This window comes from Agromyces sp. GXQ0307 (assembly GCF_044769845.1).
Lineage (GTDB): Bacteria > Actinomycetota > Actinomycetes > Actinomycetales > Microbacteriaceae > Agromyces.
Genome location: NZ_JBIZVY010000003.1, coordinates 849,304 through 905,044, shown reverse-complemented (window position 1 = coordinate 905,044; position 55,741 = coordinate 849,304). Strand labels below are relative to the sequence as shown.

The 55,741-nt window shown below is 71.7% G+C and carries 53 protein-coding genes and 2 tRNA genes (1 of these 55 cut by a window edge); 34 read left to right on the top strand and 21 right to left on the bottom strand.

The window, feature by feature from the left end; all coding sequences use genetic code 11:
- Positions 1 to 253 precede the first annotated feature (253 nt).
- From ACIQH8_RS14250 to ACIQH8_RS14230, 5 genes are all read left to right on the top strand, one after another.
- Complete coding sequence (locus tag ACIQH8_RS14250; RefSeq protein ID WP_400999715.1) at positions 254 to 1,237, top strand: hypothetical protein; 984 nt, start codon at positions 254 to 256, stop codon at positions 1,235 to 1,237.
- Positions 1,238 to 1,484: 247 nt separating this feature from the next.
- A complete protein-coding gene (locus ACIQH8_RS14245; protein WP_400999713.1) occupies positions 1,485 to 3,371 on the top strand; it encodes an ABC-F family ATP-binding cassette domain-containing protein in 1,887 nt (628 codons plus the stop codon).
- A 190-nt stretch (positions 3,372 to 3,561) separates the two neighbouring features.
- Positions 3,562 to 4,449, top strand: a complete 888-nt coding sequence (locus ACIQH8_RS14240; protein ID WP_400999711.1) for a MetQ/NlpA family ABC transporter substrate-binding protein — start codon at positions 3,562 to 3,564, stop codon at positions 4,447 to 4,449.
- A gap of 104 nt (positions 4,450 to 4,553) precedes the next feature.
- Entirely contained in the window at positions 4,554 to 5,582 is a 1,029-nt protein-coding gene (locus tag ACIQH8_RS14235) for a methionine ABC transporter ATP-binding protein (RefSeq protein ID WP_400999709.1), read from the top strand.
- Positions 5,582 to 6,241: a methionine ABC transporter permease gene (locus tag ACIQH8_RS14230; RefSeq protein WP_400999707.1), complete on the top strand. Its 660-nt coding sequence runs from the start codon at positions 5,582 to 5,584 to the stop codon at positions 6,239 to 6,241. The genes ACIQH8_RS14235 and ACIQH8_RS14230 overlap by 1 nt, the downstream gene beginning before the upstream one ends.
- A gap of 62 nt (positions 6,242 to 6,303) precedes the next feature.
- Here the strand turns inward: ACIQH8_RS14230 and ACIQH8_RS14225 are convergent, their stop codons facing one another.
- Entirely contained in the window at positions 6,304 to 7,608 is a 1,305-nt protein-coding gene (locus ACIQH8_RS14225) for an MFS transporter (RefSeq protein WP_400999705.1), read from the bottom strand.
- 136 nt (positions 7,609 to 7,744) lie between these two features.
- Positions 7,745 to 8,242: a MarR family winged helix-turn-helix transcriptional regulator gene (locus ACIQH8_RS14220; RefSeq protein WP_400999703.1), complete on the bottom strand. Its 498-nt coding sequence runs from the start codon at positions 8,240 to 8,242 to the stop codon at positions 7,745 to 7,747.
- Positions 8,243 to 8,388: 146 nt separating this feature from the next.
- Here ACIQH8_RS14220 and ACIQH8_RS14215 point away from each other — a divergent pair.
- The 4 genes from ACIQH8_RS14215 (at position 8,389) to ACIQH8_RS14200 (ending at position 12,678) form a co-directional block, all read left to right on the top strand.
- Positions 8,389 to 8,460: transfer RNA gene (locus tag ACIQH8_RS14215), tRNA-Gln, on the top strand.
- A gap of 1 nt (position 8,461) precedes the next feature.
- Positions 8,462 to 9,922 (top strand): bifunctional UDP-N-acetylglucosamine diphosphorylase/glucosamine-1-phosphate N-acetyltransferase GlmU, encoded by a 1,461-nt coding sequence (gene glmU, locus ACIQH8_RS14210; RefSeq protein ID WP_400999701.1) that lies wholly within the window; start codon positions 8,462 to 8,464, stop codon positions 9,920 to 9,922.
- Between the two features lie 33 nt (positions 9,923 to 9,955).
- A complete protein-coding gene (locus ACIQH8_RS14205; RefSeq protein ID WP_400999699.1) occupies positions 9,956 to 10,933 on the top strand; it encodes a ribose-phosphate diphosphokinase in 978 nt (325 codons plus the stop codon).
- Entirely contained in the window at positions 10,933 to 12,678 is a 1,746-nt protein-coding gene (locus ACIQH8_RS14200) for a long-chain-fatty-acid--CoA ligase (protein ID WP_400999697.1), read from the top strand. Before ACIQH8_RS14205 ends, ACIQH8_RS14200 begins: the two co-directional genes overlap by 1 nt.
- On the opposite strand, the gene ACIQH8_RS14195 is transcribed toward ACIQH8_RS14200, so the two are convergent.
- The 6 genes from ACIQH8_RS14195 to ACIQH8_RS14170 all read right to left on the bottom strand — a co-directional run bounded on the left by ACIQH8_RS14195 (position 12,675) and on the right by ACIQH8_RS14170 (position 16,700).
- On the bottom strand, positions 12,675 to 13,040 hold the full coding sequence (locus ACIQH8_RS14195; RefSeq protein WP_400999695.1) for a hypothetical protein: 366 nt from the start codon (positions 13,038 to 13,040) through the stop codon (positions 12,675 to 12,677). The genes ACIQH8_RS14200 and ACIQH8_RS14195 overlap by 4 nt on opposite strands.
- Positions 13,034 to 13,363 (bottom strand): DUF202 domain-containing protein, encoded by a 330-nt coding sequence (locus ACIQH8_RS14190; protein WP_400999693.1) that lies wholly within the window; start codon positions 13,361 to 13,363, stop codon positions 13,034 to 13,036. Before ACIQH8_RS14190 ends, ACIQH8_RS14195 begins: the two co-directional genes overlap by 7 nt.
- The gene (locus tag ACIQH8_RS14185; RefSeq protein WP_400999691.1) at positions 13,360 to 13,716 is read right to left on the bottom strand and encodes a YidH family protein; all 357 of its coding nucleotides are present in this window, start codon (positions 13,714 to 13,716) and stop codon (positions 13,360 to 13,362) included. Before ACIQH8_RS14185 ends, ACIQH8_RS14190 begins: the two co-directional genes overlap by 4 nt.
- Before the next feature lie 43 nt (positions 13,717 to 13,759).
- The gene (gene gndA / locus ACIQH8_RS14180) at positions 13,760 to 15,229 is read right to left on the bottom strand and encodes an NADP-dependent phosphogluconate dehydrogenase (RefSeq protein ID WP_400999689.1); all 1,470 of its coding nucleotides are present in this window, start codon (positions 15,227 to 15,229) and stop codon (positions 13,760 to 13,762) included.
- 159 nt (positions 15,230 to 15,388) lie between these two features.
- Positions 15,389 to 16,108 carry a FadR/GntR family transcriptional regulator gene (locus ACIQH8_RS14175; protein ID WP_400999687.1) on the bottom strand — a complete coding sequence of 240 codons (720 nt, stop codon included), beginning with the start codon at positions 16,106 to 16,108 and terminating at the stop codon, positions 15,389 to 15,391.
- A gap of 31 nt (positions 16,109 to 16,139) precedes the next feature.
- A complete protein-coding gene (locus ACIQH8_RS14170; RefSeq protein WP_400999685.1) occupies positions 16,140 to 16,700 on the bottom strand; it encodes an SRPBCC family protein in 561 nt (186 codons plus the stop codon).
- Positions 16,701 to 16,858: 158 nt separating this feature from the next.
- Here ACIQH8_RS14170 and ACIQH8_RS14165 point away from each other — a divergent pair, with 158 nt between their 5' ends.
- Complete coding sequence (locus tag ACIQH8_RS14165; RefSeq protein WP_400999683.1) at positions 16,859 to 17,593, top strand: hemerythrin domain-containing protein; 735 nt, start codon at positions 16,859 to 16,861, stop codon at positions 17,591 to 17,593.
- Between the two features lie 24 nt (positions 17,594 to 17,617).
- Here ACIQH8_RS14165 and ACIQH8_RS14160 read toward each other — a convergent pair whose 3' ends face one another.
- Positions 17,618 to 18,460, bottom strand: coding sequence for a UbiA family prenyltransferase (locus ACIQH8_RS14160; protein WP_400999681.1), 843 nt, complete (start codon positions 18,458 to 18,460; stop codon positions 17,618 to 17,620).
- A gap of 238 nt (positions 18,461 to 18,698) precedes the next feature.
- Between ACIQH8_RS14160 and ACIQH8_RS14155 the strand changes: the two genes are divergently transcribed.
- Both ACIQH8_RS14155 and pth read left to right on the top strand, forming a co-directional pair.
- On the top strand, positions 18,699 to 19,337 hold the full coding sequence (locus ACIQH8_RS14155) for a 50S ribosomal protein L25/general stress protein Ctc (protein ID WP_400999679.1): 639 nt from the start codon (positions 18,699 to 18,701) through the stop codon (positions 19,335 to 19,337).
- 107 nt (positions 19,338 to 19,444) lie between these two features.
- Positions 19,445 to 20,074, top strand: a complete 630-nt coding sequence (gene pth / locus ACIQH8_RS14150) for an aminoacyl-tRNA hydrolase (protein WP_400999677.1) — start codon at positions 19,445 to 19,447, stop codon at positions 20,072 to 20,074.
- A 16-nt stretch (positions 20,075 to 20,090) separates the two neighbouring features.
- Here pth and ACIQH8_RS14145 read toward each other — a convergent pair whose 3' ends face one another.
- On the bottom strand, positions 20,091 to 20,804 hold the full coding sequence (locus tag ACIQH8_RS14145) for an RNase H family protein (RefSeq protein WP_400999675.1): 714 nt from the start codon (positions 20,802 to 20,804) through the stop codon (positions 20,091 to 20,093).
- A 101-nt stretch (positions 20,805 to 20,905) separates the two neighbouring features.
- Here ACIQH8_RS14145 and mfd point away from each other — a divergent pair, with 101 nt between their 5' ends.
- Positions 20,906 to 24,541, top strand: a complete 3,636-nt coding sequence (mfd, locus tag ACIQH8_RS14140; RefSeq protein ID WP_400999673.1) for a transcription-repair coupling factor — start codon at positions 20,906 to 20,908, stop codon at positions 24,539 to 24,541.
- Between the two features lie 93 nt (positions 24,542 to 24,634).
- Here mfd and nhaA read toward each other — a convergent pair whose 3' ends face one another.
- Entirely contained in the window at positions 24,635 to 25,837 is a 1,203-nt protein-coding gene (gene nhaA / locus ACIQH8_RS14135) for a Na+/H+ antiporter NhaA (protein ID WP_400999671.1), read from the bottom strand.
- Positions 25,838 to 26,006: 169 nt separating this feature from the next.
- On the opposite strand from nhaA, the gene ACIQH8_RS14130 reads away from it, so the two are divergent.
- The 9 genes from ACIQH8_RS14130 (at position 26,007) to ACIQH8_RS14090 (ending at position 34,576) form a co-directional block, all read left to right on the top strand.
- Positions 26,007 to 26,717, top strand: a complete 711-nt coding sequence (locus tag ACIQH8_RS14130; RefSeq protein ID WP_400999669.1) for a MazG family protein — start codon at positions 26,007 to 26,009, stop codon at positions 26,715 to 26,717.
- Between the two features lie 53 nt (positions 26,718 to 26,770).
- Entirely contained in the window at positions 26,771 to 28,033 is a 1,263-nt protein-coding gene (gene hisS, locus ACIQH8_RS14125) for a histidine--tRNA ligase (protein ID WP_400999667.1), read from the top strand.
- A gap of 40 nt (positions 28,034 to 28,073) precedes the next feature.
- Positions 28,074 to 29,183: a glycosyltransferase family 2 protein gene (locus tag ACIQH8_RS14120; RefSeq protein WP_400999665.1), complete on the top strand. Its 1,110-nt coding sequence runs from the start codon at positions 28,074 to 28,076 to the stop codon at positions 29,181 to 29,183.
- 60 nt (positions 29,184 to 29,243) lie between these two features.
- Positions 29,244 to 30,524, top strand: a complete 1,281-nt coding sequence (eno, locus tag ACIQH8_RS14115; RefSeq protein WP_400999663.1) for a phosphopyruvate hydratase — start codon at positions 29,244 to 29,246, stop codon at positions 30,522 to 30,524.
- 74 nt (positions 30,525 to 30,598) lie between these two features.
- Entirely contained in the window at positions 30,599 to 31,144 is a 546-nt protein-coding gene (locus tag ACIQH8_RS14110; protein WP_400999661.1) for a septum formation initiator family protein, read from the top strand.
- Complete coding sequence (locus tag ACIQH8_RS14105) at positions 31,141 to 31,680, top strand: DUF501 domain-containing protein (protein WP_400999659.1); 540 nt, start codon at positions 31,141 to 31,143, stop codon at positions 31,678 to 31,680. Before ACIQH8_RS14110 ends, ACIQH8_RS14105 begins: the two co-directional genes overlap by 4 nt.
- Complete coding sequence (locus ACIQH8_RS14100; RefSeq protein ID WP_400999657.1) at positions 31,677 to 32,999, top strand: S8 family serine peptidase; 1,323 nt, start codon at positions 31,677 to 31,679, stop codon at positions 32,997 to 32,999. Before ACIQH8_RS14105 ends, ACIQH8_RS14100 begins: the two co-directional genes overlap by 4 nt.
- Before the next feature lie 37 nt (positions 33,000 to 33,036).
- Positions 33,037 to 34,458 carry an NAD(P)/FAD-dependent oxidoreductase gene (locus ACIQH8_RS14095; RefSeq protein WP_400999655.1) on the top strand — a complete coding sequence of 474 codons (1,422 nt, stop codon included), beginning with the start codon at positions 33,037 to 33,039 and terminating at the stop codon, positions 34,456 to 34,458.
- A gap of 44 nt (positions 34,459 to 34,502) precedes the next feature.
- Positions 34,503 to 34,576: transfer RNA gene (locus ACIQH8_RS14090), tRNA-Leu, on the top strand.
- A 65-nt stretch (positions 34,577 to 34,641) separates the two neighbouring features.
- On the opposite strand, the gene ACIQH8_RS14085 is transcribed toward ACIQH8_RS14090, so the two are convergent.
- Entirely contained in the window at positions 34,642 to 35,568 is a 927-nt protein-coding gene (locus ACIQH8_RS14085; protein WP_400999653.1) for a Ppx/GppA phosphatase family protein, read from the bottom strand.
- A 133-nt stretch (positions 35,569 to 35,701) separates the two neighbouring features.
- Here ACIQH8_RS14085 and ACIQH8_RS14080 point away from each other — a divergent pair, with 133 nt between their 5' ends.
- From ACIQH8_RS14080 to ACIQH8_RS14065, 4 genes are read left to right on the top strand one after another with little or no spacing between them, the layout of a single operon-like run.
- Positions 35,702 to 36,289 (top strand): TetR/AcrR family transcriptional regulator, encoded by a 588-nt coding sequence (locus tag ACIQH8_RS14080; protein ID WP_400999853.1) that lies wholly within the window; start codon positions 35,702 to 35,704, stop codon positions 36,287 to 36,289.
- Positions 36,286 to 37,587, top strand: coding sequence for an MFS transporter (locus ACIQH8_RS14075; protein WP_400999651.1), 1,302 nt, complete (start codon positions 36,286 to 36,288; stop codon positions 37,585 to 37,587). Before ACIQH8_RS14080 ends, ACIQH8_RS14075 begins: the two co-directional genes overlap by 4 nt.
- Complete coding sequence (locus ACIQH8_RS14070) at positions 37,584 to 38,834, top strand: alanine racemase (protein WP_400999649.1); 1,251 nt, start codon at positions 37,584 to 37,586, stop codon at positions 38,832 to 38,834. Before ACIQH8_RS14075 ends, ACIQH8_RS14070 begins: the two co-directional genes overlap by 4 nt.
- The gene (locus ACIQH8_RS14065; protein WP_400999647.1) at positions 38,831 to 40,189 is read left to right on the top strand and encodes a D-arabinono-1,4-lactone oxidase; all 1,359 of its coding nucleotides are present in this window, start codon (positions 38,831 to 38,833) and stop codon (positions 40,187 to 40,189) included. Before ACIQH8_RS14070 ends, ACIQH8_RS14065 begins: the two co-directional genes overlap by 4 nt.
- On the opposite strand, the gene ACIQH8_RS14060 is transcribed toward ACIQH8_RS14065, so the two are convergent.
- A complete protein-coding gene (locus tag ACIQH8_RS14060; protein ID WP_400999645.1) occupies positions 40,164 to 40,898 on the bottom strand; it encodes an ABC transporter permease in 735 nt (244 codons plus the stop codon). The two genes, ACIQH8_RS14065 and ACIQH8_RS14060, sit on opposite strands and share 26 nt — an antisense overlap.
- Entirely contained in the window at positions 40,895 to 41,728 is an 834-nt protein-coding gene (locus tag ACIQH8_RS14055; RefSeq protein ID WP_400999643.1) for an ABC transporter ATP-binding protein, read from the bottom strand. Before ACIQH8_RS14055 ends, ACIQH8_RS14060 begins: the two co-directional genes overlap by 4 nt.
- Before the next feature lie 133 nt (positions 41,729 to 41,861).
- Between ACIQH8_RS14055 and ACIQH8_RS14050 the strand changes: the two genes are divergently transcribed.
- Both ACIQH8_RS14050 and ACIQH8_RS14045 read left to right on the top strand, forming a co-directional pair.
- Complete coding sequence (locus ACIQH8_RS14050) at positions 41,862 to 42,428, top strand: LemA family protein (RefSeq protein WP_400999641.1); 567 nt, start codon at positions 41,862 to 41,864, stop codon at positions 42,426 to 42,428.
- A gap of 6 nt (positions 42,429 to 42,434) precedes the next feature.
- Positions 42,435 to 43,307: a M48 family metalloprotease gene (locus ACIQH8_RS14045; RefSeq protein WP_400999639.1), complete on the top strand. Its 873-nt coding sequence runs from the start codon at positions 42,435 to 42,437 to the stop codon at positions 43,305 to 43,307.
- Here the strand turns inward: ACIQH8_RS14045 and ACIQH8_RS14040 are convergent.
- A complete protein-coding gene (locus tag ACIQH8_RS14040) occupies positions 43,304 to 44,536 on the bottom strand; it encodes a winged helix-turn-helix domain-containing protein (protein ID WP_400999637.1) in 1,233 nt (410 codons plus the stop codon). The two genes, ACIQH8_RS14045 and ACIQH8_RS14040, sit on opposite strands and share 4 nt — an antisense overlap.
- Positions 44,537 to 44,607: 71 nt before the next feature.
- On the opposite strand from ACIQH8_RS14040, the gene ACIQH8_RS14035 reads away from it, so the two are divergent.
- Both ACIQH8_RS14035 and ilvA read left to right on the top strand, forming a co-directional pair.
- Complete coding sequence (locus ACIQH8_RS14035) at positions 44,608 to 45,843, top strand: AI-2E family transporter (protein WP_400999635.1); 1,236 nt, start codon at positions 44,608 to 44,610, stop codon at positions 45,841 to 45,843.
- A gap of 1 nt (position 45,844) precedes the next feature.
- Positions 45,845 to 47,128 carry a threonine ammonia-lyase gene (gene ilvA / locus ACIQH8_RS14030; protein WP_400999633.1) on the top strand — a complete coding sequence of 428 codons (1,284 nt, stop codon included), beginning with the start codon at positions 45,845 to 45,847 and terminating at the stop codon, positions 47,126 to 47,128.
- Between the two features lie 75 nt (positions 47,129 to 47,203).
- On the opposite strand, the gene greA is transcribed toward ilvA, so the two are convergent.
- Both greA and ACIQH8_RS14020 read right to left on the bottom strand, forming a co-directional pair.
- The gene (greA, locus tag ACIQH8_RS14025) at positions 47,204 to 47,695 is read right to left on the bottom strand and encodes a transcription elongation factor GreA (RefSeq protein WP_400999631.1); all 492 of its coding nucleotides are present in this window, start codon (positions 47,693 to 47,695) and stop codon (positions 47,204 to 47,206) included.
- Positions 47,696 to 47,755: 60 nt separating this feature from the next.
- Positions 47,756 to 48,232, bottom strand: coding sequence for a DUF4307 domain-containing protein (locus ACIQH8_RS14020; protein WP_400999629.1), 477 nt, complete (start codon positions 48,230 to 48,232; stop codon positions 47,756 to 47,758).
- A 114-nt stretch (positions 48,233 to 48,346) separates the two neighbouring features.
- Here ACIQH8_RS14020 and ACIQH8_RS14015 point away from each other — a divergent pair, with 114 nt between their 5' ends.
- Positions 48,347 to 48,661, top strand: coding sequence for a hypothetical protein (locus ACIQH8_RS14015; RefSeq protein ID WP_400999627.1), 315 nt, complete (start codon positions 48,347 to 48,349; stop codon positions 48,659 to 48,661).
- A gap of 40 nt (positions 48,662 to 48,701) precedes the next feature.
- On the opposite strand, the gene ACIQH8_RS14010 is transcribed toward ACIQH8_RS14015, so the two are convergent.
- Positions 48,702 to 49,499, bottom strand: a complete 798-nt coding sequence (locus ACIQH8_RS14010; protein WP_400999625.1) for a hemolysin III family protein — start codon at positions 49,497 to 49,499, stop codon at positions 48,702 to 48,704.
- Between the two features lie 75 nt (positions 49,500 to 49,574).
- Here ACIQH8_RS14010 and ACIQH8_RS14005 point away from each other — a divergent pair, with 75 nt between their 5' ends.
- The 3 genes from ACIQH8_RS14005 (at position 49,575) to ACIQH8_RS13995 (ending at position 53,104) form a co-directional block, all read left to right on the top strand.
- Positions 49,575 to 50,360 (top strand): isoprenyl transferase, encoded by a 786-nt coding sequence (locus tag ACIQH8_RS14005; protein WP_400999623.1) that lies wholly within the window; start codon positions 49,575 to 49,577, stop codon positions 50,358 to 50,360.
- 67 nt (positions 50,361 to 50,427) lie between these two features.
- Positions 50,428 to 51,540, top strand: coding sequence for an aminotransferase class V-fold PLP-dependent enzyme (locus ACIQH8_RS14000; protein ID WP_400999851.1), 1,113 nt, complete (start codon positions 50,428 to 50,430; stop codon positions 51,538 to 51,540).
- A 175-nt stretch (positions 51,541 to 51,715) separates the two neighbouring features.
- Positions 51,716 to 53,104, top strand: a complete 1,389-nt coding sequence (locus ACIQH8_RS13995) for a PhoH family protein (protein ID WP_400999621.1) — start codon at positions 51,716 to 51,718, stop codon at positions 53,102 to 53,104.
- Positions 53,105 to 53,190: 86 nt separating this feature from the next.
- Here ACIQH8_RS13995 and ACIQH8_RS13990 read toward each other — a convergent pair whose 3' ends face one another.
- The 3 genes in view from ACIQH8_RS13990 to ACIQH8_RS13980 are tightly spaced (at most 58 nt apart) and all read right to left on the bottom strand, a layout consistent with a single transcriptional unit that may run on beyond the window.
- Complete coding sequence (locus ACIQH8_RS13990) at positions 53,191 to 54,606, bottom strand: class II fumarate hydratase (protein ID WP_400999619.1); 1,416 nt, start codon at positions 54,604 to 54,606, stop codon at positions 53,191 to 53,193.
- 58 nt (positions 54,607 to 54,664) lie between these two features.
- Positions 54,665 to 55,318: a carbonic anhydrase gene (locus ACIQH8_RS13985; protein ID WP_400999617.1), complete on the bottom strand. Its 654-nt coding sequence runs from the start codon at positions 55,316 to 55,318 to the stop codon at positions 54,665 to 54,667.
- 11 nt (positions 55,319 to 55,329) lie between these two features.
- Positions 55,330 to 55,741, bottom strand: the 3' portion of a protein-coding gene (locus tag ACIQH8_RS13980) for a DUF4245 domain-containing protein (protein ID WP_400999615.1). Its footprint extends 230 nt past the window's final position; 412 of the gene's 642 nt are visible here — the last part of the coding sequence; its start codon lies beyond the right edge, outside the window; it ends in the stop codon at positions 55,330 to 55,332.

Sequence of the window (55,741 nt, the reverse complement as noted above, 5' to 3'; positions counted from 1 at the left end):
CCCTGCGCCGCCGCGCCGCGCCCCAACGCCCGTCCCCCGGCGGCGTGCCCCCAACGCCCGCGCCCCTGCGGCGTCCCGCGTGCGGCGTGCCGCCTGCGGCGTCCCGCCTGCGGCGTGCCGCCTCGCGGCCGAGAGGATGCCAACCGCACCATCCGAGCCGGGCAACGGTGCGGTTGGCATCCTCTCGTTGCCTATCGAGCGACGGTGTGGAGAACCGACGACGGCCGATCCGCCGACCCCGGACCCTGTGTGCGTGACCAGATTCCAACAGCTCCCGTGGAGCCTCCGCGCCGTGCCGTCGTTCACCACCGGGGAGGCTCAGCGACGGGGCGTGCACTGGCGGCGTCTCGGAGCCCCCGACCTCGAACGGACATTCCACGGCGTCCGCCGGCACGTGGACGCCGAGCTCACCATCCGCGAACTCGCCGAGGCCTACGCCAAGCGGATGCCACGGCGCCAGGTGTTCAGTCACACCACCGCTGCCGCGCTGTGGCAGATCCCGATTCCGCGACGCCCCGTCGCGGTGCGGCCGAGCCGGACGGTCGGCGACGGTGGTCCTCGCGTGCTCCTCGACGTGTCCGTGCCACGCGGCTCCGCGCGGCCGGCCGCGGCCGGGGTCCGGGGTCACGTCATCGCGTTCGATCGAGTGCAGGTCATCGTCCACGGAGGATTGCGCGTGGTCGATCCCGCGACGGCATGGATCCACCTCGGCGCGTCGCTCTCCGTCGACGACCTCGTCGCTGCGGCCGAGTTCCTCATCACGGGCTCGCAGCCGTACGACGGGCGGCCGCCGCGGTGCACCCCCGACGAACTCCGATCGGCGATCTCGTCGCATGCGGGCGTGCGCGGCATCGAGGCCCTCCGTCGAGCGTTCTCCCTGGCTCGGTGGGGAGCACTGTCCCGACGCGAAACCCTCATGAGACTCGACCTCGTACGCGCCGGGCTGCCCGAGCCGGTACCCAACCATCGAATTCTCGACGATCGAGGCGAGCTCGTGGCGATGCTGGACCTCGCGTATCCGGACCGTCGCGTGGGAATCGAGTACCAGAGCGATCTCCACCGGACGCCCGCGCAGTGGCGGCGCGACATCCGTCGCCTCGAGCGGCTCGCCGACGCGGGATGGGTGGTCGTGCAGGCGACATCGGATGACGTGAGCGCGGACGGGCGGCTCCGCGACTCTCGGGAGTTCGCCGAGCGGGTTCGCCGACGCCTCCTGCAGCGGTCCCCGTTCGCCTGACCGGCGCTCCGGCACTGTTGCACCGCTTCGAGAGGATGCCATCTGCACCGCCGGGGACGCTGAGCGGTGCGGATGGCATCCTCTCGTCGGCGTGGGCGTGGGCGTGGGCGTGGGCGTGGGCGTGGGCGTGGGCGTGGGCGTGGGCGTGGGCGTGGGCGTGGGCGTGGGCGTGGGCGTGGGCGTGGGCGTGGGCGATGGCGAGGACACGGGAGGACGCGGAGCGCGGCGAAGTAGGGTTGAGCGCGACATGGCACACCTCCTCGGCGCCGAGCGCCTGCACCTCGAGTTCCCCACGCGCGTCGTCTTCGACGAGGTCACCCTCGGCATCGACGAGGGCGACCGCATCGGCATCGTGGGGCGCAACGGCGACGGCAAGTCGACGCTGCTGAAGCTGCTCGCCGGTCGGCTCGAGCCCGACGGCGGGCGCGTGACCGTGCGGCGCGACGTGCGCATCGGCATGCTCGACCAGGCCGACGCGATCGACCCCGACCTCACCGTGGCGGAGGCCGTCGTCGGGGGCATCGAGGAGCACGTGTGGGCGGGCGACGCCAAGGTGCGCGACGTCATCGCGGGCCTCCTCGGCGACGTCCCGTGGCAGGGCCGCGTCGGCGACCTCTCCGGCGGCCAGCGCCGCCGCGTCGGCCTTGCGGCGCTCCTCGTCGGCGACTGGGACGTGCTCTTCCTCGACGAGCCGACGAACCACCTCGACGTCGAGGGCATCGCATGGCTCGCGCGGCACGTGAAGGGCCGCTGGGCGGCGAGCGACGGCGCGCTGGTCGTCGTCACGCACGACCGGTGGTTCCTCGACGAGGTGTGCACCGCCACCTGGGAGGTGCACGACCGGATCGTGGAGCCCTTCGAGGGCGGGTACGCCGCCTACGTGCTGCAGCGGGTCGAACGCGACCGGATGGCCGCGGCATCCGAGGCCAAGCGCCAGAACCTCATGCGCAAGGAGCTCGCGTGGCTCCGCCGCGGCGCCCCCGCGCGCACCAGCAAGCCGAAGTTCCGCATCGAGGCGGCGAACCAGCTCATCGAGAACGAGCCGCCCGTGCGGAACCCGGTCGAGCTGAACCGTCTCGCGGTCTCCCGCCTCGGCAAGGACGTCGTCGACCTGCTCGGCGTCACGGTCGAATACCCGGTGCCGGATGCCGCGGCGGGCGCGCCCGCGACGAGGACCGTGCTGCACGAGCTCGAGTGGCGCATCGCGCCGGGCGAGCGCACCGGCATCCTCGGCGTGAACGGCGCCGGCAAGTCGACGCTGCTGAAGCTGGTCACGGGCGACGTGCAGCCCACGACCGGCCGGGTCAAGCGCGGCACGACCGTGAAGATCGCCGTGCTCAGCCAGGAGCTCGCCGAGCTCGCCGAGTGGGCCGACGAGCGGGTGAGCGCGGTCGTGGCGGCGCAGAGGACGAGCTACGTGTTCGGCTCGGGCTCGAAGGCCGTCGAGCTCACCCCGGGTCAGCTGCTCGAACGCCTCGGGTTCACGAACCAGCAGCTCGCGACGCCCGTGAAGGACCTCTCGGGCGGCCAGAAGCGACGGCTGCAGCTCCTCCTGATCCTCCTGCAGGAGCCGAACGTCCTGATCCTCGACGAGCCGACGAACGACCTCGACACCGACATGCTGGCCGCGATCGAGGACCTGCTCGACGCGTGGCCGGGCACCCTGCTCGTCGTCAGCCACGACCGGTACCTCGTCGAGCGCGTGACCGATCGGCAGGTGGCGATCCTCGACGGGCACCTGCGCGACCTGCCGCGCGGGGTCGAGCAGTACCTCGAACTGCGGCGGCAGCAGGCGACGGATGCCGCGGCCGCGGCATCCTCGGCGGGCTCCCGCCCGACGCACCCGACGGGCCGGCCCGACGCGACGTCCGACGCGGGCGCCCGCCACGCGGCATCCGCCCCAGCGCTCACCGGCGCCGATCGCCGTGCGGCCGAGAAGGAGATCTCGGCGATCGACCGGAAGCTCGAGAAGCTGCAGGCGCAGATCGCGGAGCAGCATGAGAGGCTTGCGGGCCACGACCAGTCCGACTACGCCGGACTCGGCACGCTCGGCGACGAGTTGCGCGCGCTGGAGGACTCGGTGGCCGAACTCGAGACGCGCTGGCTCGAAGTATCCGAGCAGCTCGAGGGTTAACATCGCAGGATCTGTGACGCGTGATGACCGGGTGGTATTTCGAGCGCAGATCCTTCACCTACGGTTGAGATGCGCCCGCGAGCGCGGCACCGACGCCCCACCGCCACCAGCGGTGGGGTTCGTCATGTCCGAGGCACCACCGCCACCAGCATCCGATCGCGCGCGCCGACTCGTGAAAAGGAACTCAGCCATGCCCAGCACCACCGTCAAGCTCATCGCCGCGCTCGCCGCAGCACCCCTCGTCATCGGCCTCGCCGCCTGCTCGACGGCCGGCGCTGCCGAGGGCGACGAGGTCGTCCGCATCGGCGTCGTCGGCAAGTCCGACGCGCAGTGGCCCGCGTTCGAGGAGGCCGCGGCGGAGGCCGGCATCGACATCGAGCTGGTCGACTTCGCCGACTACACGCAGCCCAACCCGGCGCTCACCGAGGGCGAGCTCGACCTCAACCAGTTCCAGCACATCGTCTACCTCGCCGACTACAACGTCTCGGCCGACGCCGACCTCACCCCGATCGGCGCGACCGCGATCTACCCGCTCGGCCTCTACTCGCTGGAGTACGACTCGGTCGAGGACATCCCCGCAGGCGAGACCGTCGCCGTGCCCGACGACCCCTCGAACCTCGCCCGCGCGCTCCTCGTCCTCCAGTCGGCCGGGCTCATCGAGCTCGACGGCGGCGGCTCGATCTTCTCGACCGTCGACGACATCGACGAAGCGGACTCCAAGGTGAAGGTCACGCCGCTCGAGGCGTCGCTCACCCCGACGAGCCTGCCCGACGTCGCGGCGGCGATCATCAACAACGACTTCGTGCAGGACGCCGGCCTCACCTTCGCCGACGCGATCGCGCAGGACGACCCGAGCGACCCGAACGCGCTGCCGTACGTCAACATCTTCGCCGCCCGCGCCGACGACGCGGAGAACGAGACCTACCTGAAGCTCGTCGAGATCTTCCAGACCGACCCCGAGGTGCAGGCCGGCCTGCTCGAGGCATCGGGCGACACCGCGGTGGCGCTCACCACCCCGGTCGCCGAGCTCGCCGACTCGCTCGCGACCGTCGAGGACGACACCCGCGCCCAGGGCTGACCCGCCCGGGCCGCAGCAGACACCACGACACATCCGTCGCACGCGCGGGTGGCGCGCCCCGACCGGGCGCCGCCACCCGCTCGCGTGCGTCGAGGAGGTACCCCATGGCGCTCGTCACCCTCGAGCACGTCACCAAGTCCTACCCGCCCGCCGGACGCGGCGCCGACGCCGTCACCGCGGTCGACGACGTCTCCCTCGAGATCGAGGCCGGCGACGTCTACGGCATCATCGGGTACTCCGGTGCGGGCAAGTCGACGCTCGTGCGGCTCGTCAACGCGCTCGAGCCCGCGACGAGCGGATCGATCCGCATCGACGGCCGCGAGATCACGGGCCTCCGCGAGCGCGAGCTCCGCGGCATCCGCCTCGGCATCGGCATGATCTTCCAGCAGTTCGAGCTCTTCGACGCGAAGACCGTGCGCGGCAACATCGCGTACCCGCTGAAGGTCGCGGGCTGGCCGAAGGCCGACATCCGCGCGCGCGTCGACGAGCTGCTCGCATTCGTCGGGCTCTCGGACAAGGCCGGCGCGCACCCCGACCAGCTCTCGGGTGGGCAGAAGCAGCGCGTCGGCATTGCCCGCGCGCTCGCGACGCGCCCGCGCATCCTCCTCGCCGACGAGGCCACGAGCGCGCTCGACCCCGAGACGACGCAGGAGGTGCTCGCGCTCCTGAGGCGTGTCAACGAGGAGCAGGGCGTCACGATCATCGTCATCACGCACGAGATGGACGTCATCCAGTCGATCGCGACGAAGGTCGCCGTGATGGACCGGGGGCGGGTCATCGAGCACGGCGCCGTCTTCGACGTGTTCTCCGCCCCGCGGCATCCGTCGTCGCAGAAGTTCGTCGGCACGGTTGTCAAGGGCGTGCCCTCGCCCGCCGAGCTCGCGGTGCTCCGCGAACGGCACGAGGGGCGGATCGTGACGTGCTCGTTCCGCGACGGCGACGCGTCGCAGGCGCGCGTGTTCCTCGACCTCGCCGAGGCCGGGCTCGAGTTCGAGCTCGTCTACGGCGGCATCAACGACATCCGCGGGCGCGCGTTCGGCCACCTCACCCTGGCCGTGCGCGGCGACGACGCCGCGATCGACCGCGCGCTCGTCGCGGTCGCCCGGCATGCCGACGTCACGGAGGTGCGCTGATGGAACGGCTCCTCGAGCTCGGCCCCGAGTTCTGGGCCGCGGCGGGCGAGACCCTCTACATGGTCGCGCTCACGATGCTCTTCGGCGGCGCGGGCGGGTTCCTGCTCGGCCTCGGGCTCTACGCCACGCGGCGCGGGGGACTGCTGCCGAATGCCGTCGTGAACAACGTGCTGAACGTCGTCATCAACTTCTTCCGGCCGATCCCGTTCATCATCTTCATCGCCGCGGTGCAGCCGCTCACGCGCGCGGTCATCGGCGTGGGCATCGGCACGGATGCCGCGATCTTCGCGCTCTCGCTCGCGGCGTCGTTCGCGATCGGGCGCATCGTCGAGCAGAATCTGCTCACGGTGCGGCCGGGCGTGATCGAGGCCGCGCGATCGATGGGCGCCGGCCCGTGGCGGATCCTCCGTACGGTCGTCGTGCCCGAGGCGCTCGGTCCGCTGATCCTCGGGTACACGTTCATCGTCATCGCGTTGATCGACATGTCGGCCATGGCCGGCCTCATCGGCGGCGGCGGCCTCGGCTACTTCGCGCAGCTGTACGGCTTCCGGCAGTTCGAGCCCGTCGTGACGTGGGCCGCGGTGCTGCTCATCGTCGTGTTCGTGCAGGTCGTGCAGTACGTGGGCAACTGGCTCGCGCGGCGGGTGCTCAGGCGGTAGGCGCGGGCGAGCCCGCGACGCGGGGTGCGTCGCGGGCTCGCCCGCCTCCGTCGTCCGCGGTCTCAGACGGATCCGATGCCCACCCGGGCGCGGCTCCGGATCTCGCCGAGCGCCGCCGATGCGGCCTCGGCCTCGGCGGCGCCGAGGACGGCCGAGCCGACGATGCGCCGCGCCGCGACTCGCCGCGGCCACAGGACGAGCGCCACCGCGGCGCCGATCGTCGCGAGCGCTCCGAGGATGGGCCAGGCCACGACGACGCCGGCGCTCGTGCCGACCCATCCGGCGATCGGGTAGGTGACGAGCCACGCCAAGTGCGACAGTGAGAACTGGGCCGCGAACGCGGCGGGCAGCCCCTCCGGCGGTGCCGAGGCGCGGATCACCCGTCCGGTCGGCGTGATGACCATGGCCATCCCGGCGCCGATCGTCGCCCAGATCGCGGCCATGACGCCCCAGAGGGCGAGGCCGGTGGCGGTCATCGTGATCGCGGCGGCCACGCCGGCGACCAGCACGGCCGCTCCGGTCATCATGACGTGGCGTTCGGCGATCCGGTCGAGCACCTTCGGCAGGAGGAGGGCGATGAGCAGCGTGCCTCCGCCGGAGGCGGCGAGCATCCACGCGACGTCGGCCTGCGTGCCGCCGAGTTCGTCGCGCACGAGGTTGACGGTGCTGACGACGACGATCGAGCCGGCCGCCGCGACGACGAGGTTGAGGGCGAGGATGCCGCGGAGGCGGGGCGTCCGGGCGAACAGCGTGACGCCCGACGCGACGCGGTCCCAGATCCGACGCTCGCCGGTGGGACGGGCGTTCGGGATCCGCGTCGAGAGCACGAGCGCCGCCGACACGACGAACCCGATCGACGTGCCGATGAACAGCCAGCTGAAGCTCATGAACATCAGGGCGATCGCGGCGAGCACCGGGCTCAGGAGGCTCTCCATCGTGTAGGCGACCTGCGATGCCGACAGCGCCCGCGTGTACTGGTTGCCGTCGGTCACGATGTCGGGGATGACGGCCTGGAACGTCGGGGTGAAGGCGGCGGATGCCGCCTGGAGGAGGCCGATGAGCAGGTAGACATGCCAGATCTCGGTCACGAAGGGGAGTGCGAGCACGACGCCTGCCCGGACCGCGTCGAGCAGCGCGAGGAAGGCGCGGCGCGGCAGGCGGTCGGCCCAGGCCGCGGCGATGGGGGCCACCACGACGTAGAGGACCATCTTGATGGTCAGGGCGGTGGCGAGGACGGCGGCCGCGTCGGAACCGGCGAGGTCGTACGCGAGCAGGCCGAGTGCGACCGTCGCGAGTCCCGTGCCGAAGAGTGCGATGACCTGGGCGCTGAACAGGTGACGGTAGTCGCGGAGGGCGAACAGTCGCATGATGTCACTCCTTGCTTCGGGCCTGTTGGTGGGCACAACCAAGTACCCCCCGGGGGTATTCCCGAATGCAGGAGCGTTTCTCGATGATCCGCCGGCGAGGTGCGCCGGGCAGACCGGCCCGCGACTTGCGGCCGGCTCAGGCGAAGCCGAGCGAGAGCTTCCGGAGCAGTGCCGCGAGCCGCCGCTGCTCGGCGGGCGGCAGGCCGGCCAGCAGCTCGGACTCGGAGTCGACGAGCCGCGTGATCGCCGCGTCGACACGCGTGAGGCCAGCGGGCGTCATCTCGACGAGGATGCCGCGGCCGTCGTGCGGGTCGGTCTGCCGCGTCACGAGTCCGCGCGCGACGAGCCGGTCGATCCGGTTCGTCATCGTCCCGCTCGAGACCAGCGTCTGCGCGAGCAGCGCCTTCGGCGGCAGCCGGAACGGCGCGCCCGCGCGGCGGAGCGCCGACAGCACGTCGAACTCCCAGGACTCGAGCTCGGACCGCTCGAACGCCTGCTTGCGGGCCCGATCGAGGAGCTTCGCAAGCCGCCCCACCCGTGAGAACACCTGCAGCGGCGCGAAGTCGAGGTCGGGACGCTCGCGCTCCCAGTCGTCGACGATCCGGTCCACCTCATCCTGGTCGCCGGTCGTCATGCGGCCAGTATCCCACCGGCGACCGCTCGGCCCGGCCGACCGCTCGGCGTGATCGGAGCGGAGTACCGGGGCGTTCGGGTCGACGGGTGCCGCGTGGCAGACTTGTGGGCGGCGTCCGCGGGTCTCGCAGCCCGAGCCGGGCGCGGTCCGCCATGGTGTAACGGCAGCACGACAGCCTTTGGAGCTGTGAGGCCCAGGTTCGAATCCTGGTGGCGGAGCATGGACAACAACCTCGCCATCATCGTGCTCGCCGCGGGTCAGGGCACCCGCATGAAGTCGGCAACCCCGAAGATCCTGCACCCGCTCGCGGGCGCCCCGATCATCGCCCACGTGCTCGCCACGGCACGCGCCCTCGACGCGAAGCACGTGGTGGCCGTCGTCCGCCACGAGCGCGACCTCGTCGCCGGCGCGATCCAGGCCGAGCTGCCCGAGGCCGTCATCGTCGATCAGGACGAGATCGCCGGCACCGGACGCGCGGTCGAGCAGGCGGTCGCGGCACTCCCCGGCGACTTCGAGGGCGACGTCCTCGTGCTGAACGGCGACGTGCCGCTCCTCAACGCCTCGACGCTCGCCGAGCTGCTCGAGCGGCACCGAGCCGACGGGCTCGCGGCATCCGTCCTCTCGGCGCGCTACGACGACCCGACCGGGTACGGACGCATCGTCCGCAGCGCCGAGGGCGCCTTCGACCGCATCGTCGAGCAGAAGGACGCCACCGAGGACGAGCTCGCCATCGACGAGGTCAACGCCGGCGTCTACGCGTTCGGTGCGGCGGCGCTCCGCGACCAGCTCGCGAACCTCACGACCGAGAACGCCCAGGGCGAGAAGTACCTCACCGACCTCATCGCGCTGCTCCGCGCGGCCGGTTCCGAGGTGAAGGCGCGGCCGGTCTCGGAGGCGTGGCTCGTCGCGGGCATCAACGACCGGGCGCAGCTCTCCGAGACCGCCGCGCGCCTCAACGCGCTCATCGTGCGCGGCTGGCAGCTGAACGGCGTGACGATCGAGGACCCGGCGACGACCTGGATCGACCTCGCCGTGCGCATCGAGCCCGACGTCACCATCCGCCCCGGCACGCAGCTCAAGGGCGCCACCGCCATCGCGACGGGGGCGATCGTGGGGCCCGACACGACGCTCGTCGACTGCGAGGTCGGCGAACGCGCCGAGGTCAAGCGGACGGATGCCACCCTGGCCGTGATCGGCGCCGACGCCTCCGTCGGTCCGTTCGCCTACCTCCGTCCGAACACGGTCCTCGATGCGGACGGCAAGATCGGCACCTTCGTCGAGACGAAGAACGCGCACATCGGCCCCGGCAGCAAGGTGCCGCACCTGTCGTACATCGGCGACACCGAGATCGGCGAGGGGTCGAACGTCGGTGCCGGATCGATCACCGCGAACTACGACGGCGTGAACAAGCACCGCACGACGATCGGCTCGCACGTGCGAACGGGGTCGCACGGCGTGTTCGTCGCGCCCGTTACGATTGGGGACGGGGCGTACACGGGGGCAGGCACGGTCGTCCGGAAGGACGTACCGGCCGGTGCGCTCGGCGTGAACGTCGCCCCGCAACGCAACATCGACGGATGGGTCCAGCAGCACCGCGCCGGGACGGCGGCCGCAGAGGCGGCCGAGGCCGCGCGCGATGCGGGCGAGGCCGATGCCGGCGAGGGACGTGAATCCGAATAGGACCCGGCCGGGCCGGTGGGAAGGACTGCAACCATGTCGGGAATCGAGACCACCGGATCCAAGCGGCTCGTCCTCGTGTCGGGACGCGCGCATCCGGCGCTCGCGAAGCACATCGCCGCCGAGCTCGGCAGCGAGCTCGTCCCGACCGACGCGCGCACCTTCGCCAACGGCGAGCTCTACGCCCGCTACGACGAGAGTGTGCGCGGGTCCGACGCGTTCGTGATCCAGTCGCACGCGTCGCCCATCAACGAGTGGCTCATGGAGCAGCTCATCATGGTCGACGCCCTGAAGCGCGCCTCGGCGAAGCGCATCACCGTCGTCTCCCCGTTCTACCCGTACGCCAGGCAGGACAAGAAGGGTCGCGGACGCGAGCCGATCTCGGCGCGCCTCGTCGCCGACCTGTACAAGGCGGCCGGCGCCGACCGGATCATGTCGGTCGACCTGCACGCCGCGCAGATCCAGGGCTTCTTCGACGGCCCGGTCGACCACCTGTTCGCGATGCCGGTGCTGCTCGAGGAGTTCAAGAACTCGCTCGATCCCGAGACGCTCACGGTCGTCTCGCCCGACATGGGCCGAGTGCGCGTCGCCGACATCTGGTCCGACAAGCTCGGCGTGCCGCTCGCCATCATCCACAAGCGCCGCGACCCCCTCGTGCCGAACCAGGTCTCGGTGCACGAGATCGTCGGCGACGTCGCCGGCCGCGTGTGCCTGCTCGTCGACGACCTCATCGACACGGGTCGCACGATCGTCAAGGCCGCCGAGGCGCTGAAGGCGAACGGCGCGACCGGCGTCGTCGTCGCCGCCACGCACGCGGTGTTCTCCAACCCGGCGACCGAGATCCTCCAGTCCGACTTCATCGACCGCGTCGTCGTCACCGACACGCTGCCCCTGCCCGAGGAGAAGCGGTGGGACCGCCTCACGGTGCTCCCCATCGCGCCGCTCCTCGCTCGCGCCATCCACGAGGTCTTCGAGGACGGCTCCGTCACGAGCATGTTCGATGGGGCCGCCTGATGGCGGATGCCGCGGCCAGGCCCTGGCTCGCGAGCTACGCCCAGGGCGTCCCGCACACGCTCCCCGCGCCCGAGGGATCGCTGATCGACCTGATCCACCGCACGGTCGAGCAGTACCCGGATCGACCCGCGCTGGAGTTCTTCGGCCGCGTCACGTCGTACGCCGAGCTCGGCGAGCAGATCGATCGTGCGGCGGAGGGCCTGCGTCGGCTCGGGGTGCAGGCGGGCGACCCGGTCGCGATCGTGCTCCCGAACTGCCCGCAGCACATCGTGGCGTTCTACGCCGTGCTGCGGCTCGGTGCGATCGTCGTCGAGCACAACCCGCTGTACACGCCGCGTGAGCTCCGCCACCAGTTCGAGGACCACGGCGCGAGGGTCGTGCTCGCGTGGGACAAGGTCGTCGCGACGATCCAGGACTTCCCCGACGACCTCGCGATGCGGCACATCGTGTCGGTCGACCTCACCCGGGCGATGCCCTTCACCACGCGCCTCGCGCTGCGCCTCCCGATCGCGAAGGCCCGCGCATCGCGGGCCGCGCTCACCACCGGCGTCGTGGGCACCGTCCCCTGGCGCGAGCTCGTGGCATCCGACCGCATCGCACCGCACATCCATGGGCCGCGCGTGGGCGATGTCGCGCTCATCCAGTACACGAGCGGCACGACCGGCAGCCCGAAGGGCGCCGCGCTGACGCACGCCAACCTGCTCGCGAACGCGGCGCAGGCGCGCGCATGGGTGCCCGACATCGAGCGCGGCACGTCGGTCGTCTACGCGGTGCTGCCGATGTTCCACGCGTACGGGCTGACCCTGTGCCTGACCTTCGCGATGAGCATGGGGTCGCGGCTCGTGCTGTTCCCGCGGTTCGACCCCGACCTCGTGCTGAAGGTCGTGAAGAAGCATCCGCCGACGTTCCTGCCGGCGGTGCCGCCGATCTACGAGCGCCTCACCGCGGCGGCGGCCGAGCAGGGCGTGTCGCTCCAGGGCATCAGCATCGCGATCTCCGGAGCGATGCCGCTGTCGGCATCCGTCGTCGAGCCGTGGGAGGCGAAGACCGGCGGCTACCTCGTCGAGGGCTACGGGCTGTCGGAGTGCTCGCCCGTGCTCATGGCGAACCCGGTCGCGCCGACCCGCAAGGCGGGCACCGTCGGGCTGCCTCTGCCCGACACCGAGTGCCGGGTCGTCGACCCCGACGAGCCGATGAACGACGTGCCGGCCGGGGAGCGCGGCGAGCTCGTCGTACGCGGACCGCAGGTGTTCGGCGGCTACTGGAAGAAGCCCGAGGAGACGGCGGCGGTCTTCGTCGACGACCCCTCCGGCGGAGCGCCGTGGTTCCGCACCGGCGACATCGTCACGATCGACGACGACGGCTTCGTGCGCATCGTCGACCGGATCAAGGAGCTCATCATCACCGGCGGCTTCAACGTCGCGCCGAGCGAGGTCGAGGACGCGATCCGCCAGCACCCGGATGTCGCGGACTGCGCCGTCGTCGGTATGCCGGACGAACGTTCCGGCGAGGAGGTCGTGGCCGCCGTCGTGCTCCAGCCCGGCGCCACCCTCGACGCGGAGGCGATCCGCACCGCGGTGCGGGACCGGCTGACGCCCTACAAGGTGCCCCGCCGCGTCGTCGCGGTCGACGATCTGCCGCGCTCGCTCATCGGCAAGGTGATCCGTCGACAGGTGCGCGAGCAGCTGCAGGCCGAGTCGGCGCAGCCCGACGGGCTCCCCGACGGCGAGACCTCGGCCGACTAGGCGTCGCGGCCGGGAGCGGCCGGCTTCGGGAACGCGGGCATCGGTCCGAGGTTGCCGAGCACCGTGCTCGCGCCCGACGGCGCGACCGCGACGCACAGCCATCCGGGCCCGCCCCGCGCGAAGAGGTCGAACTCCACGCGCGACTCGTCGAGCGCGCTGAGGTCGGCGACGTACGCCGCGCACGCGTTCGCGGCGGCCGACCGGGCGACGCCGAACGCCGAGAGCACGAGCGGGAGCACCATCGCGCCGAGCGCGAGCACCACGGCGATGCGGATCGCGCGCCTGCGGCGGGCGCCCACCACGGGTCCGTCGTCGAGTCCGCCGGACTCCTCCCACCCGCTCGCGGGCTCGTGGTTCACCATGGCGAGCTCGCGAGCATCGACCAGGTCGCCGCGGCGCAGGCGAGCAGCGTGGCGCCCAACACGGTCCACGCCATGGGCAGCGGGAGTGGCAGCGGCGTGCCCGCGGCGGCGAGCGATCGCCTCCGCTGCCAGCCGACGCCCAGGATGGCGGCGGCGCCGGCCAGGAGGACGACGGAGGCGGCGACCAGCCAGGTCTTGTCGCTGATCAGCCCTTCACGGAGGACGAGGAGGGCGTTCACGGCGACGGCGAACGAGGTGCGGGACCACGCGAGGGCAGTCCGCTCGGGCTGAAGGCCCGGGTCGCGCGCCGTGGCATCGGTCATGACGTCACCACGAACAGCACCGCGAGCACGGCGGCGGCGAGGAGGCCGACCGCCGAGATCAGCGGCAGCACCCAGCTGAACGGGAGCGGGCCGTTCCGGCGCATCGCGATCTCGTTGGCCCGCCAGCGCGTGTATGCGCCGATGCTGAGCACCGCGGCCGCGATGGCGAGCACGACGGCGAGCACCAGGACCGCCACGCGGGGCTCGAGTGCGGTGGCGAACTGGTCGAGGAGCACCGCGCCCGCGAGCAGCGCGAGCGCGGTGCGGATCCACGCGAGGAAGGTGCGCTCGTTGGCGAGGGTGAACCGGTAGTCCGGGTCGTCGCCGTCACGGCGCCACGATGGTTCGCGCACCGACACCTCCTTCCTCCCGTGGGATCCGTGCCTCCAGTATCGGTCAGTGGGAGGACGGCGTCGTCTCGATCTCGCTGCGGTCGCCCGACCAGAGCGTGTGGAAGACGCCGTCGCGGTCGACGCGCTTGTAGGTGTGCGCGCCGAAGAAGTCGCGCTGGCCCTGCACGAGCGCCGCGGGGAGGCGGTCGGCGCGGAGGCCGTCGTAGTAGGCGAGCGACGACGCGAAGGCGGGCGTCGGGATTCCGGCCTGGGCGGCGGTCGCGACGACGCGACGCCAGGCCGATTGTCCGCCGGCGATCGCGTCGCGGAAGTACGGTGCGACGGCGAGGGCGACGAGCGAGGGGTCGTCGGCGTAGGCCTCGGCGATGCGGTTGAGGAACCGGGCGCGGATGATGCAGCCGGCGCGCCAGATCTTGGCCACGTCGCCCTTGTGCACGTCCCATCCGAACTGCTCGGCGCCGGCGATGATCTCGTCGAAGCCCTGCGAGTACGCGATGATCTTCGACGCGTAGAGCGCCTTCCGGACGTCCTCGATGAACGCGTCCGCGTCCTCCGGAGCGACCGTCCACGTCTCGTCGGGGCCGGGCAGGTCGGCGGCGGCGACGCGCTGAGCGCGCTTCGAGCTCAGCGAGCGCGCGAACACGGCCTCCGCGATGCCGGAGGTCGGCACGCCCAGGTCGAGTGCGTTCTGCACCGTCCAGGCGCCCGTGCCCTTCGCGCCGGCCTCGTCGAGGATGACGTCGACGAGCGGCTGTCCGGTGGCGGCATCCGTCTGGCGGAGCACCTCGGCCGTGATCTCGATGAGGTAGCTCTCGAGTTCACCGGTGTTCCACTCGGCGAAGACGTCGGCGATCTCCGCGGGCGTCTTCCCCGTGCCGCGGCGGATGAGGTCGTACGCCTCGGCGATGAGCTGCATGTCGGCGTACTCGATGCCGTTGTGCACCATCTTCACGAAGTGGCCGGCGCCGTCGGTGCCGATGTGGGTCACGCACGGTTCGCCCTCGGCGACGGCCGCGATCGAGGCGAGGATCGGGCCGAGCGTCTCGTAGGACTCGACGGATCCGCCGGGCATGATCGACGGGCCGTGCAGCGCGCCCTCCTCGCCGCCCGAGATGCCGGCGCCGACGAAGTGGATGCCGGTCGGCTTGATCTCGGCCTCGCGGCGGATCGTGTCGTGGAAGTTCGCGTTGCCGCCGTCGACGATGATGTCGCCCGGCTGGAAGCGCTGGACCAGCTCGGAGATCACGGCGTCGGTGCCCCGGCCGGCCTGCACCATGATGATGGCCGTGCGGGGCCTGGCGAGGGACGCGACGAAGTCGTCGTAGCTCTCCGAGGCGACGAAGCCGGCCTCGGGGTGCTCGCCGGTGAGCGTGTGCGTCCGCTCGGGGGAGCGGTTGAAGACCGCGACCGTGTTGCCCTCGCGGCTGGCGAGGTTGCGGGCCAGGTTCGACCCCATGACGGCGAGGCCGACGACCCCGATGTTGGCGCTGGCGGTGGTGGTGCTCTCGGGCATGCTCATGGCTCCTGCGTCGGTGCGGTTTCCGGGACCACGCTAGCAGCGAGGTCGCCGTCAAGAATCAGACGAGAATCAGTATCGCATCGAATAAATATGATTTAAACGGATGGCGCGGTGTGACGTTCCACCGTCCGCGGCACGCCGGCGCGGCATCCGTCAGGTCGCGGGCTGGGCCCTCGGGATGTCGCGCCAGGTCCGCTCGACGTCGTCGGCCGTGCGGCCCAGCACTCGGAGCATGGCCTCGCGCGCGGCATCAGTCCGGCCCGCGAGGATCGCGTCCGCGACGTCGACGTGCCACTGCATGGCCTCCTCGCTCGGGTGCGCGGGCATGAGTCCGCTCGAGGTGCGCCCCCGCAGCACCTCCCCGACCGCGTCGCCGAGTGCCGCGAACATCTCGTTGCCCGACGCGCGCAGCACTGCTCGGTGGAACTCGACGTCGTGGGCGAGGAACGCGTCGGCATCGCCGGCACGCCCCGCCGCGCGCATGGCCGCCGCGATGCCCATGAGTTCGGTGCCCTGTTCGGGCCGCGCGAACCGGGCCGCGAGCTCTGCGGCGGCCGGCTCGACCGCCGTCCGGAGTTCGGTGAGGGAGCGCAGCTGCGCGCCCTTGCGCTCCGACTCGAGTCGCCACCGGATCACCGACGGATCGAACAGGTTCCACGACGCCATCGGCAGCACCCGGATGCCGACGCGGCGCACGGACTCCACGAGACCCAGCGACTGCGCGACGCGCACGGCCTCGCGCACGACCGACCGGGAGACCCGGAGGTCGGCCTCGAGCACCTCGGTGCGGAGTACCGCACCCGGCTCGAGCTCGCCCGACACGACCCGCGAGCCGAGGTGCTCGACGGCGAGGTCGTGCAGTCGGGAACCCATGCCGCGAGCATAACGGCGCGTCCGAGGCCGATCAGGTGGATGCGATGCCGTGGCGCTGCTCCCAGCGCCGTGCGGCGCGAGCCCGCCGAGTGAGCACGCGATCCAGCCGGCGGAAGTCGCCGGCGAGGATCCGGTGCGTCGCCCACCGCGGCAGCCATCCGGCTTGCCAGCGCAGCGAGCCGCCGAGGTCGCCACGGTAGTCGGCCCTGATCCGCGTCACCGCCCCGGAGGCCGTGCACGCGTACTCGACGCGCGCATTCCAGGGATCGGACGAGAGCCAGACGACCCGGCGGTCCTCCTCGAGGAGCTCGAGCGTGTCGATGAAGTGCGCTCGGAACGGCCCGATCCGATCCGTCGACATCCACCTCGTGCCGACCCGGACGGGTCCGTCGTCGAGCTGCCGGCGGAACGCGACGGCCGGCGCGAACTCGTGCCACCGCATCGGATCGGCGAGGTAGGGGAACACCGCCTCGACCGGGTGGTGCACGGTCGCGACCACGACGACGTGGCGCGCCCACCGACGTGGGCGAGGGCGAGGCGCCGCACGACCCGGGTCGGCCGCGTCCCGCTGCCCGGGAGCGTCCCCCTTCACGCGCGTGAGTGTATTTCGCCGGCCCGCCACCCGCAATCGCTCGGCGCCCGCATCGGCCGATCGCCATCGAGGCGGGCGACCGCCCGGGTGTAAAATCGGCGTGTCCGTCGCGCGATGCGGCATCCACCCGTCTCGCCGTGGCGAGATCGGGGGAGAAGATGGCCGAGAAGCTGCCGTCGTCCGGTTCCCTTCCCGACGGCCAGGTCGCGGGCTGCGACACGTCGGGCATGATCCTCGTCCATCGCATCTTCCGCTGGCTGTACCGCGAACTGCCGCTGCTGGTGCGCGAGGTGCAGGCCGGCGACGTCGAACGCGCCGGAGTGGTCGGGATCTACGCGAAGCTCGACTTCTTCGCGCTGCACCTGCACCACCGCACCGAGGACACCGTCCTGTGGGACCGACTCGCCGCCCGCGACCCCGCCTGCGCCGTGCACGTCGAACTCATGCGAACCCAGCACGCCGAGGTCGCGTCGCAGCTCGCCCGGATCGAGCCCCAGCTCGACCCGTGGCTCGAGAGCGCCGACGCCGAGCTCCGCGACGCGTTCGCGGGCGACATCGAATTCCTCCGCGACACGCTCCTCGTGCACCTCGGACGGGAGGAGGACGACATCCTCCCGGTCGCCGGCGCCGTGATGTCGCAGCAGGAGTGGGACCAGCTCGAGGCGCACACGCGTGCGACGCTCCTGGCGCGCCGCAGGGACTTCCCGAGGGACGTGCTGTCCCTGCAGCTCGGCCTGCTCCTCGCGAGCGTCCCCGAGGCCGAGCGTGACGAGTGGTACCACGCGAACGTCCCCGCCCCGATCCGCCTGCTCTACCTGCTCCTGATGAAGCGGAGGTACGACCGCGCGATGCAGGAGCTCTACCCCGACCGCCCCGTCCCGTCGATGTTCTGAGCGACGACGCCGCACCGGATCGGGTCAGGCCGCGAGCGCGCGACCGGCGGCGAGGACCTCGGCGGCCATGAGCAGTGCGGCGAGCATGACGAGCCGGAAGAGCGTGCGCGACGGTGGTCTCAGGAACGCCGTGGCGAGCGCCGTCGCCGCGACGACGACGACCCCCACGAAGCACGCCCACGACAGCGGGGCGACGCTCGAGAGCTCGCCGCCCGCCGAGCCGACGAGGGCGACCGCACCTCCCGCGACGACGGCGACCGCGGCGACCGACGTCGCCGTCCTCGGTCCCCAGCGGTGCGGGAGGCCGCGGACCCCCGTCGCGGCATCCTGCTCGAGGTCGGGCAGCACGTTCGTCAGGTGCACGGCCGCGCCGAATGCGGCGCCGGCGATCCAGGCCCACGGCGGAGCGACGGCGGGATGCGGTGCGGACAGCGTCGCGAGGCTCGGGAAGATCCCGAAGCTCACGAGGAACGGCACGATCGACGCCGCGGTCGACTTCAGCCACGCGTTGTACGCCCATGCCGATCCGAGCGCGAGGGCGTGCGCGGCGAGCATCGCCCAGCCGAGCAGCGCCGACAGGACGAGGGCGCATGCGAGCGCGGCGAGGGCCGCAGCCCAGGCGGCGCGGATCCCCACCTCGCTGCGCGCGATCGGCTTGTCCGGTCGCGATGCCAGTCGATCGCGCGGGGCGTCGATCGCGTCGTTCGAGATCCCGACCGAGACCTGGCCCGCGAAGACCGCGAGGGCGAGCAGCCCGGTGCGGGCCGGCTCGAGCGCCGCGGACCAGCCGAGCGCCAGCGCGAGCGCGGTGACGATCGTCGTCGGTCCGGGGTGCGACGACCGCCACAGGGCCCCCGGGGTGCTCACAGGCACGATGCTCTCACATCGCATCGAGCGGCCCGCGGCATCCGGTAGACTGACCCACTGAACTTCGGCGAGGGATGCCGCCGGAGCCGGGCTCGTCCCGGTGCGGCATCCGTTATCGACGCGGTGGAACCAGGCTCACGGCTGTTCCTCACGCTGGCTGCGCGCGCAGCCCCGGGCGTTCGAGTTGACACAACGCAAAAACCCACTCTGGGCCGCGAGCCCGCAAGGAGCCATCATCATGGACGAAGACAACAAGGTCGTCGCAGAACTGCGCGAGTCGTTCGGCAAGGGCGCTGCCCGCAAGATCCGCGCCGCGCACAAGATCCCGGCCGTGCTCTACGGCCACGGCAGCGAGCCGAAGCACGTGACCCTGCCCGGTCACCAGACCGCACTGCTCATCCGCAAGGCGAACGCCGTGCTCGACCTCCAGATCGAGGGCAAGAGCCAGCTCGCGCTCGTCAAGGACGTGCAGAAGGACCCGGTGCACCAGATCATCGAGCACATCGACCTCATCGTCGTCAAGCGCGGCGAGAAGGTCCAGGTCGAGGTCCCCGTGCACGTCGAGGGCGAGCCCGCCGCCGGCACCATCGCCGACCTCGACGCGGTCACCCTGTCGCTCGAGGTCGAGGCGACCCACATCCCCGAGAACGTCGTCGTGAGCGTCGAGGGCCTCGAGGAGGGCACGAAGGTGCTCGCGAGCGAGGTCGAGCTGCCCAAGGGCGCGACCCTCGTCAGCGACCCCGAGGCGCTCGTGATCAACGTGCACGTCCCGCAGAAGGTCGACCTCGGCGAAGAGGCTGAGGCGGCCGAGGGCGAGGAGGCCGCCGAGGCCGCCGAGGCGCCTGCCGAGGAGACCGAGGGCGAGTCGGCCGAGTAGTCGATCCCGCTTCGTCGCGAGGGTCCGCGGCGCCGCGTCCGGGTACGCTCGGATCGCGGGGCCGCGGGCCCTCCGCCGTTCCCACCACCCCTGTCCGGGAGGCATCCGTGAACCTCATCGACCGCCTCCTGCATCGCCGGAAGGACGAGGTCGTGTCCGACAACACCTGGCTCGTGATCGGCCTCGGCAACCCGGGCGCGCAGTACGCCGGCAACCGGCACAACGTCGGGCAGATGGTCGCCGACGAGCTCGCGTCGCGCGTGGGCGCGACGTTCAAGAGCCACAAGACGCCGTCGCGTGTCGCCGAGGGCTTCCTCGGTCCCGGTCGGCCGAAGCTCGTGCTCGCCAAGCCGAACAGTTACATGAACACCTCGGGCGGCCCGGTCTCGGCGCTGCTGAAGTTCTACTCGCTCGGCGTCGACCGCCTGATCGTCGTGCACGACGAGCTCGACATCCCGTTCGACACCGTGCGCCTGAAGCGCGGCGGCGGCCACGGCGGGCACAACGGCCTCCGCGACATCCAGAAGGCCGCGGGCTCGCCCGACTTCACCCGCGTGCGCGTCGGCATCGGCCGTCCGCCCGGTCGAATGGATGCCGCGGACTACGTGCTGCGCGACTTCGCCGGTCCCGAGCGGGCCGACCTCCCGAACCTGCTGTCGGACGCCGCGGACGCGGTCGAGGCGGTCGTCGAGCACGGGCTCGTGGCGGCGCAGCAGCGGTTCCACTCGCCTGCGTAGCTCCACGAGGGTCGGGCTAGATCAACCCGCGCAGGAACTCCTCCGGTGTCTGACCGGCCGCGCGAGCACGCTCGACCAGCCGGGTGTGCTCCTCGGTGGTGAGCTCGAGCGACAGCGTCCGCCAGTCGGCCTCGGGCTCGTCGAAGTCGAAGAGCGCCGCATCCTCGGTCGCGCGGTCGGCGAGCGCTGATGCTGCGGGAACGGCGGGCTCGGACGCCGCTGACCCGGCGGGAAGCGCGGCCGACGCGGCAGCCGTCGCCGGCTCGCATCCACCGGCCCAGCCGGGACCGGATGGAATGTCGCCGCCGCGGCGGTACGCTTCGGCGACCGCGCGGGCGCGCTCGTCTGCAGCTTCGTTCATGGGGTGGCCGACGTGGCCGCGGACCCACTCGAAGCGGTAGCGGCGCCCCGCGAGCTCGGCGTCGAGCTGCTCGAGCAGCTCGCGGTTCAGCACGGGGGCACCGTCGGCCTTTCGCCAGCCCTTGCGCTTCCAGCCGGCCATCCACTTCGTGACCGAGTTGATCACGTACTGACTGTCGCACTGCACGAGCAGTTCGTCGTCGAGGTGCGCGGTCGCACGGAACAGCTCGAGCACCGCGGTCAGTTCGCCCTGGTTGTTGGTCGCGCGGGGCCACCCGCCCGCCGCCCAGCAGTCGTCGGAGACGTACCAGGCCCAGCCCGCCGGGCCAGGGTTGCCGAGGGCCGAGCCGTCGGCGGCGGCGATGATCATGCGGTGGTCCTTCCGATGGAGCGGGCGGCGACCATGCTATCGGCGCCCGCCGACGGCATCGGCCCGGCCGCCATGTCAGGGGGCGCGCGTAGACTGCTCCGGTGATCCTGCAGGGCTTGAACACGGCGCTTTCGCGCGCCTCCACGATCGACCGAGCCCTCGCGGAGGCCGAGCGGAACGCCGACTTCTCCGCCCCGGCCGGGCTCGATGCGCCGCTCCTCGCGGGCCTCCTCCGCCGCCGCATCGCGAACGGCCACCCGCCCGTGCTCTTCGTCATCGCCGCAACGAGCCGCGAGGGCGAATCGCTCCGCACCTCGCTCGCGCCGTACCTCGACGACGCCGAGATCCTCGAGTTCCCCGCGTGGGAGACCCTGCCGCACGAACGGCTGAGCCCGAGCGCCGAGACGGTCGGGCGACGCCTGCATGCGCTCCGGCGCATGCACACCTGGAGCGCCGAGGGCACGAGGCATCCGCTCGTCGTCGTCGCCTCCGTGCGTGCGGCGTTGCAGCCCGTCGCCGACAACCTCGCCGACGTCGAACCCATCGAGCTCGCTGCGGGCGGCCGCGGCAACGACCTCTCCGACCTCTCGCTGCGACTCGTCGACCTCGCCTACACGCGGGTCGACATGGTCTCGCGCCGGGGCGAGTTCGCGGTGCGCGGCGGCATCCTCGACGTCTTCCCGCCCACGGCCGACCACCCGGTACGCGTCGACTTCTTCGGCGACGAGGTCGAGGAACTCCGCGCGTTCTCGGTGGCCGATCAGCGATCGCTGCCCGACCGGGTCGAGCGCGTGCTCCTCGCGCCGAGCCGCGAGCTCCTGCTCACCGAGCCGGTGCGCCAGCGAGCCCGCGAGATGGTGCACGAGTTCCCCAACCTCTCCGGCATGCTCGAGCGCATCGCCGAGGGCATCCCCGTCGAGGGCATGGAATCGCTCGCGCCGGCACTGCTCGAGCGCCTCGTACCCGTGACCTCGTACCTGCCCCAGGGTGCAGCGGTCGCGGTGGTCGGGCCCGAGCGCGTCGCCGGGCGCGCGGTGAGCCTCGGCGAGACCAATCGCGAGTTCCTCGCCGCGGCGTGGGATGCGGCGACCGCCGGCGCGGCGGCGCCCATCGACCTCGCCGCGGGTGACTTCCTGACCCTCCGAGCGCTTCGCGAGTCGGTGCTGTTCAGCGCGCCCGGCGCGCCCGACCCCGAGCGCGTGTGGTGGACCTTCTCGAGCTTCGACCAGGGCGATGCGGCCGAGGCGGTCGGCGAGACCGCGGGCGGGGCGGATGCCGCGTACGTGCGCGTCGCGGCGACGACCGTGCCGAGCTTCCAGGGCAACGTCGAGGGCGCGGTCGCGCACGTCGGCGAGCGGCTGCGCGAGGGCTGGAGCCTCGTGGTCGCGGCGGCGGGCCACGGGCTCGTCGAGCGCGCCCGTGACGTGCTCGCCGAGCACGGGCTCGCCGGGCGCATCGTCGAGTCGGTGCCGGAGGAGCTCGAGCCGGGGGTCGCGTTCCTGGTGCAGGCGCAGGCCGCCGCCGGCTTCGAGGTGCCGGAGGCCAAGCTCGGGCTCATCGCCGAGGCCGAGTTCTACGGCCGTGCGGCCGGGTACGACACGCGCCAGGTGAAGAAGCTAGCGAGCCGTCGGCGCAACGTCGTCGACCCGCTCCAGCTCAAGGCCGGCGACCACGTCGTGCACTCCACGCACGGCATCGGGCGCTTCGTCGAACTCGTGCAGCGCGAGGTCGCCGCCGGCGCCCGACCGACCGGGCCGAGCCGCACCGCCGGCATCCAGCAGGCGCCGAAGACCGTGCGCGAGTACGTCGTGCTCGAGTACGCGCCATCCAAGCGCGGCCAGGCCGGCGACCGGCTCTACGTGCCGATGGACCAGCTCGACCTGCTCAGCCGGTACGTCGGCGGCGAGGCTCCCTCGCTCTCCAAGATGGGCGGGAGCGACTGGTCGCAGGCGAAGAGTCGCGCCCGCAAGGCCGTGCGCGACATCGCCGTCGAGCTCGTCAAGCTCTACTCGGCGCGGATGGCGGCGAAGGGGCACGCGTTCGGTCCGGACACGCCGTGGCAGCACGAGCTGGAGGAGGCCTTCCCGTACGCCGAGACGCCCGACCAGCTGCAGACCATCGACGAGGTCAAGGCCGACATGGAGCGGCCGATCCCGATGGACCGCCTGCTCGCGGGCGATGTCGGGTTCGGCAAGACCGAGGTCGCCGTACGCGCGGCGTTCAAGGCCATCCAGGACGGCAAGCAGGTCGCGATGCTCGTGCCGACGACGCTGCTCGTCCGTCAGCACCTCGAGACGTTCTCCGAGCGGTTCGCCGGGTTCCCCGTGCACGTTCGCGCGCTCAGCCGGTTCCAGACCGACAAGGAGGTGCGCGAGACCGTCGCGGGCCTCGCCGACGGGACCGTCGACATGGTCATCGGAACCCATCGGATCCTCACCGAGAAGGTCTCGTTCAAAGACCTGGGTCTCATGATCATCGACGAGGAGCAGCGGTTCGGCGTCGAGCACAAGGATCAGCTGAAGAAGCTGAAGACCAACGTCGACATCCTCGCGATGAGCGCGACGCCGATCCCGCGCACGCTCGAGATGGCCGTCACGGGCATCCGCGAGATGTCGACGCTCGCGACCCCGCCGGAGGACCGTCACCCGATCCTCACATTCGTCGGCCCGCACTCCGACCAGCAGGTGGCCGCCGCCATCCGCCGCGAGATGCTCCGCGAGGGCCAGGTGTTCTTCGTGCACAACCGGGTCTCGTCGATCAACCGGGTGGCGGCGCAGCTGGCCGAACTCGTGCCCGAGGCACGCATCGCGGTCGCGCACGGCCAGCTCAACGAGCACGTGCTCGAGCAGATCGTCGTCGACTTCTGGGAGCGCCGGTTCGACGTGCTGGTCTCGACGACGATCATCGAGACCGGGCTCGACATCTCGAACGCGAACACGATCATCGTCGACCGGGCCGACAAGTACGGCCTGAGCCAGCTGCACCAGCTGCGCGGCCGCGTCGGTCGCGGCCGGGAACGCGCCTACGCCTACTTCCTGTACGACCCGGCGAAGCCGCTGTCCGAGACCGCGCACGACCGTCTCTCCACCATCGCGGCGAACAACGAGCTCGGCAGCGGCATGCAGGTGGCGCTGAAAGACCTGGAGATCCGCGGCGCCGGCAACCTGCTCGGCGCCGAGCAGGCCGGGCACATCGCGGGTGTCGGCTTCGACCTGTACCTGCGGATGATCGGCGAGGCCGTGAACGCGTTCCGCGGCGACGTCGCCGAGGGGCAGACCGAGCTGCGGCTCGAGCTGCCCGTCGATGCGCACATCCCCGAGGACTACGTCGACAGCGAGCGACTTCGCCTCGAGGCGTATCAGAAGCTCTCGGCTGCGAGCGGGCCCGCCGCGAAGGACGGCCAGATCGACCTCGTCGTCGAGGAGCTCGTCGACCGGTACGGCGAGCTGCCCGAACCGGTCGAGCACCTCGTCGCGGTCTCGCGCCTGCGCCGGACCGCGCAGCTCGCCGGCCTCTCCGACGTCATCGCCACCGGCTCCAAGCTCCGCATCGCGCCCGCGAAGCTCCCGGACTCGCGTCGCGTGCGACTCGAGCGCATGTACCCGGGAGCCAAGCTGTTCCCGCAGAACGACGTGATCCTCGTGCCGTTCCCCACCCCGGGCGGCGAGGCGCCGGGCGATGCCGACCTCATCCAGTGGGTGTCGAACCTGATCGGCGTGATCTTCCCGGCGGAGTAGCCCGCCGCGCCCGCCGAGGGCGCCGCCGCCTCGGCCGGCTGAGACGGCGGGCCGGCGCCGAGCAGTCGACCGATTCGCCGGTGCGCGAGCGGGTCAGTGCGCGAGCGGCCCGCCGACCCCCTCGGCGGCGCCGCGGCGTCGATACGCCCGCGACTTCAGGCTGACGAAGACCGCCGAGATCGCGATCGCGATCCCGGACCCGATGAGCACGGCGACGACGCCCTGGTCGGCGACCTCGGGGTACTCGCGGAACGCGAGCTCGTTCATCAGCAGCGACACCGTGAAGCCGATTCCGCCGAGCGCGCCGACCATCGCGACGTCCGACCAGGTCAGGGGCTTGATGCCCGTCCGACGGTGCACGAACAGCGTCGCGATACCGCCGATGAGGGTGATCCCGACGATCTTGCCGACCGGCAGGCCGACGAGGATGCCCCAGAAGGCCGGGTCGAGCTCGCTCGGCCGCACCGCGGGGATCGCGACGAGCGCGGCCGAGAACGCGAACAGCGGCAGGATCACGGCGTTCGACACCGGCTCGAGCGCGTGCACCGCGCGGCCGGCGGGGCGACGCGACATGACGAGCCCGAGCATCACGCCCGCGATCGTCGCGTGCACGCCCGACAGGTAGACGAACGACCACGTCAGCACGGCGAGCGTCCAGAGCGCGACCATCACCGGCCACTGGGCGCGCCGCGCGAGGACGTACGGCGATCGCGGCGAGAGCAGCCGGCTCATCATGCCGAACAGCGTGACCGTGATGGCGGCGAACCCGAGGTAGGCGAGATCGGCGTCGCTCGTGAAGAAGAACGCGATGATGAGGATCGCGATGAGGTCGTCGAGCACGGCGAGCGCGAGCAGGAAGACGCGGACGCGTGTCGGGATGAACCGGCCGAACATCGCGAGCACGCCGAGTGCGAAGGCGATGTCGGTCGCGGTCGGGATCGGCCAGCCGTCGGCGGTCGGGCCCGCCCCGGCGAAGGCCAGGAACACGAGCGCGGGCGCCACGACCCCGCCGAGCGCGGCGATCGCCGGCAGTGCCGCCTTCGAGAAGCTGTTCAGTTCGCCGATGACGAGCTCGCGTCGGAGCTCCACGGCGACGATGAAGAAGAAGACGGCGAGCAGCCCGTCGCTCACCCAGTGCCCGAGCGACAGGTCGAGTCCCGTGAACGGGACCGCGAGGTGCGCGTGCTTGAACTCGACGAGGTCGTGCCCGATCGGCGAGTTCGCGATCACGAGGCCGAGGATGGCGGCGGCGAGGAGGAGCGACGCGGATACGCGCTCGGAGCGGAGGAAGTTCATGGCACCTCTGACGGGGTCGGGAACGGCGACGGGGCCGCGCGGAGACAGCGACGACGCGCGAGGCGTCGGCCGACCAGACTTCCCGGCACTCCTGCCGTCGAGTCTATCGGGCGCCGCGGTTAGGCTCGCAGCGACGGGTCCCGCCGGGGGCCGGAGAGGGCGATGGGTCATGGCGCGAACGGCGGGCGGGCACGGAGCGGGCGAGCGGGCGACGACGGATGCCGCGGCCGCGACCTCCGCCCCGGGTGACGGCCTGCTCGGACTCGTCGCCATGGTCGGCCGCCTGCGCGGCCCCGGCGGGTGCCCCTGGGACGCCGAGCAGACGCACGAGTCGCTCGTGCAGTACCTCGTCGAGGAGTGCTGGGAGCTCATCGACGCGATCGAGTCGGGCAGCCGCGAGGAGATGATCGAGGAGCTCGGCGACGTGCTCTACCAGGTGCTCTTCCACGCCGACCTCGCCGCGCACACCCCGGGCGAGGGCTACGACATCGACGACGTGGCCCGCCACATGACGGCCAAGATGGTGGCGCGCCATCCGCACGTCTTCGGCGACCGCGAGGCCGAGACCGCGGCCGACGTCGTCGCCTTCTGGGACGACCTCAAGGCCAGCGAGAAGCCGCACCGCACGAGCGTGCTCGACGGCGTGCCGCAGGGCATGCCCGCGCTCGCGCTCGCACAGAAGCTGCTCGGCAAGGCCGAGAAGGTCGGCGTGACGAGGTCGGCGACGGATGCCGCATCCGCGCCGGCCACGGAGGCCGAGCTCGGCGACACGCTCCTGGCGCTCGTCGTCTCGGCCCGAGCGCAGGGGTTCGACGCCGAGCGCGCGCTGCGCGGCGCCATCCGCTCGATGCAGGAGGACGTTCGGGCGGCGGAGGCCTGACCGGCCTCGGGCCGCGTTCCGACGCGGCATCCGCTGCTGGAAGAATGGGGCGCATGGCCCAGACCGTGACGCCCCCGCGCGGCATGCGCGACTTCCTGCCCGCCGAGAAGGCCCGACGCGAGCACGCGCTCTCGGTGATCCGCGGGGTGTACGCGACGCACGGCTTCGACGAGATCGAGACGCCCGTCATGGAGGACTCGTCGCGACTGCACGCGGGGCTCGGCGGCGACAACGAGAAGCTCGCGTTCGCGGTCATGAAGCGCGGCCTCACGACCGACGACCTCGCCGCGGCCGCCGAATCGGGCGACGCGCTCTCACTCGCCGACCTCGGCCTGCGCTACGACCTCACCGTGCCGCTCGCCCGCTTCTACGCCACGCACCGGGCCGCCCTGCCGCCCGTGTTCCGCGCCATCCAGATCGCGCCGGTCTGGCGGGCCGAGCGCCCGCAGAAGGGCCGCTACCGGCAGTTCGTGCAGTGCGACATCGACATCATCGGCGAGGCCGGCCCGCTCGCCGAGCTCGAGCTGCTGACCGCCACGGTCGCGGCGCTCGACGCGCTCGGGCTCGAGGGGTGCCGCATCCGCCTGAACGACCGTCGCATCCTCGCGGGCATCCTGGGCTCGTGGGGTGTCCCCGACGAGCTGCGCGAGCGCGCGCTCATCACGATCGACAAGCTCGACAAGATCGGGCCCGACGGCGTCGCGGCCGAGCTCGCGACGCTCGGCGTCGAGCGGCCGGGCATCGCCGACGAGCTGCGGCAGCTCGCGGGCGCCGGGTGGCACCTCGCCGACGGCGTGGTGCCGCCGCCCGCCTGGCTCGACCTCGACGCGTTCCACGACCTCGTCGCGCTGCGCGACGCCGTGCCGGGCACCCCCGTCGACTTCGACCCGACGCTCGTTCGCGGCATGGGGTACTACACGGGCACGATCTTCGAGATCGCGCACCCCGACCACGGGTACTCGCTCGGCGGCGGCGGACGCTACGACCACATGATCGGCCGCTTCCTCGGCCATGAGGTCCCCGCGTGCGGGTTCTCGATCGGCTTCGAGCGCATCGTCGACCTGCTCGCCGTGCGCGACGAGGGGCGCGCTCGTTCAGTGGTGCTCGTGCACGACCGCGACGTCGCGCCCGGCGAGCTGCTGACGCTCAAGCACGAGCTCGTGGCATCCGGCATGCGCGTGCGCTTCGAGCGGCGCGTGAAGAACCTGCGCGCCCTCCTCGACCGCGTGACCGCCGACGGCTTCGATGCGTGGGCGCCCGTCGACGCCGAGACGACGGATGCCGCGTCGCTCGTGTTCCGAGACCTCGGCGAGTAGCGCTGCGCCCTCGTCGGCGGGTTCGTGGCATGCTCGTCGCATGACCTCGGACGCGACGGACCTTCGCCGCGCGCGCGGTGACGCCGCCCCGCTGGTCACCGTCGTGGTTCCGCTGCACGACCGCGCCCGGTACATCGCGGAGACGCTGCGCAGCGTGCTCGCGCAGGACCACGTCGACCTCGAGGTCATCGTGGTGGACGACGCGTCGGCCGACGACGGCCCGGACATCGTTCGGGGGTTCCTCGACGATCCGCGGGTGACGCTGGTCCTCCGTTCGCACGGGGGCGTCGGCGCGGCCCGCAACGCCGGGGCGGCGCTCGCCGCGGACACGACCGGGTTCCTCATGTTCATGGACGATGACGACGTCTGCGAGCCGGAGCTCGTCTCCTCGCTCATCGAGGCGCTCGAGGCGCATCCCGAGGCGTCGGGGGCGTTCGCGCGTGGGGAGTTCATCGACTCCGACGGCGGACCGGTGCACGACGGCGCGTTCCGCCATCAGATGATCGCGAGGGAGGAACTGGGGCTTGCGGACGGGGCGGTCTCCGGTCCGTACCGTGGGATCGACCAGGTGTTCCTCGCGACGCCGGTGGTGCCGATGGGTGCGCTGCTCGTGCGGCGGGCCGCGTTCGAGACGGCGGGCGGCTACGACCCGTCCTTCGTCGTCGGACAGGACTGGGACTTCACCATCCGCCTCGCACGCCGTGCGCCGCTCGTCGTCGTCGATCGCGTGCTGCTCCGATACCGCCGACACGACGCCAACGCCTCGGCGAACCGACGGCGCGACGTCCGAACCGCCCGACGGGTCTGGGCGACCGCGTTCTTCTCGCCGGAGAACACCCCGACCGATGCGAGGCTGCTCGAACGGGTCTGGCGATCGCATCAGCGGCGTACGGCCGCCCGCAAGACCGCGCAGGGACGGGCACTGCTCCGGAGCGGCCACCCGGTCCAGGGGATCCGCCGGATCGCCGACGGCCTCGCCCATCGAGCGCTGCGCCGCCCGCTCCGCGTCTGGCGGCGACCCGTGCCGGGCTCGCTCGTCGACGCACGACCGCGGACCATCGCGATCGAACGCGGCCTCGTCGACGCCGATCGCGGGGCCGGCGAGCACCGCGACGACATACGCGAGCGGCCCTCGGAACCGGGGTCCTAGACTGTCCTGCGGGCAACGACGGAGTCGTCCACGCACATCCCCATCACAGAGGAGTTCACTGTGGCATTCATCGAAGCTGTCGGCGCACGGGAGATCCTGGATTCGCGCGGCAACCCCACGGTCGAGGTCGAGGTCCTCCTCGACGACGGGACCGTCTCGCGGGCCGCGGTGCCCTCGGGGGCGTCGACGGGCGCGTTCGAGGCGTACGAGCTGCGCGACGGCGAGGCCGACCGCTACCTCGGCAAGGGCGTGCAGAAGGCCGTCGACGCCGTGCTCGACGAGCTCGGCCCGGCCATCGAAGACCTCGATGCCGCCGACCAGCGCGTCGTCGATGCCGCCCTCATCGAGGCCGACGGCACCGACAACAAGAGCCGCCTCGGCGCGAACGCGATCCTCGGCGTGAGCCTCGCCGTCGCCAAGGCCGCGGCCGACTCGGCCGACCTGCCGCTCTTCCGCTACCTCGGCGGCCCGAACGCCCACGTGCTGCCCGTGCCGATGATGAACATCATCAACGGCGGCGCGCACGCCGACACGGGCGTCGACATCCAGGAGTTCATGGTCCTCCCGGTCGGCGCACCGACGTACTCCGAGGGCCTCCGCTGGGGTGTCGAGACCTACCACGCGCTGAAGAGCCTGCTGAAGTCGAAGGGCCTCTCGACGGGCCTCGGCGACGAGGGCGGCTTCGCGCCCGACCTCGAGAACAACCGCGCGGCGCTCGACCTGATCGCCGAAGCGATCGGGAAGGCCGGTTTCACCCTCGGCACCGACATCGCGCTCGGCCTCGACGTCGCGTCGACCGAGTTCTTCGAGAACGGCGTGTACCGCTTCGAGGGCCAGGACCGCACCGCGGCGGAGATGAGCGCGTACTACGCCGAGCTCGCTGCCGCGTACCCGCTCGTGTCGATCGAGGACCCGCTGGCCGAGGACGACTGGGAGGGCTGGGCGACGCTCACCTCCGAGCTCGGTTCGAAGCTGCAGCTCGTCGGCGACGACCTGTTCGTCACGAACCCGTCCCGACTCGCCGACGGCATCGCCAGGCACGCGGGCAACTCGATCCTCGTGAAGGTCAACCAGATCGGCACGCTGACCGAGACGCTCGACGCCGTGAAGCTCGCGCAGCGCGCCGGCTACACCGCCGTGCTGTCGCACCGTTCCGGCGAGACCGAGGACACGACGATCGCCGACCTCGCCGTCGCGACCGACTGCGGTCAGATCAAGACGGGCGCGCCCGCGAGGTCCGAGCGAGTGGCCAAGTACAATCAGCTTCTGAGGATCGAAGAAGAGCTCGGCGAGGCCGCGGAGTACGCGGGCCGCTCGGCATTCCCGCGCTTCACGGCGTGACGCGTACCTGAGACGCACGACGGGGGTGGCCGGTGGCCGCCCCCGTCGGTCGTTTCCAGGAGGTGAGGAGGACGATGAACGCTGCACGTCGTCCCTCGCGTCCGCCGCGGCAGTCGATCCGCCAGCTCGCGGAGACGTGGCTCGCCGGCATCCGCTTCTCGGGGTTCTCGATCATCATGATGGGCGTCCTCGTGCTGGCGGTGGTGGTGCTCGCGCCGAGCATCGCGGCGTATGCCGCGCAGCGGCAGCAGATCGCCGAGTTGAAGGCCGACGTCGCCCGGCAGGAGGCCGAGGTCGCGCGCCTCACCGACGAACGCGAGCGGTGGAACGACGAGACCTTCATCGTGACCCAGGCCCGCGAACGGTTGTACTACGTGCTTCCGGGCGAGGTCAGCTACCTCGTCATCGACGATCGCGATCCGGCCGCCGCGGTCTCCGCCGATCGCGCGGTGTCGGCAGAGGTGACCGAGGCGCGGGGCGACTGGATGCAGACGATGCTGCGTTCGGTGATGAGCGCCGGGCTCGCCCCGAGTGCGACGGATGGCGCGGACACGCCGCCCGCCGCGGCCGGCACCGAACGCGACCCGACCGCCCAGCCCGCCGACGAGGGGAACCGATGACCCGCCCGCCGTTCGAACCCGTCACCGACCGCGACCTCCGCATCGTGTCGGCGCAGCTCGGCCGACCCGCGCGCGACGTCGTCGGCATCGCGGCTCGCTGCGCCTGCGGTGCGCCCACGGTCGTCTCGACGCGGCCGCGACTTTCGGACGGCACGCCCTTCCCCACGTTCTACTACCTGACCCACCCGGTGGCCACGGCCGCGATGTCGTTCCTCGAGGCGGCGCAGCTCATGGTCGAGTTCACCGAGCTGCTCGCGGCCGACGACGACGTGCGCGACGCCTACCGAGCGGCGCACGAGCAGTACCTCGCGGACCGCGAGATGTTCGGCGTCGTCGACGAGATCGCAGGCGTCTCGGCGGGCGGCATGCCGACCCGCGTCAAGTGCCTGCACGCGCTCGCCGGGCACGCGCTCGCCGCGGGTCCCGGGGTGAACCCGATCGGCGACCTCGCGCTCGAGCGGTCGAGCTGGTCGCCCGACGTGTGCCGGTGTCCCGATTACGGCCTCGACGAGGTCGACGAGGGGGCGTCCGCGTGAGTCCGACGCGCAGCCGTCGCGCTCGGCGAGCCGCCGAGCCGTCGCCGAACAATGCCCGCCGACGTTCGTTCTGGCGGGCGGGCGTCGGCGCGCTCGTCGCGGGGGTGCTCTCGCTCTCGGGGGCCGCCCCTGCGCAGGCCGACACCGTGCGCGACCTGGAGTACTGGCTCACCGACTACGGCTTCACGCAGGCGTGGACCACGTCGCGCGGCGACGGAGTGACCGTCGCGATCATCGACACCGGCGTGAACGGCGACGTCGCCGAGCTGCAGGGCGTGGTGATCGGGGGCACGGATGTCTCGGGCATCGGCTCGCCCGACGGGCAGACCCCCGTCGGCGAAGAAGAGGAGCACGGCACGATGGTCGCCTCGCTCCTCGCCGGTCGCGGCACCGGCGAGGGCAACGGCGTGATCGGCGTCGCGCCCGATGCCGACCTGCTGACGGCGTCCGTCGCGTTCGGGCTCGAGACCGGTGCGGAGAAGACCAACGACGAGCAGATCGCCGAGGCCGTGGTGTGGGCGGTCGACAACGGAGCCGACGTCATCAACATGTCGCTGACGCGGAACACGCCGGACTGGCCGGAGAGCTGGGACGACGCGTTCCTCTACGCGTTCGAGAACGACGTGGTGGTGGTCGCCGCGGCGGGCAACCGGGGCTCCGGAACCACCCAGGTCGGCGCGCCCGCGACGATCCCCGGCGTGCTCGCCGTCGCCGGCGTCGATCGCGACCAGAACGCGAGCTTCGATGCGAGCTCGCAGGGCATCACGATCGCGGTCGCCGCGCCGAGCGAAGACCTCGTCGGCGTGCTCCCCGACGGCAGCCATGTCGTGTGGTCGGGGACGAGCGCCGCGGCACCGCTCGTGTCGGGCCTCGTCGCGCTCGTACGCGCCGAGTACCCCGAACTGGATGCCGCGAACGTCATCAACCGCGTCATCCGCACCGCCGACCCCAAGGGCGAGGAGGTGCCCGGTCCGCTCTACGGCTACGGGATCATCGATCCGGTCGCCGCGCTGACGGCCGAGGTCGAGGCGGTGGAGCAGAACCCGCTCGGGAGCCTCGAGGAGTGGATCCGCGTCCACCGCCGTGCCGACGTGCCCGAGCAGGAGGGCTCGGAGAGCACCGACGACCAGGAGATCGTGCCGATCGCCGATCCGCCGCCCCCGCGCGCCGACAGCGCCAAGACGCTCCTGCCGACCCCGTGGACGTTGTCCTATATCACGGTGCCGCTCTCGCTGGTCGCCGGGTTTGGTACGCTAGCAGCGCTGTTGGGCATCGGCGCCACTCGGCACATCAGGCGTTCCACGCGATCCGACGCGTAGGCACGCAGGCATCACAGATCCAAGGAGTCCATTCACCGTGCCCAAGATTCTGATCGTCGGTGGCGGCTATGCGGGGTTCTACACGGCGTGGAAGCTCGAGAAGTGGCTGCGGCCCGGCGAAGCCGAGGTGACGGTCGTCGACCCGCTGCCGTACATGACCTACCAGCCGTTCCTTCCCGAGGTTGCCGCCGGATCGATCGAGGCTCGGCACTCGGTGGTCGCGCTGCGTCGTCACCTGAAGAAGACGAACGTCGTCACGGCGAAGGTGACCGGCATCGACCACGCGTCGAAGACCGCGACGATCACGCCCGAGGTGGGCGAGCCGTGGCAGTTCGACTACGACGTGGTCGTGGTCACCGGCGGTGCCGTCTCGCGCACGTTCCCGATCCCGGGCGTCGCCGACCAGGCCTTCGGCCTCAAGACGGTCGAAGAGGCCGTGGCGATCCGCGACCGGCTCCTCACGAACTTCGACAAGGCCGCGAACCTGCCGGCCGGCCCCGAGCGCGACCGCCTGCTGACGGTGGTCGTCGTGGGCGGCGGCTTCGCCGGCATCGAGGTGTTCGCCGAGCTCCGCTCGTTCGCGAGTGCGCTGCTCGAGTTCTACCCGCAGCTCTCGTTCGACGACACCCACTTCCACCTCATCGAGGCGATGGGCCGCATCATGCCCGAGGTGTCGCTTCCGACGAGCCACTGGGTCATCAAGCACCTGGCCCAGCGCGGCGCCGAGATCCACCTCGACACCCAGCTCACGAGCGCGGTCGACGGCCGGATCGAGCTCTCGACGGGCGAGACCTTCGAGACCGACCTCATCGTGTGGACCGCCGGCGTCATGGCGAACCCGGCCATCGTGCGCACGAGCGACCTTCCCGTCGAGGAGCGCGGCCGCATCAAGACGCGCCCCGACCTCCGCGTCGGCGACGAGGACGACATCGTTCCCGACGCCTGGGCGGCCGGCGACATCGCCGCCGTGCCCGACCTCTCGGGCGGCGGCGTCGGCGGCTACTGCGTGCCCAACGCCCAGCACGCGGTGCGTCAGGGCAAGCTCATGGCGAAGAACATCGTCGCCGTGCTGCGCGGCGAGGAGCCGAAGGACTACTTCCACAAGAACCTCGGCGCGGTCGCCGGCCTCGGCATCGGTTCCGGTGCGTTCCAGTCGGGCAAGATCGCGATCACGGGCCTCCTCGCGTGGTTCGCGCACCGCGGCTACCATGGCCTCGCGATGCCCACGTGGGAGCGCAAGCTCCGTGTGTTCTGGGGCTGGTGGAACAACTTCTGGCTCGGCCGCGACATCGTCTCGCTGAGCGCCGTGCAGCACCCGCGCGCCGAGTTCGAGCGCTTCGCCGCCCGTCCGAAGCCGGCCGGCGAGGTCGCCGCACCCGCCGCCCCGGCGAAGCCGGAGGCCAAGAAGCCGGTGGCGAAGGCTGCGAAGCCGGCCGAGAAGGCCGTCGCCGCGAAGTAGGGGCCTATGCTGTGACGCGGTGCCGGCCTTCGGGCCGGCGCCGCGCTCCCGTAGCCCAATCGGCAGAGGCAGGCGACTTAAACTCGCCTCAGTCTGGGTTCGAATCCCAGCGGGAGCACCGAATCGCTCACGCGGCCGACGATCTCGATGGTCGATCGTCCGCCGCAGTTCGCCCGCCGTCGTTCAGGAGAGCCGGTCGATGCGCCGGAGGATCAGGCCCTCGCGGAGGGCCCAGGGCGAGACCTCGAGCGTCTTCGCCTTGAACGCGCGCATCGTCTCGGAGAGCACCACCGCTCCGGCGACGATCTGGAAGGTCCGGTCGGCGGTGATGCCGGGGAGGTTCGGCCTGGCGTCGGCCGGGATCTTCGCGAGCCGCGGGATCCAGTCGTCGAGGCGCGAGAGCTTGAGGATGCTGCGCTCCTCCGAGCCGACGCCTTCCTCGGTGCTCCCGGCGAGCCGGGCGAGCGAGCGGATGGTCTTCGACGACCCGACGACGTGGTCGACCTCGGGGATGCCGCCGATCTGCTCGACCGTCGAACGGAGCACCGATCGCGCGTGGGCGCGGAGCGCGTCGACCTGCTCGTCGGTCGGCGGGTCGGTGGAGAGGTACTCGATCGTGGAACGGCCGGCGCCGAGGGGGACGGACCGGGCGTGGTCGGGGACCTCGTCGCCGCCGTGCGCGATCTCGAGCGACCCGCCGCCGATGTCGAAGAGCAGGATCCGGCCGGCCGACCAGCCGTACCAGCGGCGGACGGCGAGGAACGTGATGCGCGCCTCGTCGGCCCCGCTCAGGACGTCGAGGTGGATGCCGGCGGCCTCCTCGATCAGGGCGAGCACCTCGGCCCCGTTCGTCGCCTCGCGGATCGCGGAGGTGGCGAACGCGAGCAGCTCGTCGATGCCCGACTCCTTCGCGACGGCGGATGCCTCGCGGACGGCGTCGAGGATCGCGTCGACGCCCTCCTGGCTGATCGACCCGTCGTCGTCGAGGTAGCGCATGAGTCGCAGCACCGCCTTGTGCGAGGCGGCCGGGATCGGTCGCGCGCCGGGGTGGGCGTCGACCACCAGCAGGTGGACGGTGTTGGATCCGACGTCGAGAACCCCGAGGCGCATGAGCCGAGCGTAGCGGGAGGCTGGTGCGATGCGCGCGGTGCGTGCATACTGGGTCGAACTGGGACGATCGTCCCAGTTTCAGGTCTCGCCCGAGGGCGTCGAGCGCGAATCCGGGAGGTGCGACGTGTCCCGCATGTCCGCCGCGGAGCGCCGTCCGGCGCTCATCGAAGCGGGCCTGCGCGTCATCGCGCGCGAGGGCATCGCCGGTGCGTCGACGCGGGCCATCGTCGCCGAGGCGGGGATGTCGCTGGCGAGCTTCCACTACGCCTTCGACTCGCGCGACGCGTTCCTCGACGAGCTCATCGCCACCGTCGTCGCCCGCGAGACCCAGGCCGTGCTGCCCCTGCCCGATGTCGACGGCGACTTCCGCGAGGTCATCGAGGCGGCCTTCCGGCGCTACCTCGAGCACCTCCGGGCCGATCCGGCGCACGAGCAGGCCATGCTCGAACTCACGCAGCATGCGCTGCGCGCGCCGGAGCGCCATCCGCTCGCCCTCGCCCAGTACCGTCGGTACGCCGACCTCGCCGAGCGTGCGCTCACGCTCGCCGCCGATCGCGCCGGGGTGGCCTGGCGGGCGCCCGTGTCGGAGGTGGCCGGCGTGCTCATCGCGTTCTCCGACGGCATCACCCTGAACTGGCTCGTCCACCGCGACGACGACGCTGCGCTGGCGGCCGCCCGCGCCGCCGCCGACGCCCTCTCGAGAATGGCGGAACCCCGGTGACCCGAACCCACGACGCCTCGCCGACGCCGCCGTCCTCGGCATCGACCGCGTCCCCCGCCGACGGCGCGTTCGAGGAACCCACCCGCCGGGTTAGCCGCGGCTGGATGGCGGCATTCGCCGCGGCCTGGCTCGGCATCTGGATGGCGCAGCTCACTCCCGTGCAGCTGCTGCTGCCCGCCCAGATCGACGCCGAACTCCACCCCGACGACTGGATCGAGAGCGTCGTCGCGTTCGGCGCGGTCTCCGGGATCGCCGCCGTGTTCGTCGTGATCGCGTACCCGCTGACGGGCGCGCTCTCGGACCGCACCACCTCGCGGTTCGGTCGTCGCCGGCCGTGGATCGCGGGCGGCGCCGCCGTGTTCGCGGCGTCCCTCCTCCTCCTCGGCCTCCAGCACGAGATCTGGGCGATCGGGCTCGCGTGGGTCGGCGCGACGATCGGCTTCTGCGTGATGACCGCGGCCCTGACCGCGACGATCTCCGACCAGGTTCCGGTCGGCCAGCGCGGTGTGGTCTCGGGCTGGATGTCGGCGCCGCAGGCCGTCGGCATCATCCTCGGCCTCGTGCTCGTGACCATGGTGTTCACGGGCCAGCTGGCGGGCTACGCCGTCATCGCGGCGGCGCTCCTCGCGCTGGCGGTGCCGTTCCTGCTGCGGCCGGACGCGCCACTCGCCCCCGCCGAGCGCGCACGCGTGACGGCGCGCGGCATCGTCGCGAGCCTCTGGATCAGCCCGCGTGCGCACCCCGACTTCGGCTGGACGCTCCTCAGTCGCGTACTCGTCTCGATCGGCAACGCGCTCGGCACGAGCCTGCTGCTGTACTTCCTGATGTTCGGCCTCGGCGACCCGAATGCCGAGGACGACCTGCTCGTCCTCACGCTCATCTACATGGTCTTCGTGATCATCGCCTCGCTGGCCTTCGGCCGGCTCTCCGACGCACTGGGCCGACGACGGATCTTCGTGCTGCTCGCGTCGGCGCTGCAGGGGGTCGCCGCGCTGCTGCTGGCGGTCATGCCGTCCGTCGCCGTCGCGATGGCGGCGGCAGCGCTCCTCGGCCTCGCGTACGGGTGCTTCCTCTCGGTCGACCAGGCGCTCGCGACGCAGGTGCTGCCCGATCCCGCCTCGCGCGGCAAGGACCTCGGCATCATGAACATCGCGACCGCCGTGCCCCAGTCGATCGGTCCGCTGCTCGGCGCGCTCGCCGTCGCGGCGACGGGTTCGTTCACCCTCGTCTTCGCGCTCGGCGCGGCGTTCGCGTTCGCCGGTGCGGTTGCGGTCTCGCGCGTGCGGAGCGTCCGATGACCGACGTGCTCGACCTCCGGGCGGGGACGTCCGCGCAACCGTGGCTCGAGCCATCCGCCCACTGGCCGACGCTCACCCGGGCGACCCGGCACCTCGACGCGCCGGTCGGCGCGCTGCACGTCGGCGCCCTCCGCTGGAACGCGCACGAGATGCTCCGCCGCGCCGCGGGAACGCCGATCCGCGTCGCCACGAAGTCGATCCGCGTCCGCGCGGTCGTCGAGGCCCTCCTCGACCTCCCCGGCTACCGGGGCGTGCTCGCGTACACGCTCGCCGAGGCGATCTGGCTGGCCGAGCGGATGCCGCGGCTCGACGACCTCGTCGTCGGCTACCCGACTGCGGAGGCCGCGGGCATCCGCCGGCTCGCGACCGACCCGGACCTGGCGCGGCGCATCACGCTCATGGTCGACTCGCCCGCGCAACTCGACCTCGTCGACGCCGTCCTTCCGCCGTCGCAGCGCGAACCGATCCGGGTGTGCCTCGAACTCGACGCCTCGTGGCACGCACCCGTGCTCGGCCACCTCGGCGTCCGGCGATCGCCCGTGCACGAACCCGACGACGCGGGGGCGTTCGCCGCCTACCTCGCCGGGCGCCCCGGCTTCCGCCTCGTCGGAGTGATGGCGTACGAGGCGCAGGTCGCCGGCGTCGCGAACGCGCCCCGCGGGCGTCCGGTCGACGGCGCGGTGAACCGATGGATGCAGTCCCGATCGATGCCCGAACTCGTCGAACGGCGCGCCCGCGCGGTGGCCGCGGTGCGCCGTCACGCCGACCTCGAGTTCGTCAACGGCGGCGGCACCGGTTCGCTCGAGGCGACCGCGGCCGACCCGTCGGTCACCGAGCTCGGCGCGGGCTCCGGCATCCTCGCCGGTCACCTGTTCGACGGGTACGCGCACTTCACGCCCGCACCGGCGGCGGCGTTCGCGCTCGACGTGGTGCGTTCGCCGAGCCCCCGGCACGCGACGATGCTGGGCGGCGGGTGGATCGCCTCGGGCCCGCCCGGCATCGACCGACTGCCGCGGATCGTCTGGCCCGAGGGGCTGCGGATGCTGCCGCGGGAGGGCGCCGGAGAGGTGCAGACGCCCGTGACCGGTCGCGGTGCCCCGCGGTTGCGGCCCGGTGACCGGATCTGGATGCGGCACACGAAGTCGGGCGAACTCGCCGAGCACCTCGCCGAGTTCGCGCTCGTCGACGGCGATGAGGTCGTCGGCACCGTGCCGACGTACCGTGGAGAGGGGAAGGCGTACCTGTGACGGCGAGTGGAGCGGTCTGGCGGAACTGGGGGCGCACCGCGGCGGTGCGTCCGAATCGGATCGAGCGTCCGGCGGACGAGGGCGCCGTGGTGCGCGCGGTCCTCGCCGCCGAGGGCCGGCGCATCAAGCCCGTCGGCTCGGGTCACAGCTTCACCGCGATCGCGGCGGCGCCCGACATCCAGCTCGACCTCGCCGACCTCTCGGGGGTGCGCGCAGCGGATGCCGCGACCGGGCGGGTCTCGCTCGGCGCCGGAACCCCCCTGCATCGACTCCCTCACCTCCTCGCGCCCCATGGGCTCGCGATGCCGAACATGGGCGACATCGACCGCCAGACGATCTCGGGGGCGATCTCGACGGGCACGCACGGCACCGGGATCGGATTCGGCGGCCTCGCGACGCAGGTCGTCGGCGCGCGGCTCGTCACCGGCACGGGCGAACTCATCACGGTGAGCGCAACCGAGCACTCCGAACTGCTGCCCGCCGTGCGGGTCGGGCTCGGCGCGCTCGGCGTCATCACCGAACTCACGCTCCAGCTCGTGCCGCGCTTCGTGCTGCACGCCGTCGAACGGACCGAACCGCTCGACCTGGTGCTCGACGAGTGGATGCCACGGGTCCGCGAGCACGACCACTTCGAGTTCTACTGGTTCCCGCACACGACGACGGCGCTGACGAAGACGAACACGCGGCTGCCCGGCGACGCGCACCGCACGCCGCTCGGTCGCGCCGAGCGCTGGCTCTCGGACGAGGTGCTCGCCAACGGCGTCTACCGCGCCATGTGCGCCCTGGGCCGGATCGCGCCCCCGGTCACGCCGCCGCTCGCGCGCCTCGTCGATCGCTTCACGGGCAACCGCGACTTCAGCGACGTCTCGCCGAACGTGTTCACGACGAACCGGTCGGTCCGGTTCCGCGAGATGGAGTACGCGATCCCGCTCGAGGCGATCCCGGAGGCGTTCCGTGCCATCCGCTCGCTCATCGAGGCGCGCGGATGGCGCATCAGCTTCCCGATCGAGGTGCGCGCCGCGGCATCCGACGAGAACTGGCTCTCGACCGCCTACGGGCGCCAGACGGGGTACATCGCCGTGCACCGCTACTTCCGGGAGGACCCGACCGAGTACTTCGCGGGCGTCGAGGACATCTTGCGTGCGTTCGGCGGACGGCCGCACTGGGGCAAGATGCACACCCAGACCTCCGAGACGCTCCGCGAGGTCTACCCGAGGTTCGACGACTTCCTCGCGGCGCGGGATCGGCTCGACCCCGAGCGGCGGTTCGCGAACCCGTACCTGGAACGAGTGCTCGACGGTGCCACCGGAACGAGCGGTCGATCGGCCGTCAGGGCGTACGACGGCGCAGCGTGATCGAGCCGAGCACGATCGCCCCGACGATCCAGGCCCCGATCACGAGCACCTTGCCCCAGATCCAGGCGGCGTCCTCGGACCCGTCGGCGACGGCCGTGAGCGCATCGATCGCGAAGCTCAGCGGCAATGCGTCGCCGATCGCCTGGAGCACCTCGGGCAGCTGATCGCGGGGCAGGAAGATCCCGCCGAGCAGGATCTGCGGGAACACGAGGACGGGCATGAACTGCACGACCTGGAACTCCGTGCGCGCGAACGCGCTCGCCAGGAGTCCGAGCGCCGTGCCGAGCAGCGCGTCCGCGACCGCGACCGCGAACAGGAGCCAGATCGATCCCTCGATCTCGAGGCCGCACACCCAGACGGCCCACGACACGGCGATCGCCGTCTGGAAGATCGCGAGCAGTCCGAACGCGAGCGCGTATCCGAGGATGAAGTCGCCCTTGCCGAGCGGCATCGAGAAGAGGCGCTCGAGCGTTCCCGACCGACGCTCCCGGAGGGTGGCGATGCTCGTCACGAGGAACATGACGATGAACGGGAACAGCGCGATCATCGCCGGGCCGATGTCGGCGAACACGTCGGTGTCGGTGAAGATCCACGCGACGAGGCCGATGAGCAGGCTCGGCACGACGAGCAGCAGCCCGATCGTGCGAGGGTCGTGGCGGATCTGGCTCAGCACGCGACCGGCCGTCGCGAGGGTGCGCATCGGGGTCATCGCGGCGCCTCCTCGTCGGTCATCGGCGTCGTCGCCCGCTCGATGAGCGTGAGGAAGGCGGTCTCCATGTCGTCGGTGCCGGTCGCCGCGAGCACGTTCGCCACGGTGGCGTCGGCGAGGAGCTCGCCGTTGCGCATCAGCAGCAGCTGGTCGCAGCGCTTCGCCTCGTCCATGACGTGGCTCGAGACGATGAGGGTCGCGCCCTCGTCGGCGAGCTGGTGGAACAGCTCCCACAGCTCCACGCGGAGCACCGGATCGAGCCCGACCGTGGGCTCGTCGAGCACGAGGAGCTCGGCGTCGCCGAGCAGCGCGGTCGCGAGCGAGACCCGGCTCCGCTGGCCGCCCGAGAGCGAACCGGCGAGCCGGCGCTCGACGTCGCCCAGGTGCGTCCTGGCGATCGCCTCGTCGACCTTCGACGCCGGCACGCCGAGCACGCGCGCGAAGTACGCGAGGTTCTGGCGCACGGTCAGGTCGTCGTAGACGCTCGGCTGCTGCGTGACGTAGGCGACGCGGCTGCGCAGTTCGCGGGAACCGGCGGCGAGCCCGAGCACCTCGACCGTGCCGGACTGCACGACCTGCACACCCACGATCGAGCGCATGAGCGTCGTCTTGCCGCTTCCGCTCGGACCGAGGAGCCCGACGATGCGGCCGCGCCGCACGGTGAGGGAGAGCCCGTACAGGACCCGTGTCTTCGCGCGCCGGACGTGCAGGTCGCGGACGACGACGACCGGGTCGGCGGCGGCGGCCCCGTCCGCTCCGCCGGGCGTCGGCACCGGAACCGATTCGGTCGGGGCGCGATGCCGCGCGTGCGGGCGGGAGGACTCGGCCACGGGGCCGAGCCTACGCCCGGAGGGGCACCTCCGCTCGCTTCGAGTCTCATGGGAGTTCCCCGCACGTCCGCGGCGCGATCGTTAGGATTGAGAGTCCGCAGATTTCGTCGCCGAAGCCTCAGGAGTCCCCGCCATGGAATGGCTGATCCCGCTCATCATCGTCGTCGTGCTCGTCCTGGTGATCGGCATCTACCTGTGGGCGACCTACAACTCGCTCGTCACGCTCAACGTGCGTGTCGACGAGGCGTGGAGCGACATCACGGTGCAGTTGAAGCGCCGTGCCGACCTCATCCCGAACCTCATCGAGGCCGTCAAGGGCTACGCCGCGCACGAGAAGGCCGTCTTCGAGAACGTGACGAAGGCGCGCGCCGAGACGCTCTCGGCGAGCGGGCCGGCCGAGGCGTCCGCCGCTGAGAACCACATGCAGCAGGCCCTGAAGTCGATCTTCGCGGTCGCCGAGGCCTACCCACAGCTCCAGGCGAGCCAGAACTTCCTGCAGCTGCAGTCTGAGCTGGTCGACACCGAAGACAAGATCCAGGCATCGCGCCGCTTCTACAACGGCGGCGTGCGGGAGCTCAACACGAAGATCAAGGTCTTCCCGAACACGCTGTTCGTGCGCGGCCTCGGCTTCCACGAGCGCGACTTCTTCGAGGTGACGGAGGCGGCGGCGATCGCCGAACCTCCGCGCGTGCAGTTCTAACCGCCGATGTACCGAGCGATCGCCCGGAACAAGCGCAACTCCGTCTTCACGATCCTGCTCTTCCTCGCCATCGTCGGCGGGCTCGGCTACCTCGCCGCCGTGATCTACCAGGACCTCACGATCGTGGTCATCACGCTCGTGATCGCGACGGCGTACGCGCTGTTCCAGTACTTCACCGCCGACCGCCAGGCGTTGGCGATGTCCGGAGCCGTCGAGATCCACAGCGTGTCGGAGCATCCTCGGCTCTGGCGCACGGTCGAGAACCTCTCGATCACGACGGGCACGCCGATGCCGCGGGTCTTCGTCATCTCCGATCCCGCGCCGAACGCGTTCGCGACGGGCCGCGACCCCGAGCACGCGGTCGTCGCGGCGACCACCGGTCTGCTCGAGATCATGGACGACTCCGAGCTCGAGGGCGTGATGGCGCACGAGCTCGGTCACGTTCGCAACTACGACATCCGGTTGTCGATGATCGTGTTCGGCCTCGTCGTCGCGGTCGGCTTCATCTCCGACATGTTCGTGCGCATGGCCTTCTTCGGCCGGAACAGCAACGGCAACCCCGTGGTCATGATCTTCGGTCTCGTGGCCATGCTGATCGCTCCGCTCGTCGCGAGCCTGGTGCAGCTGGCCATCTCACGGCAGCGCGAATACCTGGCGGATGCCACGGGCGCGATGACCACGCGCCACCCCGACGCGCTCGCCCGCGCGCTGTTGAAGCTCGAGCAGTACGGTCGCCCGATGCGACGGCAGAACTCGTCGATGGCGCACCTCTGGATCGCCGACCCGTTGAAGCCGGGCGTCATCGACCGACTGTTCGCGACGCACCCTCCGATCCCCGAGCGGGTCCAACGGCTCCACGAGATGGGCCGAAGCTTCTAGATCGCCGCAGCCGTGGACGATGAGCCCCCGAGCGCGGTGCGGATGGCGGGGGACAGGTCGCCGCGCCCCGTCACCGCGACCTCGTCGAGCCCCTGCCACGCCGCCGCCTCGCGGAGCACCGGCACGAGCCGCTCAGCCAGGTCGGCCGGCGCGGAGGGTTCCGCCCAGGCCGACTGCACCCGGAGCACGCCGGCCCGTCGGTCGCTCTTCAGGTCGACACGGCCGACCACCCGGTCGTCGACGAGCACCGGGAGCGAGTAGTAGCCGAACTTCCGCTGGGGTTCGGGGGTGTAGATCTCGATGCGGTAGTGGAAGTCGAAGAGGCGCTCGGTTCGCGGCCGGAACCACACGACGGGGTCGAACGGCGAGAGGAGCGCGACGCCCTCGATGCGGCGCGGCCTGCGGGCGTCGCGATGCACCCACGCCGGCGCCGGCCGACCGCCACTGCCCCAACCCCCCACCTCGACGGGCACGAGCACGCCCGCATCGACGAGGTCGGCGATCGCCGGACGCACCTCGGCCTGGCGCATGCGCCAGTAGTCGGCCAGGTCGGCGGAGGTCGCGATGCCGAGCGCCGCCGAGGCCCGCTCGACGAGCACGCGGATCGAGTCGGGCGCGGACGGTCCGTGCTCGAGCAGGTGCGTCTCGAGCGCCTGCTCGGGGAGCGCGTAGACGCGCTCGAACCGCCGGCGCTCGACGCAGACGACCTCGCCCGTTCGGAACATCCACTCGAGCGTGCGCTTCGCGTCGGACCAGCCCCACCAGGGACCGCGCCGCTCGTTCGCATCGTGCTCGATGGCGCTCGCCGGCATGGGCCCGTTCTCGGCGAGCTCGGAACGCAGCCATGCGGCGAGCTCGCGGTTCTCGCTTAGCCATCCGCCCCATTCGGAGGTGCCCTCGCGGCGGTACTCGGCGCGACGGAACTCGAAGAGCGGCCACAGGTCGCGCGGGATGAACGCCGCCTGGTGCGCCCAGTACTCGACGAGGCGGCCGCGGCGCCCCCAGGCCATGCGATCGAGCAGTGCGCGGTCGTACCGCCCGAGGCGGCTGAACGCGGGCAGGTAGTGGCTGCGTTCGAAGACGTTCACCGAGTCGATCTGGAGCAGGCCGAGTCGGTCGACCACACCCGCGATCTGCCGCGTGCCCGGCGTCGCCGGAAGGGTGCGCCCGAAGCCCTGGGCGGCGAGGGCGATGCGGCGCGCGAGTGCGGGTGAGACGAGGTCGACCATGGTGCCTCGACCCTAGCCGCGACCGCCGACACATGGCCGTCCGAGCATGGGTCCGCGCCTAGACTGTGACGGTGACCGAGGCGAAGGGGACCTCGCGTGCGCGGCGGATGCGCGTGCGCCGATCCGCCACGTCCGAGCGGGCGGCCGGCCAGGGTCCGCGCGATGCCGAGCCCGTGCGCGACGCCGCGGCATCCGTTCCCTACCCGATGCGAGTCGCGGCGGCATGGTCGTGGCGGCTGCTGCTCGTCGGCGGCGTGCTCGCCGTCGTCATCTTCCTGATCATCCAGCTCCGGCTCGTGATCGTTCCCGTGCTCGTCGCGCTGCTCATCTCGGCCCTGCTCGTGCCGTTCTCCGAGTTCCTCCAGCGGCACCGTTGGCCGAAGGGGCTCGCGGTCGCCGCTGCGATGGTCGCGACGCTCGCCTTCGTCGGCGGACTGCTGACGCTCGGGATCTCGCAGATCGTGCGCGGCTCCGCCGACCTCGCCGAGCAGAGCATCGTCGCGTGGGAGGACTTCCGCTCCTGGCTGCTCGAGGGACCGCTGCACGTGACCCCCGACCAGATCGACCAGTTCGTGCAGCAGGCGGTCGAGGCCGCCCAGTCGCAGAGCGGTGTGCTCGTCTCGGGGGCGCTGTCGGTCAGCTCGTCGATCGGGCACTTCCTCGCGGGGCTGCTGCTCGCCCTCTTCGCGACGCTCTTCATCCTCATCGACGGCCGAGGCATCTGGGACTGGATCGTCGGGATCTTCCCCCGCCGCGCGCGCGCCGCGATCGACGGTGCCGGACGGTCCGGCTGGGCGACGCTCGAGAACTTCGTCCGGGTCCAGATCTTCGTCGCGGGCATCGACGCCGTCGGCATCGGCCTCGGGGCGCTCCTGCTCGGCGTGCCCCTCGCGATCCCGATCGCCGTGCTCGTCTTCCTCGGCTCGTTCATCCCGATCGTCGGCGCGGTCGTCACCGGCGCCCTCGCCGTGTTCGTGGCGCTCGTCTACAACGGCTGGGGCATCGCACTGGCGATGCTCGGCGTCGTCCTGCTCGTGCAGCAGGTCGAAGGACACGTGCTGCAGCCCCTGATCATGGGCACGGCCGTCAAGGTGCACCCGCTCGGCGTCGTCGTCGCGGTCGCCACGGGGTCGCTGCTCGCCGGCATCCCCGGGGCGCTGTTCGCGGTACCCGTCGCGGCGGTCGCCAACGTCATGATCATGTACATCTCGGGCGGCGCCTGGAAGCAGGCCGAGCCGCCCCCGCCCGCCGAGATCCGATCTCCGTTGTGGCGCACGGTACCCCAGCGACCCGGATACGGACGGTGACATGAACCACGCCCTCGAGACCGCCTCCGCCGCGCCGCACGACGCGACCGCGCCCGGGATCCCCGGCCCCGCCCTCGCGGACTTCGAGCACGCCCAGCGCACGGTCGCGGCCATCGCGCGCCGGACCCCGATGGAGACCTCGCGTCACCTCGGCGCGATCGCGGGAGTGCCCGTGCACCTGAAGTGCGAGAACCTCCAGCGCACGGGCTCGTACAAGCTCCGCGGTGCCTTCAACCGCCTCTCCGCGCTGACGGCCGAGGAACGGGCGAGGGGCGTCGTCGCCGCATCGGCGGGCAATCACGCGCAGGGCGTCGCCTACGCCGCGCGCGAGCTCGGCATCCGCGCGACCATCTTCATGCCGGTCGGCGTCGCGCTGCCCAAGCTCGAGGCGACGCGCGCCTACGGCGCCGACGTCGTGCTCCGCGGCGACTCGATCGGCGAGACGCTGGAGGCCGCCGCGCGCTTCGCCGCGGAGACCGGCGCGACCGTCATTCCGCCGTACGACCACGAGGACGTCATCGCCGGGCAGGGCACGCTCGGCCTCGAGATCCTCGAGCAGGCACCGGATGCCACGACCATCGTCGTGCCGATCGGCGGCGGCGGGCTCGCCGCCGGCATCGCGAGCGCCGCGAAGCAGAAGGCCGCCGCGCTCGGCCGCAGCATCCGCGTGATCGGCGTGCAGGCCGAGAACGCCTCGCCGTACGTGCCCTCGCTCGCCGCCGGCGAGCCGACCACGGTGCCCGTGGTGCCCACCATCGCCGACGGCATCGCCGTCTACCGTCCGGGCGAGCTGAACTTCGAGATCATCCGCGATGCGATCGACGAGGTCGTCACGGTCACCGAGGACGACATCGCCCGTGCCCTGCTGGTCCTCCTCGAGCGTGCGAAGCTCGTCGTCGAGCCGGCCGGAGCGGTCGGCGTCGCCGCCCTGATGACCGGCAGGGTGCACTCCGACGGGCCGCTCGTGGTCGTGCTCTCGGGCGGGAACATCGACCCGCTGCTCATGCAGCGCGTCATCGCGCACGGGCTCGCGGCATCCGACCGCTACCTGACGCTGCGCATCGGGCTGCCCGACCGTCCCGGCCAGCTCGCACGCATCTCGGAGCTCCTGGCCGCGGCGAACGCGAACGTCGTCGAGGTGCTGCACACGCGCCACGGCGCGGGCATGCAGATCTCGGAGGTCGCGCTCCAGCTCTCGGTGGAGACGCGCGGTCCCGCGCACCGCGAGGAGGTCGTGGCGACCCTTCGCCGGGCCGGCTACGAGCCGGAGATCATCGCCGAGTGAGGTCGGAGCGACCCCGGAGACACCGAACGGCCCCTCCCAGCGGAGGGGCCGTTCGCAAGCCGGGGGGTCAGCGCGTCACTGACCCGACCAGGTGTCGACGCCCGTGATCTCGACGGCGATCTCGCGGCCGTTCGGGGCCGTGTACGACGTGGTGTCGCCGACCTTGAGGCCGAGGATGGCGGCGCCGAGCGGCGACTGCTCGCTGAAGACGTCGAGCTCGGAGTCGCCGGCGATCTCGCGGCTGCCGATGAGGAACCGCTCCTCGTCGCCCGCGACGACGGCGGTGATGACGGTGCCCGACTCGACGACGCCGCTCGAGGTGGGCGCCTCGCCGACCTCGGCGTGACGGAGCAGGTCGGTGAGCTGGCGGATGCGGGCCTCCTGCTTGCCCTGTTCGTCCTTGGCGGCGTGGTAGCCGCCGTTCTCCTTGAGGTCGCCCTCCTCACGCGCGGCCTCGATGCGCTTGGCGATCTCTTCGCGGCCGGTGGTGGAGAGGTGCTCGAGTTCGGCGTTCAGGCGGTCGAAGGCCTCCTGAGTGAGCCAGGTGACGGTGGCGTCCTGCGCCATGGTGCACACTCCCGTGAATAGACGTGTCGCCCCAGCGTCTGCCGGGGCGAATCCCCTATTCTACCGAAGCCAGCAGTTCGAGATCAAACCGGTGTTGGCTTCCTGCGCGGTGCGCACGGTCTCGGTGAACGTCCGCAGCGGTCGGTCGGACGCCGGGATCTCAACGACCTTCCACCCCACGACGGTGAAGTCCTCGTTGTACGCCTGCACGATGCATGCCGTGGCGTTGCCGGAGGGAACCGACAGGCGCCAGGTCACCTCGACCGCCCGCGTGTCGAGCAGTTCGTGGCCGAGGTCGGTGGCCTGCACGAGCGGCTTGCTGCCGTCGAGGCCCGCCCAGACCACCCAGGAGACGAGGACGACCGCGAACGCGATCGCGGCGCCGATGAGCACGAACCGGTCGCGACGACGGCGCGCCGGGGTCCGGCCGTATCGGCCGGCGAGGTCGGATGCCGCGATCGACTCGGGCCGTGCAGCGGTGGCGCCGTCGAGCACGGCGTCCTCGGCCGCCGCGTCGGCGGACTCGCGTGGGGGCACCGCGCGGCTCCTTCCCGGATGGATCGTCTAGGCTTGGCTCCCAGCCTAGACCGCCGTCCCTGAAGGGAATCCGATGCTCGTCGCGTCCGCCGTCACCACTCGCGGAGACCGTCGATGAGCCCCGCGCTCGCGGCGGCGCTCACGTTCGTCGCGGCCGCCGAGGAGGAGTTCGACCCGAACGACGTCACGCCCGGCGTGGTGGGCTTCATCGCGACGATCCTCATCATGGTCGCGGTCCTGCTGCTCGTGCTCGACATGGTGCGCCGCATCCGGCGGGTCAACTACCGCGCGGAGGCGCGTGAGCGCATCGAGGCGGAGGAGGCCGTCGCGGCCGAGGCCGGCGGCGTCACGTCGGACGACGATGCGAGCGAGGCGCAGGCGGATGCCGCGGCATCCGACGCACCGCCGGTCGATCGCGACGAGCGGTAGCGACTCGGGCCGCATGCCGCGACCCGGCGCCGCCCGACGGTCAACCGCCGTGGTAGGCGGGCTGGATCGCGATGAGCAGCGTCGCCGCCCAGTGGCACATGAACGCCAGCACCGTGCACACGTGGAAGATCTCGTGGAAGCCGAAGTGGCCGGGCCACGGGTTCGGCTTCTTGAGGCCGTAGACGACCGCGCCGATCGTGTAGAGCACGCCGCCGACGATCACGAGCACCATCATGGCCATGCTGGCCGCGAGCAGGTCGCCGAGGTACATCACGGCGGCCCAGCCGAGCAGCACGTAGATCGGCACGTAGAGCCATCGGGGTGCGCCGATCCAGAACACGCGGAAGGCGATGCCGATCAGCGCACCGCTCCACACCAGCACCAGGAGGATGAGCCCCTTCTCCGGCGGGAGGGCGAGGACCGACAGTGGCGTGTAGGTGCCGGCGATCAGCAGGAAGATGTTCGCGTGGTCGATGCGCTTCAGGATCACCTTCGTGCGCGGCTTCCAGTCGAACCGGTGGTACAGCGCCGAATTGCCGAAGAGCAGCATCGAGGTCAGCATGAAGACCGCGGAGGCCCACTTCGCGGCCGGGCCGTCCGCGAGGACGATCAGCACGATGCCGGCGGCGATGGTGAGCGGGAAGGTCGCCGCGTGGATCCAGCCCCGCCACGACGGCTTGACGTCGGCGGGATGCTCCGGCGACGCGTCGATGAGGGGGAGGTTCGGCAGGTCGGGGCCGAGCCGTTCGTCCGCAGCGACCGCGGCGTCGGCGCGATCGAGTTCGGCCACCGGTCGATGCAGGTGCTCGGCGACGTCTTCGGGTTCGCGCTGGGTCATGGTCACAGCGTAGGGCGAGGCCGATCACGGCTTGCTGTGAGTGTCCGATCGCGTGCGGGGGAGTAGCGTGGTCGGGTGCAGACGAGCGATCAGCGCCCCGGTCGCGGCCTCCTCTATCGGATCTACCAGAACCGGCTCCGCCGGGAACTCGACCAGGCGGAACTCCCACGTCACGTGGCCATGATCATCGACGGCAATCGCCGGTGGGCGAAGCAGCTGGGTTACGAGTCGCCGGCGCACGGTCACCGTGCGGGCGCCGCGAAGATGCGCGAGTTCCTCGAATGGTGCGACGACCTCGGGATCTCCGTCGTGACGCTGTACCTGCTCTCGTCCGACAACCTCGGCAACCGGACGTCGGAGGAGCTCGCCGACCTCATCGAGATCATCGCCGAGCTCGCGGAGGAGCTCAGCCACTACCGCGACTGGCGGGTCCAGCACGTCGGGTCCGACGCGGGCCTGCCCGGGCCGCTCGTCGCCGCACTCGATGCCGCCGAGCATCGCACCGCGGGCAAGACGGGCCTGCACGTCAACCTCGCCGTCGGCTACGGCGGTCGGCGAGAGATCACCGACGCGATGCGTTCGATCGTGGCATCCCACCACGCCGAGGGTCGCAGCCTGGAGGACCTCGCCGAATCGCTCACGCCCGAGTTGATCGGCGAGCACCTCTACACCGGCGGGCAGCCCGACCCCGACCTCGTGATCCGCACCTCCGGCGAGCAGCGCCTCAGCGACTTCATGCTGTGGCAGGCCGCGCACAGCGAGTTCTACTTCGTCGAGGCGCTCGGCCCCGACCTCCGCGAGGTCGACTTCCTCCGTGCCATCCGCGACTACACGCGGCGACATCGTCGATTCGGCGGGTGATCCCGCACACGCATCGATCAGGATTCTGTCAGGATATGCCTCGGAGAAGGGGGCACCGCCCGTGAGCATGGACGACTACCTGGCCGGATTCGGCGAGGAACCCGGCTACCTCGACTACGCCCGCGTCGGGCCGCTGGCGCGCGTCGCGGCGGAGGAGACCCTGGCCTTCACGCAGGTGCTCGAGCGCGCGCGCCACGGCAGCATGGACGCCTTCGCCCAGCAGGACCGACGGCTCCGCGACGCGGCATCCGCCCTCACCGGCATCGCGGCCGATCGCATCGTGGCGATCCCGAACACCTCCACCGGCCTCATGCACGCGATGTTCGGGCTCACCGGCACGGTGCTGCTCTCGCCGGCCGAGTTCCCGAGCGTGCCGATCGCCGCGGTGCGCGCGAACGAGGCGCTCCACTCGGTCCAGCCCGCGTGGCTCGAGACCGACCACGGCAAGGTGACCCCGGGCCTGATCCGCGACCAGCTCGAGACGAACGTCGCCGCGGTCGCCGTCAGCCTCGTGGACAGCCGGACCGGGTACCTCTGCGACCTCGAGGGCATCCGCCAGGTGATCGGCGACCGGCTCCTCATCGTCGACGCGATCCAGGGCTTCGGCCTCGTCGATGCGCCGTGGGAGGTCGCCGACGTCGTCGTCAGCGGTGGGCAGAAGTGGTGCCGCGCGGGGTGGGGAACGGGGGTCATGGCCCTCTCCGAGCGGGCGGCCGAGCGCCTCACGCCCGTCTTCTCCGGGTACACCGGCACGACGGAGGACGAGGTCTGGGATGACGTGCCGCCGCCGGCGTCCGGCGCGCGGGCGTTCCGCGTGTCCAATCCCGACCCCATCGCCGGGGCCCGGTTCGCCGCCGCACTCGAGGAACTCGCCGAGGTGGGCGTGGAGGCGGTCAACGCGCGCGTCGCCGAGCACGTCAGCCGGGTCATCGACCTCGCCGACGAGTTCGCCGTGCCGGTCGTGAGTTCCCGCGACGAGCGCGAGCGCGCCGGCATCGTGGTGCTCGAGCCCGAGCCCGCGCAGGTCACCGTGCTCACGGCGTCGCTGCACAACCACGGGCTGACGACGACCACGCGACTCGGGACCGTCCGTCTCAGCGTGCACGCGGCGCTCGACGAGGAGACGATCGAGATGCTGCGCGGCGCGTTCGTCTCGTTCAACACCGCCGCCGCGTACTGAGCCCTCGATTGTGAACGGCGGATGTCGCGCCGCGTGTCGCGTCGGCGGATGTCGTCGGTCGGACGTACCGTCAGGACATCGGGCAAGGCGCCCGGTCGAGTCGGCTCGTGAACCGCTCGTGGGAGGATCGCCGGCCGGCGCGTGAGCCGAGCGAGAGCTCGGGGCAGGAGCGGTCGTGACCTCTGTCGATCCCATCAAGCCCCTCGGACCGGTCGAGCCGGAAGCGCGGCACCAGCGCCGTCCCGGTGAGGCGTCGCCCGGGGGTGCCGCGCAGGACGAGCGCACCTACGTGCTGGACACGTCGGTGCTGCTGTCGGACCCGCGTGCCCTGTTCCGATTCGCGGAGCATCCGGTCGTGCTGCCCGTCGTCGTCATCACGGAGCTCGAGGCCAAGCGGAACGACCCCGAGATCGGGTACTTCGCCCGCGCCGCGCTACGGCTGCTCGACGACCTGCGCGTGCAGCACGAACGACTGGACTTCCCCATCCCCGTCGGCGACGGCGGATCCCTCCGGGTCGAACTGAACCACTCGAGCCTGTCGGTCCTGCCGAGCGGCCTGCAGCTCGCCGACAACGACTCGCGCATCCTCGCGTGCGCGATGAACCTCTCCAACGACGGCGTCGCCGTGACCGTGGTCTCGAAGGACCTGCCGCTTCGCATCAAGGCCGCCTCGATCGGCCTCGATGCGCAGGAGTACCGTGCCGAGCTCGCCGTCGACTCGGGATGGACCGGCATGGCCGAGGTCGCGCTCGGCTCCAACGACATGGCGAAGCTCTACGAGCACGAGCACCTCGAGACCGACGTCGCCGCCGGGATGCCGGTGAACACGGGCCTCGTCATCCAGTCCGAACGCGGCTCGGCCCTCGCGCGAGTGGTCGGCGACCGCGAGGTGCGGCTCGTGCGCGGCGACCGTGAGGCGTTCGGGGTGCACGGGCGGTCGGCCGAGCAGCGTCTCGCGATCGACCTGCTGCTCGATCCCGAGATCGGGATCGTGTCGCTCGGCGGCCGCGCGGGCACCGGCAAATCGGCACTCGCGCTGTGCGCGGGGCTCGAGGCCGTGCTCGAACGGCAACAGCACAAGAAGATCATGGTCTTCCGGCCGCTCTACGCGGTCGGCGGCCAGGAGCTCGGCTACCTCCCGGGCGACCAGGGCGAGAAGATGAACCCGTGGGCGCAGGCGGTGTTCGACACGCTCGGCGCGCTCGTCTCCGACAACGTGCTCGACGAGGTCGTCGACCGCGGCATCCTCGAGGTGCTGCCGCTGACGCACATCCGCGGGCGGTCGCTGCACGACGCGTACGTGATCGTCGACGAGGCGCAGTCGCTCGAGCGGAACGTCCTGCTCACCGTGCTGAGCCGCGTCGGCCAGAACTCGCGCGTCGTGCTCACGCACGACGTCGCCCAGCGCGACAACCTGCGGGTCGGCCGCCACGACGGCGTCGCGAGCGTGATCGAGACGCTGAAGGGGCATCCGCTGTTCGCCCACATCACGCTGACCCGGTCCGAGCGTTCGGCGATCGCCGCGCTCGTCTCCGAGATGCTCGACGGAAGCGAGCTGGCCTGACCTCGCGCCCCGCGCACGACGACGGCGGCCCCGGAACCTCGAGGTTCCGGGGCCGCCGTCAGGTCGATCGAGCGGATGCCGCGGGTTCAGCCCTGCTGCGGGGGGCGCGTCATCGAGAGCAGGTGCAGGGCCTCGTCGAGCTGCTCCTCGGTCAGCTCGCCGCGCTCCACATGGCCGAGGTCGATCACGGCCTCGCGCACCGTGATGCCCTTGGACACGGAGTGCTTCGCGATCTTCGCGGCCGCCTCATAGCCGATGATCTTGTTGAGCGGGGTCACGATCGACGGCGACATTCCCGCGAGCGCCGTCGTGCGCGCCTCGTTGACCTGCAGTCCGTCGACCGTCTTGTCGGCCAGCACGCGCACCGAGTTCGAGAGGAGGCGGATCGACTCGAGGAGCGCGGTGCCCATGACGGGGATCTGGACGTTGAGTTCGAACGAGCCGGAGGCGCCCGCCCACGCGATCGTCGCGTCGTTGCCGACGACGCGCGAGGCGACCATGAGCACGGCCTCGGGCACGACGGGGTTGACCTTGCCGGGCATGATCGACGAGCCGGGCTGGAGGTCGGGGATGAACAGCTCGCCGAGCCCGGTGTTGGGTCCCGAGCCCATCCAGCGCAGGTCGTTGCAGATCTTCGTGAGGCTCACGGCGATCGTGCGCAGCGATCCGGACACGTCGACGAGGCCGTCGCGGTTGGCCTGCGCCTCGAAGTGGTCGGCGGCCTCGGTGATCGGCAGCTCGGTCTCCTCCTGCAGCAGCTCGATCACGAGCTGCGGGAAGCCCGCGGGCGTGTTGATGCCCGTGCCGACGGCGGTGCCGCCGAGCGGGACCTCGGCGACGCGGGGGAGCGCGGTGCGGATGCGCTCGATGCCGAGGCGGATCTGGCGGGCGTAGCCGCCGAACTCCTGGCCGAGCGTGACGGGCGTCGCGTCCATCAGGTGCGTGCGACCGGCCTTGACCACGCCGGCCCAAGCCTCCGCCTTCGCCTCGAGCGCGACGGCGAGGTGGTCGAGCGCGGGGATCAGGTCGTCGATGAGCGCGGCGGTGACGGCGATGTGGACCGAGGTCGGGAAGACGTCGTTCGAGGACTGCGAGGCGTTGACGTGGTCGTTGGGGTGCACGGCGCTGCCGAGCTTCTGCGTCGCGATCGTCGCGAGCACCTCGTTCATGTTCATGTTCGAGGACGTGCCCGAGCCGGTCTGGTAGACGTCGACCGGGAAATGCTCGCTGAAGTCGTGCGCGCCCGAGATGACCTCGTCTGCGGCGTCGGCGATCGCCTGCGCCAGCTGCTGGTCGAGCACGCCGAGGCGCGCGTTCGCGAGCGCCGCGGACTTCTTGATGCGGGCGAGCGCGGCGATCTGGGCGGGCTCGAGGCCGGCGCCCGAGATCGGGAAGTTCTCGACCGCCCGCTGGGTCTGCGCACGGTAGAGCGCCGCTGCGGGGACCCGCACCTCGCCCATCGTGTCGTGTTCGATCCGGTAGTCGGCGGCGTTGTCCACCACGGTGTGCTCCCCTTCGATTCGGAACGTGCGGCGCGGCGGTGGGATGCCGCCGGCGGCGTCAGATGCGACCGACGACGACGTCGGTCTCGGCGCGGCCCTCGAGCAGGCGGTAGTTCGCGCCGACGACAGCCAGCGTACCCGCTGCGATCGCGTCGCTGATCACCTCGGAACGCTCGAGCAGCTGCGAGACCGTGTTGCGCAGGTGCTCCCGGCCGACGTACCCGGCGTCGAGGTGGTCGGCCGCGATCGGGCCCTCGTCGACGCCGGCGACCTTCCGCACCGCGGGCACGATCTCGTCGACGATGCCCCTGATGTGCGCCGGGAGCGGCGCGGCGTCCTCCGCCTGCGAGTCGATCGCCGCTCGCACCGCACCGCACTCGTCGTGGCCGAGCACGAGGATGAGCGGGACGCCGAGGACGGCGACGGCGTACTCGAGCGAACCGAGCACCGAGTCAGAGGGGACCTGACCGGCGTTGCGGACCACGAACGCGTCGCCGAGGCCGACGTCGAAGATGATCTCGGCCGACAGGCGCGAGTCGCTGCACCCGAAGATCGCGACGAGCGGCCGCTGGTGGTTCGCGAGCTCGGTACGGCGGTCGACGTCCTGTCGCGGGTGCAGGGGCGCACCGGCCACGAACCGGGCGTTGCCGGCACGCAGCTCGCGCCACGTCTCGGCGGGGGTGGTCGGTCGTGCGGGTGCGGACTTGCTCACGGCCGCTCCTCTCATCGCTGCGCGTCGATCGCCGGCGCGAGCGCGCCGGCGAGGGTCTCGAACTCCTCGGGGGTCGCGGTGCCGAGCAGCACGAACGTGCTCTCGCCCGCCTCGGTCACGAGCCCGTATCGCGCGTTGCCGACATCGGCGTCGGTCTCGCGATTGTCGTAGACCGTCCACTCGACGCCGTCGACGGTGACGACGCCGGTCGCGATCGTGTTCTTCAGCAGGTCGGCCGTCCAGGTCGGGTTCGCCCCGAGCCCCTGGTACATGCCCGCGTACTCGTCGCTCGGCGTCAGGTACCCGGCGTACCAGGCGGTGATGCCGTCGGCGTCACGTGTGCGGAGCTCGGCGGCGTTCGAACGCCAGCCGTCGGGCAGCCCCGGCACGGCGAGCGGGGCGTCGATGCCGACCTGCGCCTGG

What these genes read in the sequence shown, in the direction of transcription:
- ACIQH8_RS14040 (WP_400999637.1), bottom strand. Translation starts at nt 44,536, where the DNA reads ATGGTCGACCTCGTCTCACCCGCACTCGCGCGCCGCATCGCCCTCGCC.
- ACIQH8_RS14015 (WP_400999627.1), top strand. Translation starts at nt 48,347, where the DNA reads ATGAGCCCCGCGCTCGCGGCGGCGCTCACGTTCGTCGCGGCCGCCGAG.
- ACIQH8_RS14245 (WP_400999713.1), top strand. Translation starts at nt 1,485, where the DNA reads ATGGCACACCTCCTCGGCGCCGAGCGCCTGCACCTCGAGTTCCCCACG.
- ACIQH8_RS14070 (WP_400999649.1), top strand. Translation starts at nt 37,584, where the DNA reads ATGACCGACGTGCTCGACCTCCGGGCGGGGACGTCCGCGCAACCGTGG.
- ACIQH8_RS14225 (WP_400999705.1), bottom strand. Translation starts at nt 7,608, where the DNA reads ATGCGACTGTTCGCCCTCCGCGACTACCGTCACCTGTTCAGCGCCCAG.
- ACIQH8_RS14190 (WP_400999693.1), bottom strand. Translation starts at nt 13,363, where the DNA reads ATGACCGATGCCACGGCGCGCGACCCGGGCCTTCAGCCCGAGCGGACT.
- ACIQH8_RS14000 (WP_400999851.1), top strand. Translation starts at nt 50,428, where the DNA reads ATGGACGACTACCTGGCCGGATTCGGCGAGGAACCCGGCTACCTCGAC.
- ACIQH8_RS14175 (WP_400999687.1), bottom strand. Translation starts at nt 16,108, where the DNA reads ATGGGTTCCCGACTGCACGACCTCGCCGTCGAGCACCTCGGCTCGCGG.
- gndA (WP_400999689.1), bottom strand. Translation starts at nt 15,229, where the DNA reads ATGCCCGAGAGCACCACCACCGCCAGCGCCAACATCGGGGTCGTCGGC.
- nhaA (WP_400999671.1), bottom strand. Translation starts at nt 25,837, where the DNA reads ATGAACTTCCTCCGCTCCGAGCGCGTATCCGCGTCGCTCCTCCTCGCC.
- ACIQH8_RS14200 (WP_400999697.1), top strand. Translation starts at nt 10,933, where the DNA reads ATGGCGGATGCCGCGGCCAGGCCCTGGCTCGCGAGCTACGCCCAGGGC.
- ACIQH8_RS14165 (WP_400999683.1), top strand. Translation starts at nt 16,859, where the DNA reads ATGGCCGAGAAGCTGCCGTCGTCCGGTTCCCTTCCCGACGGCCAGGTC.
- ACIQH8_RS14145 (WP_400999675.1), bottom strand. Translation starts at nt 20,804, where the DNA reads ATGATCATCGCCGCCGCCGACGGCTCGGCCCTCGGCAACCCTGGCCCG.
- ACIQH8_RS14080 (WP_400999853.1), top strand. Translation starts at nt 35,702, where the DNA reads ATGTCCGCCGCGGAGCGCCGTCCGGCGCTCATCGAAGCGGGCCTGCGC.
- ACIQH8_RS14120 (WP_400999665.1), top strand. Translation starts at nt 28,074, where the DNA reads ATGACCTCGGACGCGACGGACCTTCGCCGCGCGCGCGGTGACGCCGCC.
- ACIQH8_RS14010 (WP_400999625.1), bottom strand. Translation starts at nt 49,499, where the DNA reads ATGACCCAGCGCGAACCCGAAGACGTCGCCGAGCACCTGCATCGACCG.
- hisS (WP_400999667.1), top strand. Translation starts at nt 26,771, where the DNA reads ATGGCCCAGACCGTGACGCCCCCGCGCGGCATGCGCGACTTCCTGCCC.
- ACIQH8_RS14220 (WP_400999703.1), bottom strand. Translation starts at nt 8,242, where the DNA reads ATGACGACCGGCGACCAGGATGAGGTGGACCGGATCGTCGACGACTGG.
- ACIQH8_RS14155 (WP_400999679.1), top strand. Translation starts at nt 18,699, where the DNA reads ATGGACGAAGACAACAAGGTCGTCGCAGAACTGCGCGAGTCGTTCGGC.
- ilvA (WP_400999633.1), top strand. Translation starts at nt 45,845, where the DNA reads ATGAACCACGCCCTCGAGACCGCCTCCGCCGCGCCGCACGACGCGACC.
- ACIQH8_RS14050 (WP_400999641.1), top strand. Translation starts at nt 41,862, where the DNA reads ATGGAATGGCTGATCCCGCTCATCATCGTCGTCGTGCTCGTCCTGGTG.
- ACIQH8_RS14105 (WP_400999659.1), top strand. Translation starts at nt 31,141, where the DNA reads ATGACCCGCCCGCCGTTCGAACCCGTCACCGACCGCGACCTCCGCATC.
- ACIQH8_RS14060 (WP_400999645.1), bottom strand. Translation starts at nt 40,898, where the DNA reads ATGACCCCGATGCGCACCCTCGCGACGGCCGGTCGCGTGCTGAGCCAG.
- ACIQH8_RS14235 (WP_400999709.1), top strand. Translation starts at nt 4,554, where the DNA reads ATGGCGCTCGTCACCCTCGAGCACGTCACCAAGTCCTACCCGCCCGCC.
- greA (WP_400999631.1), bottom strand. Translation starts at nt 47,695, where the DNA reads ATGGCGCAGGACGCCACCGTCACCTGGCTCACTCAGGAGGCCTTCGAC.
- ACIQH8_RS14045 (WP_400999639.1), top strand. Translation starts at nt 42,435, where the DNA reads ATGTACCGAGCGATCGCCCGGAACAAGCGCAACTCCGTCTTCACGATC.
- glmU (WP_400999701.1), top strand. Translation starts at nt 8,462, where the DNA reads ATGGACAACAACCTCGCCATCATCGTGCTCGCCGCGGGTCAGGGCACC.
- ACIQH8_RS14110 (WP_400999661.1), top strand. Translation starts at nt 30,599, where the DNA reads ATGAACGCTGCACGTCGTCCCTCGCGTCCGCCGCGGCAGTCGATCCGC.
- ACIQH8_RS14130 (WP_400999669.1), top strand. Translation starts at nt 26,007, where the DNA reads ATGGCGCGAACGGCGGGCGGGCACGGAGCGGGCGAGCGGGCGACGACG.
- ACIQH8_RS14240 (WP_400999711.1), top strand. Translation starts at nt 3,562, where the DNA reads ATGCCCAGCACCACCGTCAAGCTCATCGCCGCGCTCGCCGCAGCACCC.
- ACIQH8_RS14085 (WP_400999653.1), bottom strand. Translation starts at nt 35,568, where the DNA reads ATGCGCCTCGGGGTTCTCGACGTCGGATCCAACACCGTCCACCTGCTG.
- ACIQH8_RS14195 (WP_400999695.1), bottom strand. Translation starts at nt 13,040, where the DNA reads ATGGTGAACCACGAGCCCGCGAGCGGGTGGGAGGAGTCCGGCGGACTC.
- ACIQH8_RS14205 (WP_400999699.1), top strand. Translation starts at nt 9,956, where the DNA reads ATGTCGGGAATCGAGACCACCGGATCCAAGCGGCTCGTCCTCGTGTCG.
- ACIQH8_RS14230 (WP_400999707.1), top strand. Translation starts at nt 5,582, where the DNA reads ATGGAACGGCTCCTCGAGCTCGGCCCCGAGTTCTGGGCCGCGGCGGGC.